The following is a 46,231-nucleotide window of genomic DNA, read 5'->3' on the forward strand; positions in this document are numbered from 1 at the left end:
CAGACAACCCGACCTCAGGTAGTCCGGTGTGGTCGCTCGGGCATCGCAACGTGCAGGGGCTGGCGTGGTCTGCAGACGGCACCATGTTCTCGGTCGAGTACGGGCAGGACGCCTGGGACGAACTCAACATCATCCGGCCCGGCGGCAACTACGGCTGGCCGGAGGTCGAGGGCATCGGCCAAGACCCGGCCTACATCAACCCGGTGCAGCAGTGGCGACCGGACGTGGCCAGCCCCAGCGGCATGACGATCGCCGGGCAGACCATCTACGTCGCCAACCTGAGAGGTGAGCGCCTGCGCGCAATCCCGGTCAACAATCCGTCCACGGCCGAAGAGCTGTACGTCCGCCAGTTCGGTCGACTCCGCGATGTGGCCGTGGCACCGGACGGTTCGCTGTGGTTCCTCACCAACAACACCGACGGCCGCGGTATCCCCCGGCCTGACGACGATCGGATCAAACGAGTTGTGGTCGGTTGAGCTGAGCTACTCCGCTTTGTCGTTGCTCAATTGTTCGAGCCGCGCCTCCTCGAGGTCGAGCAGGTGCTGCGCGTAGGTCAGTGACTGCGAGCTGTACACACCCAGCTTTCGAACGCGAAGCAACGCATCACGTTCCGCGGACAACACCCGCAGACGGAGCCGGAAGTACTGTTCACGCCCATCGGTCTGACCTTCGGTTTCACTCTGGACGCGAGCGCGGCCGATGATGCTGTCGTTGCGAACCATGTCGATGACCGCGTCGGACATCATGCTGTCACCGCTGCCGATCACGTCCGGATCGCCCAATGCTTCGAGGGCCGCCTGCTGCAATTCGGTGACCAGATGCGAGTATTCGTCGCGCAACCGGTCCTGATCATCAGGTGCGACTTTCGCCATCCGGATCACACCGGGCAACGTGAACCCTTGCAGCAGAAGCGTTGTCCCTGCCACCACAAACGCGATCAGAATCAGCTGTGGTCGGTGCGGGGTGTCCGACGGCAACGTCTGTGCGGCCGCGACGGTGATGGCACCGCGCATTCCGGCCCAGCCGAGCACCACACCACCGCGCCATCCGAGTGTCTCGTTGAGTTTGAAGGCGACGTCGGCCGACACCCGCGTCATCCGGGTCTGCATGTGGCGCAGCCGTCGTTCGGTGAGCAGGTTGTCGGGCTCGCGCGCATCGAGCCTTGCCTGCATTTCGTCCAGGCGCGTGATCGACTCCTGCGCGCGTTGGGTGTCGCGGCGCAGCAACGCGACCATCGGCGCCACAAAAGCGATGCGTAGCAGGATCACGATCAGGGACGCCGCCAGTCCGAGGCCGACTGCGTGCCAGGTGCTGAACGAACTCTCCTGCACATCTTCGATCGACTTCTTGAGCTCGAGACCCATGAGCAGAAATACGGCGCCCTCCAGCAGGAATGCCAGCGTGCGCCAGTTGATGGCTTCCGCGATCCGGTCCTGGGCCCCGAGGTGACTGGAGGCCTGATGCCCGGTGACCAGGCCCGCGACAACCACTGCCAGTACCCCGGAGGCACCTGCCTCCTCTGCGGGCAGGTAGGCGATGAACGGCACGATCAGCGAGATGGCGGTTGTCAGGATCGGGTCGTTGAGCAGGCCGCGGAGCCGGACGTTGGCGTAGCCGACAATCAGTCCGATCACAGACGCGACCACCACCGCGAACACGAAGTCACCGGCCACGCCCCAAAGCGATACCGTTCCGGCAAGCGCCGCGACGGCCGACCGCAGCAACACCAGCGCCGATGCGTCGTTGACCAGACCCTCACCTTCGAGGACCGCCACGACACGGGAGGGCAACCCGAGTTTCTTACCCACCGAGGTGGCGGCGACAGCATCGGTCGGACTGATCACCGCCCCGAGCGCGAACGCCGCGGGCCACCCCAGATCCGGGATCAACGCGTGGAAGAACCAGCCCGTTCCCAGAGTTGTGACGACCACCAGGACCACGGCCAGCGCGGTGATCGGTTTGAAGTTCCGTCGAAAATCCTGCGCCGGCATGTTGACCGCCGCCGAATACAACAGGGGTGGCAGCACCCCCGCCAGGATGAACTCCGGAGGGATCTCGAGATCGGGGAACCCGGGCACAAAACTCAGGCCGGCCCCGACGATCACCAGCACCAACGGTGCCGCGACACCCAGTCGTCCGGAAAAGACCGCGACCCCGACGGTCGCGACGACTGCCAGAACCAAGACCAGGGTCAGTTCCACACACACTCCGCTCTTTCGGGGTCACTTCAAGCAAGCAGGCGACTGCCCTCGACCAGTCTCCCCCGTAGCGCCGATCACCGTCGCCGAGCGGGCCCCTCCCCGTCGATCGGGCCCTCGTAGCCGCCGACCGGGCCCTCGTTACCGTCGACCGGGCCCTCGTAGCCGCCGACCGGGCTCTCGTTACCGTCGACCGGGCCCTTCCCGCCGCACGATCGCGGAGTACGGCCCCGTCGATGGTCGCTACGGCCCGGCCGACGGGTCGAGAGGCCCGGTCGACGGAGGTAGAGGCCCGGTCGGCGGGGTGGGTGGTGCTACCTCCAGGGTGCGAGAACTTCGGCGGCCCGCTCGGCCAGAACCATCTGGAAGATGGGGCCGAAGCTGACGCGGGCAACCCCGAGTGCGGCGAAGGCGGCCTTGGTGTTGTTGACCGGGTGGCCGATGGCGTTGACCGGCAACGGCAACTCGTCGGTCAGCCGCTTCTGTACGGCATCCTCGTGGAATCCCACCGGATAGAGCACGTCGGCACCGGCCTCGGCGGTCAGTTTCAACCGGGCGATCGCCCGGTCCACGCGGTCTGCCTCGTCGCCGACCTGTTTGAGGAACAGATCGGTCCGGGCGTTGATCACCACGTGGACGTCGGTGGCATCGGAGGCCGCGCGCAGCGCCGCCACGAAGTCGGCATGTTCTTGGGCCTCCCGCAACCGGCCGCCCTCGCTGTGCACGGTGTCCTCGATGTTGAGGCCGACCGCTCCGGCCGAGATCAGTCCGTCGATCAGCCGTTTGGGGTCTTCGCCGTATCCGGCTTCGATGTCGACGGAGATCGGCACGTCGACGGCGTCGGTGATCTGTTTGATGCGAGTGGTCAGTTCGGTGAAGGTGATGCCCTCGTTGTCGGGTTTGCCGATCGAATCGGACACCGGGTGGCTGCCCACGGTCAGCGCGGTGAACCCCGCGGATACCGCCAGGTTGGCCGACCAGGCGTCCCACACCGTCGGCAGGATCACCGGATTTCCGGGTTGGTGGAGTTCGAGGAGAGTTGAGGCCTTGCTTGAGAGTCCCGTCATGCCCTCTACAACTACGCCGCTCGTCGCCAACATTCCGGACCTTGACAGATCCGTGCGGCCGGGCCTGTCTCATCAGCGTGCCACCATGGTCAGGTGACTCGATCGGCGGCGGCCCACGCGCTCTGGCGCGGTGGGGTCGGCCTGTCGCTGTGGTTCACCGATGCCGATGGCCGGGCGTGCACCGAACATGTGCCCGACGGATTGCCGCCCGCCCTCGATTCGGTGGTCGGAGGCCGGTCGCTGCGGCGCACCATCACGGTGGCCGGCCCCGGTGCCGATGACCGTCGCGACATCGCCTCGGTGACGCTCGGGCCGGCGGCCGCGTGTGAACTGCTCGAGGCCATCAAACCCGACGACGTCGTCGGTGGCGAATTACGCTACTACCGTTACCTGTTGGATTCGACCGAGCGATTTGTCCGGTCCGGCGCGATCACCCCGGCGGTCAGCCGGGTGGCCGGTGAATGGGCAGTCCGCTGGGCGCCTCTGGCCACCACCACCTGGCGCACCTGGTTGTCGACGGCGATCGCGGCGGCTCCTCCGGTGGTCCTCGACAACGGTGACACCGACGCGATCATGGACTTCTGCGGGGAGTTGACCGACCACCTGTGCCGAACCAGTTGCCGCGACATCACACCTGCCGCTGTTCGGTCGTCGTTTGTCCGGACGCTGTTGCCTGACGCCGATGCACCGCCGATGTCCGCAGACAAGGCGACTGCGGCGGCGTCGGCCTGGGCGCAGTGGGCCGACGGACTCCGGCTCGGCGAATCAGCTCTGGTGTTGCGCCTCAACGAACCCGACGAGGGCGATGAGGAGAACGAGGGCGAACCGACCCGGTGGCGGTTGCAGGTGTGCCGCCGCACCGTCGATCGTCCCGACGAACCTGTGGAGCTACGACGGCTCGACGCGCACGAGATCGATCAGGTCACCACCGAGGTCGCCGGTGCGGTCCGGGCCTTCCCTGCATTGAAAATTGCTCGCCACGATGACTATTCGCTCGACTTCCTTCTCTCGACCGAGGTGGTTCTCGAACTTCTCGATACCGGGGTCGGCGCCCTGTCCGAGGCCGGATATGAGGTGTTGCTGCCTCGCTCGATCGCGCACGTCCGCCCGACGCTGACGTTGCGGGGCAAGCAGGAGGGTGGCACACCGCAGCGATCGGTGGTGGTCGGATTCGACGAGATCCGGAACTTCCAATGGCAATTGGCGCTCGGCGAAGACGTCCTCAACGCCGCCGAACTGGATGCCCTGGCACGTCAAAAGGGCGACCTGGTGAAGGTCCGGGGCAAGTGGGTGCGGGCCGACAATGCCGCACTGTCCCGCACGGCCGCATTCATCCAGGCGCAGAAGGCCTTGGCCGAATCCGGTCAACCCGCCGACATGGGCGAGCTGTTCGGCCTGATGACCGACGGCGACGACAGACTTCCCGTTCCGGTCAGCCGGGTCGAGGGTCTGTCGTGGCTCGACGAGATCAAACGTCGCGGACGCATGGCACCGCCGATCCTCTCGGCGCCCGAATCCCTACGGGCCGAGCTGCGTCCCTACCAGCACCGCGGCATGGAGTGGCTGCGCCATCTGAGCTCGTTGCGGATCGGTGCGGTCCTCGCCGACGACATGGGGCTGGGCAAGACGATTCAGGTCCTGGCGCTGATCTGCGGTGAACTGGAGACCAGCCAAGGCGAAGCGGAAAGACGGGGTACAACACTTCTGGTCTGCCCGATGTCGGTGGTCGGCAACTGGGAACGGGAGATCGCCCGGTTCGCCCCGCACCTGTCGGTGTTGATCCATCACGGCCCGGGCCGGCTCTCCGGGGCGCCGTTCGTCACCGCCGCAGCGGCGTCCGACGTTGTCATCACCACGTTCGCCATCGCGTCCCGCGATCGAAAACTGTTGAGCACCATCAGCTGGGACCGACTGGTCGTCGATGAGGCCCAGCACATCAAGAATGTTGCCACCGCACAATCCAAGGCGGTTCGGTCGATGCCGGCCCGCCATCGCATCGCGTTGACCGGCACCCCCGTCGAGAACCGGCTGGAGGATCTGCGATCGGTGATCGATCTGGTCAATCCCGGACTGCTTGGCACGGCATCAACCTTCAAGGCCCGCTATGCCGAGGCCATTGAACGTGAACGTGATCCGCGAGCGGTGCAGCGCCTGAGCGCGATCACCTCACCGTTCATCCTGCGCCGGGTCAAGACAGATCCGACCGTGATCTCCGACCTGCCGGAGAAGGCGGAGCTCACCGTCCGCGCCAACCTCACCATCGAGCAGGCCGGGCTGTATCGCGCGGTCATCGACGACCTGATGGAGGCATTGGGCAGGGGCGAGACCAAAGAGGCCGGAAGTGAGCGCCGCAGAACCGTTTTCGCCGCACTCACACGGCTCAAGCAGATCTGCAACCACCCGGCGCACTATCTCGGCGACGGTTCGCCGATCATGCGCCGCAACGAGCACCGGTCGGGGAAGATCGAACTCCTCGCGGACATCCTCGAGAACATCGTCGCCGACGGTGAACGCGCTCTGGTCTTCACCCAGTTCACCGCATTCGGGACGATGCTGCAGCCATGGCTCTCCGATCGGATCGGCCAGCAGTTCTCGTTCCTGCACGGCGGCCTCGGCCGCCAGGCGCGCGACACGATGGTCGCAGAGTTCTCCGACCCCGATGGCCCGGCGATCATGCTGGCGTCGTTGAAGGCCGGCGGTACCGGACTGAACCTGACCTCGGCCAATCATGTTGTGCATCTGGATCGTTGGTGGAACCCCGCGGTCGAGAACCAGGCCACCGACCGCGTGTACCGGATCGGCCAGCAGCGGCGGGTCGAGGTCCGCAAGTTCGTCTGCGTCGGCACCCTCGAAGAACGGATCGACCAACTCATCGCCGACAAACGGGAGTTGTCCGAACTGACCGTGTCCACTGGTGAGAGTTGGCTCGCGAACACCGCTGATGACGAACTCTACGATCTGATGCGCCTGGGCGACGAGGCGGTGGGCGAATGAGCCGAAAAACCAAGCCACCCCAGCGCGGCTACGGTCTGACGCCGTGGTCCAAGGCCTTCCTGCTGGCCGTGGAATCCACCGCAGAGGCGCGCAAGATCACCAAGGCCCGCAGCTACTTTCGCGACCGGGTCGTGATCGATCTCGTGGTGCGATCAGGGCAGGTCAAGGCCCTGGTCCAGGGCAGCCAGCTCGATCCGTTCGAGGTGACGATCACCACCGGACCCGCCGACCCGGCAACGGTCCTCTCGCTGCTGCGGCAGCAGGGCAAGACCGACGACCTGGTGGCCGTCACACGCGGTCGCCAACCCGAAATCCTTGGATCCCTGGTGATCCCGACTGAGGCGTCTGATATCCGCGTCGACTGCAACTGCCCCGACGACGCCGACCGCTGCATTCACCTGCTCGCCGTCAGTTATGAGATCGCGGCCGCCATCGACAAGGAACCCTCGACGTTGCTCACGGTGATGGGCGCCGATCTGGCGGTGCTGCTCGCACATCTGCGCGACGAGCCCGGCGGCGCGGAGCCCCACAGCGCCGCACCGCCGCAGGCGATGACCGAGGTCGACTTCTACGGCGACGGGCGGCAGATGCCGGCGCTCCCCCACCCGCCGCAGATCGACGTCCTCTCCGAACTCGACACCACCGAACTGTCTGCGGCGCTGCGCCGGTCAGGTGCCGCTGCGATGGACGTGGCTCAGGCGGTCGACGAACTGGCCGAGTTGTACGCGCGGATCGTGCGCTGATGCACTAGCGCCGCCAGAGCAGATGGTGGGTGACTCCGCTCAGGCTGGGCAGAGTGTCGATGAAGAACCGGTCTTCCAGGTCTTGCGGAGAGTTCCACAGTCGCAGGCCCTTCCCGAACGTGATCGGTGACACCGCGACGTGCATCGTGTCGATGAGGTCGGCGTCGAGAAACTCGCGCACGGTGCTCACCCCGCCCCCGATCCGGACATCTTTGCCGTCCGCGGCCGCCCTGGCCTCGGCCAGAGCCTCGGCCGGGGAGGCATCGATGAAGTGAAAGGTGGTGTCGCCGAGCGTCAACGACGGACGTTCGTGATGGGTCAGCACGAACACCGGGGTGTGGAAGGGCGGATCCTCGCCCCACCATCCCTGCCACTCGTGGTCCGGCCACGGCCCCCGCACCGGTCCGAACTTGTTGCGGCCCATGATCTCGGCGCCGATGTTGCGGTCGTAGTCGTGCATCAGGTAGTCGTCGAGGCCCCGGTTGCCCCCGGAGTCGGCGCGACCGGGCCAACTGGCGGTGCCGAAGCGCCACCCGTGCAGATCGGCCGGATCGACGCCGTCTCCGAACGGCTGGTCCGTGCTCTGGTTCTCACCCGCCCCGACACCGTCTTGCGACACGCCGAAACTCTGAACCCTGGCCAGCTGCGCCATCATCGTCCACCCTTCATCTGCCTGTGCGAACAGTACAGAGGACAGACTGTGAGCGTCGGCCGAACTCATCGATCCCGGGGGCGACTACCCGAGGGCGGGTTTGATGGCCTCGGCAACCGGTGTGGAGGGTCGACCGATCAGCTTCTGCAGGTCACCGGAATCGGTGTCGAGTTCGCCACGGGCGATGCCCCTGTCCACGCCGGCCAGAACCGCGGCGAAGGCTTCGGGCACACCGGCCCCGGCCAGCGCTGCCGCATAGTCGGCTTCCGGGAGATCCTGGTATGCCACGGGCTTGCCGGCCACGTCGCTGATCACCTCGGCGAACTCCGCGTAGGTGATGCGGTCATTGCCGCCGAGCTCGTAGATCTTGCCACCTTGGCCCTCGAAGGTCAGGACGGCTGCTGCTGCGGCGGCGTAGTCGGCACGGGTCGCTGCTGCGATCCGGCCTTCGCCCGCTGCGCCGTAGAGCGTGCCGGATTCGACAGCCGGCCCGATCGCATCCAAGTAGTTCTCCCAGTACCAGCCGTTGCGGAGGAGGACCGCCTGGACGGACGACGCTGCCAGCCGCTCTTCGGTGGCGACGTGTTCGGGAGCAAGTGCAACTCCGCTGGTAGCGGCGTTGAGGAGGCTGGTGTACGCGATCAGCTGCACTCCGGCGAGTTCAGCGGCCTCGATCACATTCGCATGCTGCGGAATCCGCTTGCCGACCTCAGAGCCGGAGATCAGGAGCAGCTTGTCCACGCCGTCGAGTGCGGCCCGGAGGGCAGCCGGATCGGAGTAGTCGGCTACGCGGACCTGCACGCCCTTCGCCGCGAGATCGGCGGCCTTGTCGGCGTTGCGCACCACGGCGACGATCTCAGACGGTGCCACACCCCGTTCGAGGAGTTCGGCGACGACGTGGGCGCCCAATTGTCCTGTTGCTCCGGTCACTGCTGTTGTCATGTTCTGCTCCATCTCATCGACTGGTCGTGCTTTCCCACCAGTATGCACTAACTATTGGTTAGTGCAATACGTGAGGTAACCGAGCAGGTCAGTCCTGCGTTATCGTGGGGGTGTGACCGAAATCAGCAATGACTCACTCGAGGCGGACGTGTTCGCGCGCGACTGCAGCTCGCGCGGGGCGTTGCAGACCGTCACCGGACGCTGGGGCAGCCTGGTGCTGATCGCGCTCGGCGAGAGCAACTACCGATTCAATGCACTACGCCGGCGCGTCGACGGTGTCAGCGAGAAGATGCTGTCACAGACACTTCAGAACCTCGAGCGCGACGGCATGATCGTCCGCACGGTGCTCGAGGCGATCCCACCCAAGGTGGAGTACAACCTCACCCCGCTCGGACGGCAGGTCGCCGACCAATTGCGGGGCTTGATCGACCTCGTTCAGACGAACATGCCGGCAGTCCTCGACGCGCAATCGAAGTACGACCATCGCTGATCAGAGCCGATCTGGTAACGACAGATTGTCAGTTGTTGAATACGCGTGCCCGCAAGTCGACTTACGGCTAGTTTTCATCCATCAGCGCTCAGGCGAATGAATGGCAGGTCGGGATGCAACAGGCACGCGTGATCGGGACACTGATCGTCGCCCTGATGTTCGGACTGCTCACGGCGCTGGGCGCAGGTCCGGCGGTAGCCAAGGATCCGCTGCCGGTGACCTACAACTTCCTCTCCGGCATCCCGGGCGAACTCTCGAACCCCGGCGGATCGCTACCCGGCAGCAACGACTGGAACTGCAAACCATCAGCCGAACATCCGCGGCCGGTGGTCCTGGTTCATGGCACCGGTGGTGGCGCGCAGACGAACTGGGGCACATACGTTCCGTTACTTGCCAACAACGGCTACTGCGTCTTCGCGATCGACTACGGGGCCCTGGACGGCGTTCCATGGCCGCTCAGCGCGATCGGCGGACTGGACCGCATCGAGAACAGTGCCGCGGAGCTCGCCACCTTCGCCGACCGTGTCCTGGCGTCCACCGGAGCCGAGAAGATCGACATCGTCAGCCATTCGCAGGGCACATTGATGCCGACGTACTGGATCAAATACCTCGGCGGAGCCGGCAAGGTCGACAAGTACATCTCACTGGCACCGCTGTGGAACGGCACCAACGTTGCCGCCTCCAGCGAAATCGCGGACTACGCAAAAGCATTGGGACTGGGCGGGTTTCAGGAACAACTCGTCGGGTCACTGTGCGGCGCCTGCCTTCAGATGTCCAAGGGTTCGGATATGATCCGCACGCTCCAGTCCGACGGCATCCTCGACCCCGACATCACCTACACCAACATCATGACCCGCTTCGACGAACTCATCGTTCCGTACACCAGCGGTAAGCTGATCGCCGCCAACTCCACCAACATCGTTGTCCAGGACGGGTGTTCACAGGACTACACCGAACACGCCGGTCTGGCCGGATCACGCCGCGCGGCCACATTTGTCCTCAACGCCCTCGACCCGGCGAACCAGCAGCCCGTCGGCTGCTGGTTCGCCGCACCCTTCACCGGCGCCTCCTAGCCCCTCCTAGCCACGCCCGCGCCACAACCCTCACAACCCCCACCGCCGAGCGGGCTCTGTACGCCGTCGACCGGGCCTTTGTCGCCATCGAGCCGGCTCCCCCGCCCCACTGACCGGGCTCGTGTCACCGCCGACCGTGTTCTTGTCACGACCGAGTGGGCCTCTACTCGGTGCCCCCTGACCTGCCGCTACATGACGTCCGATGACTTTCTCCGACCGTGGTGGTCTCTTTTCACACACCACCGAACAAGGAGAACATCATGGCCACCAACACCACACGTCCCGTGTCCACAACGTCCGACGCTCCAACTGCCAACCGCCGCATGGAGATCGCCGGCTGGGTTGTCACCGGGCTCGTATCGATCTTCTTACTGTTCGACGCGGTGTCACATCTGGCGATGCCCCAGGGTGTGAAAGACGCGTCGTACGACCTCGGCCTCACCGATGGCGACATCCTTGCGATGGGCCTGATACTGCTCGGATGCCTTGCGCTGTACTTGTTTCCACGGACCGCGATTCTCGGATCCGTTCTCCTGACCGGATATCTCGGCGGCGCGGCCACGGCCCAGATCGTCAACGAGACCGAGTTCGCCGCCGGCGCATTGCTTCCTGTGGTCTTCGGCGCCCTCGTGTGGCTCGGACTATGGTTGCGCAGCAATACCGTTCGTTCCATCATGCCGTTCACCCAACGATGACGGCACTCTCGAGGTTGCAAGGGCACGGTCGATGGCCGGAAGGGCACGGTCGACGGATCAGGCCACCGGCGGCCCCACGTAGCGGGCGATCGGCCTGATGATCTTGCGATCCTCGGCCTGCTCCAGGATGTTCGCACACCAGCCGACCACTCGGCTCACGGCAAAGGTCGGTGTGAACATCTGCCGAGGTACACCGCAGCGGTCCATGACCACGCCGGCGTAGAACTCCACATTGGCGTAGAGATTCCTGTCTGGGTACGCCTCCGCCAGCACCGAGACGACGTCGTTCTCGACCTCCACCGCGAAGTCGACAAGTGGTCCACCGAGCGACAATGCGATGTCGCGCAGCATTTCTGACCGGGGATCGCGCGTCCGGTACACGGCGTGACCGAATCCCATGATCCGGCTGCGTTGCGCGAGTTGTACTCGGGCCCAATCTTTTGCGTCGCCGTTCTCACGGATCTCGTCCAGCGCGTCGAGTGCACGATCCGGCGCCCCACCGTGAAGCGGCCCGGAGAAGGCACCGATGGCACCGCAGACGGCCGAGATCACATCGGCTCCCGTGGAGGCGATCACCCGACCGGTGAACGTCGACGCATTGAAACCGTGGTCGATGGTCGCGATCATGTACTGCTCCACCGCCCGGGCCTGCTCCGCCGCCGGCTCGACGCCCGTCAGGCTGTACAACCAGTTCTCGGCGACCGAGAGATCATCACGCGGATCCACCGGATCCTCACCGGCTCGAATTCGGAACAGCGCGGACAAGATCGTGGGCGTCACCGCCGAGACCGCCAGAGAGTCCGCGATGCGCTGGTCCGGGCCTGCATCCCACATCGGCGTGATCTGGCGGGTTGCCGCGAACGCCGACAACACGGTGCGCAGACCGGCCAGTAGTTGCCGCTCGGGCCCCGCGAGAGCCACGGTCCGCAGCAGCGATCCCAGCTCGTCCGGAATCGCCCTCAACGATCGGGTGAGGGTCACGAACTCGGCGAGTTCCGACGCATCGGGAAGTTCCCCGTACACAAACAGGTACCAGACCTTCTCGAACGACATCGTCCGAGCGAGTTCGATCGCCGAATACTGACGATATTGGTAGAAGCCTTCGTCACCGCGGACGTCACCGACCCGGGTATCGGTCACAACGACGTTACTCAATCCGGGTGGCGCAACAATGACAGACATCGATGTCTCCGATCTTCTTTTGTGTTCTTCTGGTACAGCTACATTCGGCTCAGCATTGACCGGTGTCAATGTTGATCGAATCAACATGGAGGTCCGACGATGACAGCGCAGATCCGCCGCGGCGACCACAGACGGCGATGGCCCACCCCGTTGCGCCACGACGGCCGCGACTATCTGACCACCGCGCAGGTGGCCCGGGTCCTGGGCGTCAAGACCCAGACGGTCTACGCCTATGCCAGTCGCGGAACCCTGACCAGCGCACGCATCGACGGCGTCAGCGGAAGTCTGTTCGCGGTCGATGAGGTGGATGCGGTCGCGCGGCGGTCATCCAAGCGTCCGCCTGCCGGAGTTGTCGAGAGGATACGAACGCAGATAACACTTCTCGAAAACGATCACCTGTACTACCGGGGCCAGGATGCCACCGTCCTGGCAGGCGGCACCCGATTCGAAACCGTTGCGGAACTGCTGTGGGACCACCGCACCACCTGGGATGTGAAACCGCTGCCCGCCAAGGTCTTCCGGCAGATCTCCGCACTGCAGCCACCGACCGGACGGGGTGTGGACACCATCAAGATGGTCGTCGACGTACTGGGTTCACGCGATGCGTCCCGCCACCAGCGCTCACCGGACGCGATCTGTGCCGGCGCCGCGGGCATACTCGCGAACAGTGTCGTCGCACTTCCACTGCTGTCCGACAAACCCCCGCTGGATTCCTCCTTCGCAGCGCGGCTCTGGCCCCGATTGACCCCCATACCCCCTACCCGGCAACGGATTCGGCTGCTGAACATGGCACTGGTGTTGCTCGCCGACCACGACCTCACCGCGAGCACGGTGGCCGCGCGGGTTGCCGCCAGTTCCCGCGGCAGCATCTACTCCGTGGTCACCTCCGGTCTCGGGGCCCTCGACGGTTCTCTCCACGGCGGTGCCGCCACGCTCGCCCACCGTTTCCTTCACGATGCCACCACCGACCCGGGAGCAGCGATCTCGATGGAGATCAATGCATCAGGTGCGGTTCCGGGCTGCGGACACGTGGTCTACCGGGAACGCGACCCACGCAGCGACACACTGCTCACCGCGCTCGCGAGCGCGTCCGGGGGCAATCGCAAGGTCGTGCCGACCATCAACGGACTGAAGCCGCTCCTTGCCCGGTCGGGTGTCGGATTCATGAACTCCGACATGGCACTCGCCGCGCTGGCGCTGCGCTACGACATGGGTCCGGATGCCGCCGAGACCATCTTCGCTCTGTCCCGCATCGCCGGCTGGGTGGCGCATGCCATCGAGGAGTACAACGAACCGCGGCTGCGCTTCCGTCCCGAGGGGGTGTACGTGGGTATCCGGCCATGACGGCCGCGCATGGCAGGATTGGCTGCGCCACATCCCGGTCGACCTCGCAAGGAGCGCACCATGACCACGCCCGACGCCAACGAAGGCTCCCGGTTCGAACCAGGCATGCAAATCCGCCGGGACGTGATGGGCGATGAGTTCGTCGACCGGGCCCTCTCCCGCACCAGCGGCACCGAATCCGAGGCGATCCAGACGGCCGTCACCGACCTCGTCTGGGGCGGGATCTGGTCACGACCGGGTCTCGAACGCCGCGACCGCAGCCTGCTGAACATCGGGTTGCTGACCGCCCTGCGAGCACACGGCGAGCTGGCCGGACATGTCCGCGGCGCGTTGAAGAACGGGTTGTCCCGCACGGAGATCACCGAGGCCGTGATCCATTGCAGCGGATACTGCGGGGCGCCGGCGGCGTTGTCGGCGATGGCCGTGGTCCAAGAGGTCTTCGACGCCACACCCACCGACTGATCGCCGATGCGGACTCTGGGGATCGACCTTGCGTCACAACCGAATCGGACGGCGATGGCCATCCTCGAGTGGTCCGCCACCGGCGCTGCGGTCACTGACGTGCAGACGCTCGTCACCGACGCGGACATACTCGCCGCTGCGCCCGGCGCCGACAAGGTGGGTATCGATGCCCCGTTCGGCTGGCCCGATTCGTTTGTCGATGTGGTGTCCGCACATCACCGCGGCGATGTCCCCCACGAGCGGTCGGCGTTCACAGATGCCGGCGTGACCCGGTTCGTCGCCCGCCGTACCGATGAATGGGTGCGTGCGACAACAGGTTTGATCCCACTGAGCGTATCGGCCGATCGCATCGCCTACGTGGCGCTGCGCGCAATCCGACTACTGGCGCACCTCGATGGCCCCGGCTTCGATGTGAGCCGGGTCAACGGCACCGCCGTGGAGGCGTATCCCGCGGCGGCCCTGAAGATCTGGGGCTTCCGGCACCGGAGGTACAAAGGGCGTCCGCAACTGGCGACGCTCGCCGAACTCGTCGATGAGCTTCAGACCCAGGCTCCCTGGCTGGACTTCGGGACCTTCCGAACCGTCTGCACCACCAGCGACGACGCGTTCGACGCCGTGATCACCGCGCTGATCGCGCGGGCAGCCGAACTGAACCTGACCGTGACACCCGATGCCGAGCACACCGAGATCGCCCGGCGCGAGGGCTGGATTCACGTCCCGGACGCACCGCTCGATGCGCTGGTGACTCAGTTGTCCTGAGCGTCCAGGCGGGCTGCGATGTCGACGGGGAACCCACCGGTGGCCAGCGGACCCCACCGCGTCGGCGTGATGCGGATGAGGGACTTGTTCTGCAGTTTCATCGCGGCCCGGTACTCGTCCCAGTCGGAATGCTCGCCGGCGACGCTGCGGAAATAGTCGACCAATGCGTCTTCGGCCTCTGGCATGTCCAGCACTTCGGCCGTGCCGTCCACCTGTACCCACGCGGCATTCCACTCATCCGACAACACGCAGACGCTCGCCGACGGATTCCGTTTGAGGTTGGCCGTCTTGGCTCGCCCCGGGTAGGTGGCGATCACGATGCGGCCCTGCTCATCGACACCGCCGCTGACCGGGGACAGTTGCGGCGTTCCGTCGGACCGGTTCGTGCTGAGCAGCATCTTGTGCCGCGGGCGAATGAAGTCGAGGAGTGCGGCGAGATCGACGTCGGTGGTGGTTGCGACTGTGCGTGCCATGGGGCCACCCTACGCCCTAAATCGCGGACCGCAGCTCGCGCTTGAGGAGCTTTCCGCTCTGGTTCCGCGGCAATTCGTCCACGAACACAACACGTTTCGGCACCTTGAACGGCGCGATCTGTTCCTTCACATGTGCGATCAAGGTCTCCGGAGCGACCTCACCGGCGTCGGGCCGCAGCACCACGACGGCGGTGACCGCCTCGATCCACTTCTCGTCGGGGGTACCGATCACCGCAACCTCGGCGACGCCGGGGTGGGTGTAGATCGCGTCCTCGACCTCACGCGATGCCACCAGGATCCCGCCGGTGTTGATGACGTCCTTGATGCGATCGACCACCGTGAGAAAGCCCTGCTGGTCCCGGGTGACCAGGTCACCGGAGTGGAACCAGCCATCGCGGAATGCTCCTTCGGTGGCTTCCGGATTCTCCCAATAGCCTTGGCACAGTTGGGGTGAACGGTAGAGAACCTCGCCGGCCGTGCCGTCGGGGACGTCGTTGCCCTCGGTGTCGACCACGCGGGTCTGGACGAAGAACACCGCCTTGCCGCAGGATGCGGGCCGGTCGGCGTGGTCGTCGGGGCCCAGGACAGCGGCCAGCGGGCCGATCTCGGATTGCCCGAAACAGTTGTAGAACTTGATGTCCGGGTATCGCTCGCGCAGACGGTTCAGCACGGTCACCGGCATGATCGACGCCCCGTATTGCGCCTTGCGCAGCGACGACAGGTCCCTGGTCTCGAGATCGGGATGCCCGGCCAGCGGGACCCAGACGGTCGGCGCGAGGAACAGCGATCCGATCTTCTCGGCTTCGATGCGGCGCAAGATCTCCGGGATGTCCGGCGTCTCGATCAGGCTGATGGTCGCCCCGACCGACAACGACGGAAGCATGAAGACGTGCATTCCGGCCGAGTGGTACAGCGGCATCGCGATGAGCGGGTTGTCGCTCTCGTGGAGATCGAGTGCGATCACCGAGGACACGTATTCGTGCACCATCGCACTGTGGGTCATCATGGCGCCCTTGGGCTTTGATGTGGTCCCTGATGTGTAGAGGAGCTGCACGAGGTCGGTGTCGGCGCCGTCCCAGTCGATCTCCGGGACATCCCCGGATCCGGCGAGGTCGACCAGCGAGCCGTCTTCGTCACGGAGGCTGATGACCTGGTCGATGCCGAGCGCATCGGCGACGGGTGCGAGGTTCGCGCGCAACTTCGGGTCCACCAGCACGGCCCGGCTGCCCGACTGCCCGACGAGGTAGGACAACTCGCCTTCCTTCAGCGCGTAGTTCACCGGGACGTGGATGAGTCCACCGCGGGCGCAGGCCAGAAAGCCGATCACGTAGGCATCCGAGTTGGTGCCGTAGGCCGCAACCCGATCTCCGGCGGAAAGCCCCAGTGACCTCAGGTGGACTGCGGCCCTGGTCACGGCTTCGTCCAGCTCCGCATAGGTCCAGGCACGGTCGGCGAAACGCAGCGCGGTCCGGTCGGGGAACCGCGCTGCGGTCCGGCGCAGAATTCCGTCGACGGTACTGAGACGGGGGCTGGCGATCATGCCCCGACTTTATAGGACGTCCAAGTATCGAACGATCCAGATCGACCAGCCCACCGCACCCGCAACGCGCCTGGTCACCGACACACTGTTGACCCTCGGAGGACCGCCGCATTGCGCCGCGGTCCCGCCTACTGGAAAGTGATGAACCGTGGCCCCGTCGACCTTCATCCACCGCGCACGCCTCGTGCCGGTCCGCACGCCGGTAGCGACCGAGTCACCCGTGGACATCCGGATCGTCGACGGCGTGGTCGCGGAGGTCGCGCCGGGTCTACAGCCGGGTCCCGACGACAAGGTGGTCGACGCCGATGGCCGGTGGGCGATTCCGGGCCTGTGGGATCAGCACGTGCACATGACGATGTGGGCGCAGACCAGAGCGCGCATCGACGTCTCCGCAGCCACCTGCCCGGCCGACGTGACCAGGATCATCGCGGACCATGTCCAGGCGTCACCCGGGCCCTGGCAAGGCGGCGCGCTCCTCGGTTTCGGCTTCCGGACCGCTACGTGGCCCGTCCAGCCCACTGTCTCCGAACTCGACGCGGTGAGCGGCCATCATCCGGTCATCCTCTCCAGTGGAGACGTGCACACCGGCTGGCTCAACAGCAAAGCACTTGCGCTGCTCGGGATTCCGCCGCGAGATTCACCACTCCGCGAAGTCGAGTGGTTCGACGTGCAACCGGCGATCGCCCAGCTGTCGGCCGCCTCCCACGAGACCGAGACCCTGGTCCGCGGCGCGGTCAAGGAAGCCGCCGCGCGGGGCGTCGTGGGCATCGTCGACTTCGAGATGGCCCCCGGACATCGTGAATGGCCGCAGCGGTTCGACGCCGGGATCGATCAGCTGCGGGTTCGTCCGGTCACGTATGTCACCACGCTCGACGAGGTCATCGCCACCGGGCTGCGGACCGGGGACCGGTTGATGGAGAGCACCCGACTGCTGACGATGGGTCCGTTGAAGATCTTCTCCGACGGCTCCCTCAATACCCGCACCGCCGCCTGCTGTCAGGCGTACGCTGACGCTGATGATCTCGAATATCCACGGGGACAACAAATCTACGATCACGCCGAGCTGATCGACCTGGTTTCACGTGGAACAGCGGCCGGCCTGCGCATCGCTTTGCACGCCATCGGCGACGCCGCTGTGGATCAAGCCCTGGGCGCTTTCGAGGCCACCGGCGCCCGCGGCAGCATCGAGCACGCTCAACTGATCCGCCTCGAGGACATCGCCAGGATGGCGGCGTTGGGGCTGCGGGCGAGTGTGCAACCGGCCCACCTCCTCGATGACCGCGACGTGACCATGCAATGTTGGCCGGACCGCGCCGATCGCTGCTTTGCCCTGCGGTCGATGCTCGACGGCGGAGTCCGGCTGGTCCTGGGGTCCGATGCACCGGTGTCGGTCCTGGATCCTCGCCTGGCGATGGCCGCGGCAGTCCACCGTGGCCATCACGGCGACGATCCGTGGAATCCGGGTGAATCAATCACACCCGCGGAGGCTCTGGCGGCGAGTACCGACGAGCAGCCGACCATCGCGGCCGGCAACCGGGGTGATGTGGTGCTGCTGGACGAGGATCCGCTGGGTCCGGCCGACACCAACGCCGAGGCTGCCCGGACCCTCCGGAACCTCGGTGTCGCAGCGACCATCACCGCAGGCCGCATCACGCATCTGACGATGTGATCCACGTCGGGAACTCGGCTCGTCCGACTTGGCAACGCGCTGGTCCGGTCGGTAGTTTCGTACAGTCCGACGGCTTGTGACCTCGGGTGACATTCGTGGAGTCCTGAACCGCACCGCACCGCCCGCGCCGTAGGACCAGGCCACAGGACCAGAAGGTGAACCCTTGCCGAGCGCAGCCAAGACCATCCATTCACAGACACCGCCGATGACGGTCCGCTCACTGCTCCGCTCTCCGGTTCAGCTGCGCAAAGAGATCCTTGCCGGCCTCGTGGTCGCACTCGCGCTGATCCCGGAAGCGATCTCGTTCTCCATCATCGCCGGCGTCGATCCGCGGGTCGGTCTGTTCGCGTCATTCACGATGGCCGTGACCATTGCGGTGGTCGGCGGGCGGCCGGCGATGATCTCGGCGGCTACCGGCGCCGTGGCTCTCGTGGTCGCACCGGTGGTCGACGAATACGGCCTCGACTATCTGTTGGCCACCGTCATCCTCGCGGGACTGCTGCAGATCGTGCTGAGCCTGGCCGGCATCGCCAAGCTGATGCGATTCATCCCACGCAGCGTCATGACCGGCTTCGTCAACGCGCTCGCCATCCTGATCTTCAGCGCCCAGTTGCCGCAGCTGTTCGGTGACGACATCCCCTGGCTGGTCTATCCGCTGGTGGCGGCCGGCCTCGCCATCATCGTCTTCCTGCCACGCCTGTCGTCGGTCGTCCCATCGCCGTTGGTCGCGATCGTGGTGCTGACCGTCGTCGTGGTGTCGTTCAGCTGGAATGTGCCGACTGTCGAAGACGAAGGCGCCCTGCCTGATTCGTTGCCATCACTGCTACTACCCGACGTGCCGTGGACCTGGCACACCCTGTCGGTGATCGCGCCCTACGCGCTGGCCATGGCCCTGGTCGGGTTGATGGAATCGTTGATGACGGCCAAACTCGTCGACGACATCACCGACACCCACTCGGACAAGACCCGCGAGAGCTGGGGGCAGGGTGTGGCCAACATCGTCACCGGATTCTTCGGCGGTATGGGCGGTTGCGCAATGATCGGCCAGACGATGATCAACGTCAAGCAGTCCGGGGCCCGTACCCGCCTGTCCACGTTCCTCGCCGGCGGATTCCTGCTGATTCTCGTGGTGGTCCTGGGCGACATCGTCGGCATCATCCCGATGGCCGCACTGGTGGCCGTGATGATCATGGTGTCGGTGGGCACGTTCGACTGGCACAGCATCACGCCGCGAACGTTGCGGCTGATGCCGTTCCCGGAAACGCTGGTGATGCTGGTGACCGTGGCGGCGACCGTGGCGACCAGCAACCTGGCGATCGGCGTGGTCTTGGGAGTGCTGACCGCGATGGTGCTCTTCGCACGCCGCGTCGCCCACCTGACCGGAGTCGAGGCCACCACCGAGACCACGTCGGATGGCGTAGAAGTCCGGCGCTATCGCGTCACGGGTCAGCTGTTCTTCGCATCGAGCAACGACCTGGTCTACCAGTTCGACTACGCCGGCGATCCCGGCACCGTGGTCATCGATCTCACCGCGGCGGACATCTGGGACGCATCGACGGTCGCCGCCCTGGACGCGATCCTGCGGAAGTACCGCGACCGCGGCAAGGACGCGACCATCGTCGGACTCACCGGCGCGAGTCTGCAGCGGCTCGAACGCCTTTCCGGACAACTCGGCGCCGGACACTGACACCGAGCGCTCCCGCGTCGGCCCCGGTCATTCCTCGATTTTGAAGCCGATCTTCAAAGTCACCTGGAAATGGGCGATCTCACCGTTCTCGACATGGCCACGGGTATCGACCACCTCGAACCAATCGATGTGGCGCAATGATTGGTTGGCGCGCGCGATCGCCTTCTTGATGGCGTCGTCGGAACTCGACAGCGACGTCCCCACTATCTCGGTGACGCGATAGACGTTCTCACTCATTCCGATCCTCGATTCTCTGTTTTCGGGCGGAGATGTTCGTCGTCTTCAATCCTTCACACCGCCAACGGTACTGATCAGGCGCAGCCGCCGAGGCGTTCACGAAACATCCGCGACGATCGGTTTCGCGCGAGCGAGCGCATCGGGCTAGGATTCCGAAATGGACACGCCCGTCCGCCGGTTCCAGACAACGATCATCACCGCGGTGGGCAGACGGGACCCCGGATTCGACGCACTGCGGCGCGCGATCCGCCCGGCGATCGTGGTCCCGGCGGCCGCGGCTGTCGCCCTCCATATCGGTGGTTCCCAGACTCCGCTGTTCACCATCTTCGGTTCGTTTGCACTGCTGGCACTCGCCGATCTCCCGGGCGGTCGAGACCGGCGCGCAGTCAGCTACATCGCCTTGGGAGTGGTGGGCTACGTCTTCATCGTCGTCGCCACCCTGACGTCCGAACCCGGTTGGCTCGCCGCTGCGTCGATGCTCGTGGTGGGTGTCGCGGTGACATACGCCGCGATTCTCAGTGCCAGCTTCTCTGCCGCTCAGCGGGCGGCGCTGCTCCTGTTCGTCCTGCCCGTGTCCTCCCCCGCCGGCCCGCTGTCGGATCGGCTGATCGGCTGGACCATTGCCCTCGCGTTCAGCATTCCGGCGGCTCTGTATCTTCTGCCGCCACGGCACCACAACGAACTACGACACCGCGCTCGCGCCGTCTGCGGTGGACTGGCGGACCACCTGGAATCAGCCGCGCGCGCCGGAAGGACGGCGGCCTCCGCGGGCGATGTCGCCGGACTGATGGACCGGCTGCGCCAGGTCTATCTCGGCTCCGACACCCGCCCCTCCGGTCTCACCGCAGGGAGTCGGGCGATCCTCCGGGTCGTCGACGACCTCGACTGGCTGACGTCCCAGGTGAGTCGGCGGGACGTGCAGCTTCCCGACGACTTACGTGCGCATTCGGTGCGCGTGCTGCGGCTCTCCGACGTTGTTCTCGCGAACGACAGTCCGGGGCAGCAGGCGACGGATCGCCGTGCGCTGCAGGAGGCCGTGTCCGATCTGCGATTGGTGATGCGCCCCCAGTTCGGCACCGGTCTCGACGCCATCCTCGCCGATCCGAGTGACGCCGACGCCGAGTTCGGAGGCATGGGTCTTCTCGAGGTCCGGACGATCTGCAGCACCATCGAACTGGTCGGGCGAACCGTGGCATGGGCCTCGGCCGCCGATGCACGCCCGGCGTTGCAGAAGATCCTCGGACGACAGTTGCTTCCCACCGGTGTGGCAGATCTGGTGCTCCCGGAGTTCGCGGCGACGCGGATGTCGATGTCGTCGACGGTGATCAGGAACTCGGTGACCACCCGCAACGCGCTGCGCACCGGTGTCGGGCTGGCCGCCGCGGTGGCCCTGATCCAGGTTGTGCCTGTGCAGCACGGCTTCTGGGTGGTTCTGGGAGCCATGTCGGTCCTTCGCACCAGTGCCCTGACCACGGGGGCGAATGTGATGCGCGCGGTTCTTGGCACCGCGGTCGGATTCTTTGTGGGTGCACTCATCATCGCGGTCGTCGGCACCGACCACACCGCTCTGTGGATCGTGCTGCCCATAGCGACGTTCGGAGCCGCCTACATCCCGTCGGTCATCTCCTTTGCCGCCGGTCAAGCGGCATTCACCGTGTTGGTGGTGGCCCTGTTCAACGTGCTGAGTCCCTCCGGCTGGAAGATCGGGCTGATCCGGGTGGAAGACGTCGCGATCGGATGCGCTGTCGCGGTGGTGGCGGCAATCGTGATGTGGCCGCGCGGTGTCGCGGCCGCGGCTCACACCGCCATCAATTACGCCATCGCCGTCCACGGCCGCTATGTGAGAGCCGCCGCGGCGAGGCTGACCACGGGCGCGACACAGGACGTCGACGCCGAGCTCGACGAGTTGCGCACCGAAAGCCTGCGCGCCTATCGCGCCTCCGATGATGCTGCACGGCAGTATCTTTCGGAATCCGGGTTGGCTGTCGATCGCCGAATGCCGGTGGTGCGAGCCATCGTCCGCGCCAATCGGCTGCGTCTCGTCGCAGACTCCATCGCCGACCTGACGCCCACCGCGGATCCGGCCGTCACCGCGCCCAATCTGTGCACGATGATCGACATCCACGCAGCCAGGGTCGCCGTCGACACCGTCGACGAGAACACGGCCCACCATCCAGGCAGCATCTCCGCAGCGACAGTTGCCGCACTCCGCACGGACTACACGAAGAACGGCCTGGGAATCGACGAGGCACGGCCACTCGTGGCCGCCGCGGCCTTCCTCGGTGAGCTCGAACTGATGCGCTCGACGCGTCCGCAATAATTCGGTTGCCCTGACCGGCTCATTGCGGCAACACTGTCCTGACCAGCACAATCTCCACTCGAACAGTCGTTGGCAGAAATTTTGCCAAGACTGTCAATTCTGCCACTGTTGGCAGAAAGTTTTTGAACGGATAGTTACTGCCATGGAACTTTTGGTGATCTTAGGACCGGCCCTGGTGGCCGGATTGATTGCGGCGTACCAGAACCACACCTCGCCGTACGCGCCCCTTGATGCCGTTCGCCGGCCGACCTCCAGCCGTACCCAGACCGAACTCGAGATGCTGACCCGTCGCGCAGACCAGCCGATCAACGCTTGATCAAATCCTCTACCGGAGAGCCGATTTCGGCACACGGCATGCACGATCGATGAAGCTGGTCTTGGATGGATTTCATGACGACCCCATCCATCGACCCTGCGGTGCCGCCGAGTGGCCCCGGTTGCCTCGACTGCGACAACACCGGTGGCTGGTGGTTTCACCTGCGTCGCTGCGCCGCGTGTGGCCACGTCGGGTGCTGCGACGACTCCCTCTCACGGCACGCATCGGCACACGCCGCACAGTCCGGGCATCCGATCATCCAGTCCTTCGAACCGGGCGAAGACTGGTTCTGGGACTACTCCACCAACGACTACTACGACGGCCCGGAACTGGCTTCGCCACGCTCCCATCCCGCCGAACAATCAACACCCGGCCCGTCCGATCGGCTTCCCTTCGACTGGATGGAACAACTGCGAGGCCGCACCACCTGACCCGACCGACCCAACCGTCGACCGGGCCATCGTTTCCGCCGAGCGCGCCCTTGTAGCCGCGGACTGGGCCTTTGTCGCACAACGTGCTGAACGTCTCTGAAACCCAAGGCCCGCTCGGCGACCAGAAAGGCACGGTCGGCGGCCTGCAACGGCACGGTCGACGGCCGGCAACGGCACGGTGGACGGCGGGGAGGGTCTGCGGAGGATCTGTGGAGGGGTTCAGTTCGCGGCGAGTGAAAGGGCTTTGTCGTCGCGGTCCGGTCCGTAGTCTTCTCGACAGACCAGACCGGAAGAGGACAACGATGCCCACTGAGTTCGACCTGCTGCCCGAGAACGCCGAAGAACTTGGCCTGGAACTCGATCCGCTTCCGTCGGTGACCCGGATCGACACGGTGGTCGACGGCCGGACTGTCAGCGCCCTGCGGTGGACCGACAAACCGCCACGAGTGGTGTTCCTCCATGGCGGCGGACAGAACGCCCACACCTGGGACAGCGTCCTGCTGGCACTCGGGGTACCTGCGCTGGCCATCGACCTGCCGGGTCATGGCCATTCGCAGTGGCGTGACGACGGCGACTACCGACCACATCTCAACGCCGAAGCGGTGGGCCCGGTGATCCGCGAACTCGCACCCGACGCCGAACTGGTGGTCGGGATGTCACTCGGCGGACTCACCACGATCTCGGCGACCGCGCGCCATCCGGGGTTGATCAGGCGGGCAATTCTCGTCGACGTCAGTCCGGAATCACCCAAGAGAGTAGAGAATCTCAGCAAGAAGGAGCGCGGCACCGTCGCCTTGGTCGGCGGCCCGGACACCTTCGACGACCTCGACGAACTGATCGAGCTCACCGCCGCCGCGGCGCCGAACCGTCCCAAATCGTCGATCCGGCGCGGCGTCATCCACAACACCCGACAGACCGAGAACGGGCGCTGGCGCTGGCGCTACGACCGGTTCCGCAAGTCCATCGATCCCGAACCCCTGTGGAAAGACCTGTCCGACAGCGACACTCCCCTCACCCTGATCCGCGGTGGACTCTCCCCGTTTGTCGCCGACGAGGACGTGGACACCTTGCGCCGGCATCGCCCCGATCTGTTGGTCTTCACCGTCGACGGCGCCGGACATTCGGTGCAAAGCGATGCGCCGCTGGAGCTTGCCCGGATCGTCGGGGACACTCTGGTCTGAGCCTGTCGGACCGGCCGCCCGGCCGATTCGCGATACTCTTTGACGGCTTTGCGTTTTCACATTTTTTGCTGCGTCTCTGCCGCCGAAAGAGAGCCCCCGTGACCTCCGCCATTGCCGACAAAACTCCCCCGCGCGCGAAAACTGTGCTTGCGACACTGATCCTGGTTGCCGGTGTCGCCAACATCAACCTGGCCGTCGCGAATGTGGCACTGCCCGACATCGGCAAGGACTTCGACGCCAGCTCCGTCGCGTTGAACCTTGTGGCCGTGGGTTATTCACTCGGCCTGGCGGCGTCGGTGCTGTACTTCGGGGCGCTCGGCGACCGGCACGGCCGCAAACGGATGCTCATCATCGGCATGGGACTGTCGATTCCGGCCTCGCTGATCGCCGGATTCGCACCCTCCGTCGAAGTCCTGTTCGCCGGACGACTCCTCGGGGGAATCGCGGCAGGCCTCGCCTATCCGACAACGCTCGCCATCATCACCGCGCTGTGGCAAGGGCCGAGCCGGACCAAGGCGATCGCATCATGGTCGGCACTCGGTGGGGCGATCTCGGCGCTGGGCCCGGTCTTGTCCGGTGGACTCCTGGAAGTGTTCAGTTGGCATTCGGTCTTCCTGGTGACCCTTCCGCTGGCCGTCATCGCCCTGGTCGGCGCACTCAAGCTGGTTCCCAAAGACGGTGGTGATGCCCGGGAATCCGTCGACAACCTCGGCGGTGTGTTGTCGATCTTCTTTGTCGGCGCCATGGTGTTGTCGCTGAACTTCCTGCCGATGGCCGGTGCCGGACTGATCGCCGGAATACTGGCCGCGATCGCCATCGCAGCAGGTATCGGGTTCTTCCTCCGGCAACACCGCGCACCGACTCCCCTGTTCGACCTCACGATCGCCGCCCGCCCGACATTTTGGGTGGCCGCGTTCGGTGGGGTGGTGGTCTTCGGCACGCTGATGGGCGCCATGTACATCGGCCAGCAGTACCTGCAGAACGTTCTCGAATATTCGACCCTGGCTGCCGGTGCCTCCGTCCTTCCGGCCGCGGCCAGCATGGTGCTGGTGGCTCCGCTGTCAGCCCGGATGGTGGAGAACCACGGATCGCGGTTGACATTGCTGGCCGGCTTCGCGTTCATCGCCCTCGGCATGGTCGTCGCGATGACCATGTGGAACGAGCACGCCCACTACTGGCAGGTGGCGCTCGTCTACATCTGCATCGGCCTCGGGGTGGGCATCGCCGGGACCCCGGCGTCGCGCTCCTTGACCGGATCGGTCCCGCTGTCGCGAGCCGGGATGGCCTCGAGCATGTCCGACCTGCAACGTGACCTCGGCGGCGCGATCATGCAGTCGATTCTCGGTGCGATCCTCACCGCCGGTTATGCGCACAACCTCTCCAAACAGATTGCCGGGTCACCGGATGCGGACACCGTCACCAATCAGACGCAGGCCGCACTGACCAAATCGTTCGCCAGCGCAGACGACCTCGCGGCGCGCTATCCCGACCACGCCACCGAGATCCTCTCTGCCGCACGGCAAGCCTTTGTCGATGGTGACTTCTTCGCCTACGCCGCGGCCATCATCGTTGTGGTTGCCGGCGCGTTGGTGGTGTCCATCTTCTACCCGAACGTCAAGAAGGAACGTCAGCTCATGAAAGAGTATGCGTCCGTGGACAACTGATTCAACTACCCCTGCCTCTTGTTGCGCCAGATCCGTTCGAACGGCAACCGCCAGGCGTGTGGTGCGATGAGTTGGTGGATTGCGTTGGGCCCCCATGAGCCCTGGCTGTAACTGCGCACCGGTGGCGGATCGTCCAGCAACGGCGCCGAGACGTCCCACAGCCTTTCGATGCCCTCGGCCGTGGTGAACAACGTGTGATCGTTCTTCATCGCATCGAGGATCAGTCGTTCGTAGGCCTCCAGCACCAACCCGGCCTGCTCGGTCTCCTGCATCGCGAACTGCAGACTCAGTTTATCGAGCTTCATCCCCGGTCCCGGACGTTTGCCGTAAAACGAGAGCGACACCTTGAACTCGTCGGCGAGGTCGAATGTCAGGTGATCCGGCCCCTGTTGTCCCACACCGGAACCGTCGGGGAACATGCTCTTCGGCGGTTCGTGGAAGGCGATCGAGATGATGCGCTGTCCGTCGGCCAGCGCCTTGCCGGTCCGCAGATAGAACGGGACCCCGGCCCAGCGCCAGTTGTCGATCTCGGCCTTGAGCGCCACGAATGTCTCGGTCTGCGATTCGGGTGTGACACCGGGTTCTTCGCGATATCCCGAGTACTGACCGCGCACCACGTTGCGGGGATCGAGCGGCCGCATCGACCGGAAGACCTTGTTCTTCTCTTCACCGATGGGGTCGGGCGCCAACGCGGTCGGCGGTTCCATCGCAACGAAGGCGAGGATCTGAAAGAGGTGTGTCACCACCATGTCCCGGAAGGCGCCGGTGGATTCGTAGAAATGCGACCGGCCTTCGAGCGCCAGCTTCTCCGGCACGTCGATCTGGATGTAGTTGATGAAGTTCCGGTTCCAGATCGGCTCGAACAGTCCGTTGGCGAATCGGAAGGCCAGGATGTTCTGAGCTGCTTCCTTACCGAGGAAGTGGTCGATGCGGAAGATCTGCTCTTCTTTGAACCACCTGTGAATGGAGGCATTCAGGGCGACCGCGCTGTCGTGGTCGGTGCCGAACGGCTTTTCCATGATCACCCGGGACTTCTTCACCAGGTCGGCTTCGTGGAGCATCTCCAGCACGGCCATCGCCGCCATCGGCGGGACACTGAGGTAGTGCAGCATATGGGCGTCGGAGCCGAGGACGGCAAGTTCTTTCCGAACCTGCGCTGCCAACGCTTCGGCGCCCGCGCCCTGCGGTACGTAGCTCACGGTTTCGGCGAAGTCCGCCGCCGCCTCCGGTGTGTAGACCCGGCTCGAGAACTCGCTGCACGCCTTGACCGCAACGGCCCGGAACTCCTCGGTGTCGATGTCGTCCAGTGACGTCCCGACGATCCGCATCGGCGGCGCCAGTTTCGACATGAAGAGATGGAACAAGCCGGGCAACAGTTTTCGCCGCGCCAGGTCGCCGGTGGCACCGAACAACACCACAACGTGGGGCGGCAGCTTCTTGACATCTCTGACCCCACGGGCCTCTTCGAGTCCGGTCACATCGTCGATCGTCCCACCTGAGCGCCGATCAGGCAGCGCAACCGGGCAACCCCGGAATCGCTACGAGGACAGGACCGGCGCTTGGCGAACCCCACCGGCGACCGCCGACAGCGAGGCGAACACCGCGGCGTAGTCCGCAGCAGCATCGGCGATGAAGGTGTCGAGTTCGGGCAGATTGTCGATGACGAAGTACAGCCCGCGACCCGGGATCGCGGCACCCAACTCCAGGAGCAGCGGCGCCAGAGTTGTCTGCGGCGCCAACGAGTGCCTCAGATCTCCGCCGGTGAACACCGGAATCGCCACCACCCCTTTGAGGCCGTCGGTGCCGTACTGATCGAGGAACGCTTTGAGCAGGCCGGTGTACGACGCCTTGTAGGTGGGTGTCGCAAAGAGGACCAGGTCACTGGCCGCGACCGAAGTCTTTGCCGCCGTGACCTTTTCTGAGCCCCACTCGAAGAGCTCGCCGGCGAGGTCGGCGAGTTCGATGACCTCGACCTCATAGGATCGGTCTTCGAGCAACGCCGGCACCAGCGCTTCGGCAACCGTCCGGGTTCGTGAATGCGGCTTGGGATTTCCGACGACAACCGAGACCTTCAACGTTCGGGCTACAGACACGGGAGTTGCTCCATACTTCATCGTGGTGGGTGTTCAGGGCCGTTGACCAGGGGTGCGACCGTGGGTGAGGTTACGTCACCACAAGCAGGCCCGCCACGGGTTTGAATCCATGAGAGTTTTGGGGTTTCCCCTGGAGACGAGGACCAACCGTCGGCAGGCGGATCGTGCTCCCACCCGCCCGACTACGCTCGAGGCAGCAATTGGTCGCCGCGCTGCGGTGTCCGACCCGCCACTTGTGACCCCCCACGAAGGGATTGTGCAGTGACCAGCAACTCCGACGGACTGCTCGGCTACGCCGCGGGCGAAATCGTGCGTGGTGAGGGACGCGGTGCGCCGATGGGCTACCCGACCGCCAACATCAACGCCCTGGACGAGAGCCGGATCCCGGACGACGGCGTCTACTTCGGCTGGTTCGGCTTGGCCGAGGGCGATCCGCCGCGTGGTCGGCTGAGCGCAGGCACCTGGCTGCCCGCGTTGATCTCGGTGGGCAACAATCCGACGTTCGACGGCCGCACCCGCACCGTCGAAGCGTATGTACTCGACTTCGACGAAGATCTGTACGGCGCACATGCCATCGCGGAACTGACCACGCTGGTGCGCCGAATGGAGAACTTCAATTCCATCGACGAGTTGGTGGTCGCCATGGACGGCGACAAACGGGCCGCCCGCGACCTCATGGTCAAGTACCCGAGCCGGCCGCAGAGTTGACCGGGACACGATAGAACCGGATCAGAGGTCGAGCGCAACTGCGGTGTCGAGTGCGACCTCGATACTGCGCATCCATCCGCCCTTGAGCGCCGCCTTCTGGTCCGCGTAGACACTGACTCCGTCAACAAGATTGCTGGAACAGGCGCATATCATCCCGGCCTTCAGTCCGCGTAGCCTCGCCACCACGTACAGCGCGGAGCTCTCCATCTCGACGTTGAGGATCCCCATGCCCGACAACTGCGAGATCCATTCCGGCCCTTCGGCATAGAACGCATCGTCGGTCGCATTGATACCCGAGTACACCGTGAAGCCGCCACGCTCGGCTGCCATCTCCTCGGCCACGCGCCGCAGTTCGGCGGCGACCGAAATATCCGGTACCGCAGGGAATCCCGGGTGAACGTAGGCGGCGGTGGTGCCATCGTTGCGCAGCGAACCCTCACTCACCAGCAGGTCGCCGGGCACGATGCCCGGTTGCAGACCGGCCGAACTGCCGACCCGGATCAGTGAGGTCACGCCGACCCGAGCCAGCTCTTCCACCGCGATGGCCGTCGAAGGGCAACCCATCCCGGTCGATGTCGCGGTGATCAGTTTGCCCTTGTAGTAACCGGTCATCGTCCGGTGTTCACGATTGTGGGCGATGTCTTGGACGTCGGTCAGGAACTCTGCGACAAAGGGCACCCGGAAGGGATCGCCCGGTAGCAGCGCCACCGTTCCGACCTCACCCGGCGCCACCCCGATGTGGTATTGGCGCACGCCACGACCGGTGGCGCCCTTGTCGATGACTGATTTTTCCGGCACGTGGGTACTCCCTCTCGTGTGCTTGCTTGTGCAAAGTATCGCGCTGTCGGCCCCATCCGCTTGTCGAGCTCGCGGGCGTAGGTTGGGAAGTAGCCGACACCGACGACTTCGATCAGATCCGAGGTGATCCTGTGACCAACGACGTCGAGAAACGCTGGAACGATCCGCGCGCATTCCACACCGCCGGCCGGTACGTGGGCGGTGTGGTGGTGCTGGCCGGACTCTGGCTGGTCCTATATCTACTGATCGACCCGTCCAGCATCCTGTGGGGCATGGGCGTCACAGCGATCCTGCTCGGCGGCGGTATCGGCGCCTTTGTCCAGGCCTACCGCGTGTACACCCGCGGCGGCACCTGGCCGGTCTGGCAAGGTGCCGGCTGGATCCTGTTCGCGCTGATGCTGGCGACCATGGGGCTGGTGGCGGTCTGAGCGGCGCGACGAGCGGAACCCCCTGGACTAGCTCGCATTCTTTCTGGCGTTGGTGAAGTACGGGTTCCGCGCGATTCGGGAGTCACCGAACGTGACGGCCCGCTCCCGTCGTGAGTTCGTCGACAGCGTCACCATCCAGTTCAGCACCGTCCCAACACGATTGCGAACCCCGGCCAGGAACGCGATATGGATCACGCCCCACGAGATCCAACCCAACCGGCCAGAGAGATGCAGTGGCCCGGCCTGTACCAGGGCGTGGCCCCGTGCAACGTAAGCCGCGCTTCCCAGGTCGCGGTACTTGAAAGGCGTCCGCACCGCAGTGCCACCTGATCCGACCTCGGCGGCGATCAACTTGCCTGCGTATCGCCCACCCTGCATCGCAACCTCTGCCACGCCCGGCAGGTTGTCGCGGGCCATCATGTCGCCCACCACCCAGATGTTCGGATGTCCGGGGACCGTCAGATCCGGTTCGACCGCGATCCGTCCCGAGCGGTCCTGCGTGGCGCCCAACTCGGTGGCGAGCGCCTTCGCAAACGGCACCGCTTCCACACCACACGTCCAGACGACGGTATGCGCTTCGTATCGGGCCACAGTCTTCGGTTCGGCCTTGGTGGTCGTCTCGACGTAGTCGGGGCCGACCTCGGTGACATGAACGCCCAGATGCGTCTCGACGCCGACGGTGTCGAGCGTGCGCTGGGCATTTTTCGACAGCTTCTTGCCGAACGACGGCAGCACCCTGTCGCCGCCGTGCAGCAACAGCACCCTGGCCTCGCGCGGATCGATCGACCGGAACTCGTCGGTCAGCGCGTGGAGCGCCACCTCGCGGATCTGACCGGCGATCTCTACACCGGTGGGTCCGCCGCCGGCAACGGCGAACGTGAGCCACGGCCGTCTCTCCTCGACCGTCGGCAATGATTCCGCCATTTCGAATGCGGTGACCAATTTGCGGCGAATGGTCAGGGCGTCGTCGAGGGTCTTCATGCCGGGCGCCCAGTCGATGTACTCGTCATGTCCGTGATAGGCCTGCTGCATACCCGTGGCGACCACGAGATGGTCGTACCTCAGATCGAACGTCGAACCATCGGGTCGGCACGCGGTGAGCGTTCGGGTCCCGGCGTCGATCGCCGTCGCCTCGCCCAGCGCCACGTGCGTATTCTTCTGCCGGCGCAACAGGTGTCGCAGCGGACTCGCGATCGAACCCTCGGACAGCAGGCCCGTCGCGCACTGATAGAGCAGCGGTTGGAAGACGTGACTGGTTCCGCGCGACAGCAGGGTGACGTCGACGTCGGCGTTCCGTAGCTTTCGCGCCGCATTGAGGCCGCCGAATCCGCCGCCGACGATGAGTACATGTGGTTGGTCAGATGCAGTCATATTCTCTTTCGATCTCCCGTTTGCCACCACAAAGGCTTGAGTGTCACAGCTTTCCATCACTCCCGCGACTACTGCGTGAGTCTAGCCGCCACGGCTGACGCCGGGAGGTGTTGGCGCAGGACGGTGCTCGCCGAGCCGTACGCGGTTACGCTCCATGCGACGACTCGAATGGAGCGTATCCGCCTGAACGGAATCGCGGAGGTGACCCGGTGGAACAGGTCGATTGTGTGGTGATCGGTGCCGGCGTCATCGGCCTGGCCACGGCCCGGGAGCTGGCGCGTGGCGGTCGTGACGTTCTCATCGTCGAGCGCGCCGAGTTGATCGGGTCGGAAACCAGCTCACGCAATTCCGAGGTCATCCATGCCGGTATCTACTATCCCGCCAGTAGCGCAAAGGCGCGGCTCTGCACGTCCGGCCGTGACAAGCTCTACGCCTACTGCGTCGAACGCGGCGTCGACCACCAACGGATCGGCAAGCTGATCGTCGCGACCCGAGTCGACCAGATCGATCGGCTGTCGGACATCGCTGCTGCTGCCGAGATCAACGGCGTCACCGATCTCCGGCTGATCGATGGACCTGAACTCGCCTCGCTCGAACCGGACCTAGAGGCCACGCGGGCACTGCTGTCGCCGTCGACCGGGATCGTCGACAGTCACGGCCTGATGGCCGCACTCCGTCGCGACGCCGAGGACGCCGGCGCAACCACAGTGCTGCGGAGCACGGTGACGGGTGGATCGGTGACCGGCGGGACCGGAGGTGATTCGTCGATCGTCCTGGCGATCGATGACACCGAGATCGCTTGCGCGGCAGTGATCAACTGTGCCGGCCTGTACGCCTGGGACGTCGCAGCGCAGATCGAGGGGTTTCCGGCCGCCTGCCTTCCACCCCGGCACTATGCCAAGGGCAACTACTACGTTCCGACCGGCGTGAAAGTGCCGTTCTCCCGGCTCATCTACCCGATCCCGGTCGACGGAGGACTCGGTGTACATCTCACCCTCGACCTCGGTGGCCAGGGGAGGTTCGGCCCAGACGTCGAGTGGGTGAACAGTATTGATTATCAGGTGGATCCGAATCGTGCCGACAGTTTCTACACCGAGATCCGACGCTATTGGCCCGCCCTGCCGGACAACTCGCTGACCCCTACCTACTGCGGCATTCGCCCCAAACTGTCCGGTCCGGGCGAACCGGCCGCCGACTTCCTCATCCAGGGCCCCGCGCAACACGGTATCGCCGGACTCGTCAATCTGTTCGGTATCGAATCACCCGGCCTCACTTCCTGTTTCGCCATCGCCGAAGCCGTCGCCGACGGCCTCCCCTGACCCCGCGCTTCCCTCCGTCGACCGTGCTCTTATTCCCGTCGACCGGGCCCTTACTCCCGTCGACCGTGCCGAAAACGATTTGTGCACATAGGCTTCGGCCCGCTCGACGGTGATTACGGCCCGGTCGACGGAATGGTCAGCGGCGGGAAGTCCTACGGAGCCGGGTGTTCACGAACTCGCCCATGCCCCACCGGCCGAGTTCCCGGCCGAAACCGGATCGCTTGACACCACCGAAAGGCAAGCCCGGCAATGTGGTTCCGTGCTCGTTGATGTAGGCCATACCCACTTCCAGCTGATCGGCGACGTCTCGGGCCTCGTCCAGATCCGTACCCCACACCGATCCACTCAATCCGAAATCGACGTCATTCGCCAGTGCGACCGCCTCGTCGACCGAACTGACCCGGTACACCATCGCAACGGGACCGAAGATCTCCTCCGAGTACGCGTCCATGTCCTTGGTCACCCCGGTCAGGACGGCCGGGCTCATGAATGCACCGTCACCTTCGACCGCTTCACCGCCGGTGTGCAGCGTGGCGCCCTGTGACACGGCCTTTTTCACCTGCTCGACAACCTTGTCCCGCGCGTCAACCGACGACAGTGGTCCGACGGTGGTGTCAGGATGCAAGGGATCACCGATAGTCGCGCCCTCGAACTCCTTGGTGATCCCCTGGACAAAATCGTCAAAGTACTCGTCCGGCACGATGAACCGCTTGGGGCTATTGCAGGCCTGACCGGCATTCGACAGCCGCGCCTGCGCCGCCGTGCGCGCCATCTTCTCGACGTTCTCGGTGTCGAGGATGATGAACGGGTCGGATCCACCGAGTTCGAGGACGGCCTTCTTGAGATTTCTGCCCGCGGTCTCGGCAACCGACGCGCCTGCCGCTTCGCTCCCCGTCAACGACACTCCTCGGACGCGGGGATCAGCGATCATGTCGGCGATCTGATCACTCGAGGCAAAGACGTTGATGTACACGTCGTCCGGCACCCCGGCCTCGTGCAGCTGGGTCGCCATGAGCAGCGCCGAACCCGCACAGATCGATGCGTGCTTGAGGATGATCGTGTTGCCCGCCATCAGGTTCGGGGCCACGAACCGGGCGACCTGGTAATACGGGTAGTTCCAGGGCATCACACCGACCAACGGACCCACCGGGTCGGTCTGGACGATCGATTCGTCCGCACCGTCGACGTCAAGGGTTTCACTCTGCAACAGATCCGGACCGTGCTCTGCGTAGTAGCGGTAGATGGCTGCCGCCAGCTGAACCTCGCCCAGGGCCTGTCTGGTCGGTTTGCCCATCTCCGTGGTGATTGCCTGCGCCAACTCGTCGGCACGCTGTTCATACAGATCAGCGGTCCGGGCCAGGGCCGCGGCACGATCGGCCGGACTGGTGGATCTCCATGAATCGAACGCCGCGATCGAACGACTCAACACGTCCTCGACGCCATCGGCGGTCAGGCTGCCGAACTCCCGCTCGGTCTTGCCAGTTGTCGGATTGGTGGTCGTGTAGGCACTCATGACGCACTGGGTACCCAACTGGCTACTTCCTAATCCCGATGATGCGCGGTTCTGGCGAACAAATGCCCAGGTCGGGACAGCCAAAACCGCACATCATCGGGGGTTGCGATCAGTGAGACACTGCCTTTTCGACGCCGACTCCGGTCAAGGAGCGGACCTCCATCTCGGCCTGCTTCGCGGCGTTCTCCACCTTGCGACGACCGATGTAGGTGCCGATCACGGCCAGCAGGAAGCCGGCCGGGATCGAGACGATACCCGGGTTCGACATCGGGAAGAAGTCGAAGTCCGCGTCAGGGAACATCGAGGTCGGCTTGCCGGAGACGGCAGGCGAGATCACGATCAGGCCGATGCAGACGAGCAGGCCGCCGTAGATGCTGTACAGCGCACCGGTGGTGTTGAACTTCTTCCAGAACAGCGAAAACAGCAGCGTCGGAAGGTTTGCCGAAGCGGCGACCGCGAAGGCCAGCGCCACCAGGAAGGCGATGTTCTGGCCCATGGCCAGGATGCCCAGCACAATCGACACAACACCGATGACCACCACGGTGATCCGAGAGACCCGGACCTGTTGTTCCTCGGTGGCGTTGCCACGCTTGATGACACTGGCGTAGATGTCGTGGGCAAACGAGGCCGATGCGGTGATCGCCAGTCCTGCCACCACTGCGAGGATGGTCGCAAAGGCCACCGCCGAGATGATCGCCAGGAAGATGGTGCCACCGAGCTCGAACGCCAGCAGCGGTGCCGCAGCATTCTCCTTGCCGGGCGCGGCCAGGATCTTGTCCGGCCCAACCATTTTTGCCGCACCGTAGCCGAGAACGAGGGTGAACAGGTAGAAGGCGCCGATCAGGCCGATGGCCCAGGTCACCGAGCGGCGAGCCTCTTTGGCGGTGGGCACCGTGTAGAAGCGCATCAGCACGTGCGGCAGACCGGCGGTGCCGAGCACCAGTGCGATGCCGAGCGAGATGAAGTCGAGCTTCGACATGTTGCTGATGCCGTACTTGGCACCCGGAGCCGCCATGTCGCGCGCTGCGACTGCGTCGTCGGTCGAATTACTCACCGTCTCCTGCGCCTGGGCGAGCAGGGTCGAGAAGTTGCCCTTCACCGCGAACAGCACCAGGAAGAACATGATTCCGGCACCGGCGATCAGCAGAACGGCCTTGACCATCTGGACGTAGGTGGTGCCCTTCATGCCGCCGACGAGCACGTAGACGATCATCAGGACTCCGACAACCGCCACCACGATTGCCTGGCCGGTTTTGCCTTCGATGTCGAGCAGCAGGGCCACAAGTCCACCGGCACCGGCCATTTGGGCCAGCAGGTAGAACAGCGAGACGGTCAGCGTCGACAGGGCAGCCGCCATCCGTACGGGGCGTTCCTTCAGCCGGAAGCTGAGGACGTCGGCCATCGTGAACCGGCCGGTGTTACGGAGGAGCTCGGCCACCAGCAGCAGTGCGACGAGCCAGGCCACAAGGAATCCGACGGAGTACAGGAAGCCGTCGTACCCGTAGACCGCGATCGCGCCCGCGATTCCGAGGAACGACGCGGCCGAGAGGTAGTCGCCGGCGATCGCGAAGCCGTTCTGCGGTCCGGAGAACTGGCCGCCGCCGGTATAGAAGTCGGAGGCCTTCTTGGTGGTCTTGCTGGCCCGGATGACGATCGTCATCGTGATGACAACAAAGGCGACGAAAATCGCGATGTTGAGCGCGGGGTTACCTACGGAAGCGGCTTCGGCAGCGAGATTGGTCATTGGACCGGTCCTTCCAGCTCTTCGCGGATGGCCGCGGCGCGAGGATCGAGGTCACGATTGGCGAATCGTACGTACACGGCTGTGATCACAAACGTGGAGACGAACTGGCCGAGGCCAAGGATGATGCCGATGTTGATGTTGCCGAGCACCTTGGTGGCCATGAAGTCTGTCGCGTATGTGGCGAGCAGGACGTACAGGGCGTACCAGGCCAGGAAGAACGCCGTCAGCGGGAACACAAACGTTCGCAGTCGACGACGCAGGTCCTGGAACTCCGGACTTGCCTGCATGTCGATGAACGCCTGTGCGTCCGGAGCCGGCCGCGGCTGCGACGTCCCCGGGCTCAGGTCTGATGTGGTCACTGGAGACTCCTGCCATAAACGAGTGAGAGAACCTGACTGGAAACGTTAGTGAGGTCCAGGTCACATCAGAATGGTGTGGTCGCAGTCCCACGGTGAGCTGTCGAACTGTGCGACGAACGGTCGGTTTCGAGCGACAAACGGTCAGCTGCCGGACTCGGGATCGGGTCCGTCGCGGTCCTGCCCTCGACCCTCGGCCGTCCCCAGGTTCGTCTCACGATCACGCCCGACTCCCAGCCCTTCCGGCGCATGCAGGCGGGTGAGGAGACGTCCTACATCGGCCGGGACCTGGTCTGCGGTGAACTTGCTGACCAGCACCATCGTCGCAAACGCCAGCGGCACACTCACCGCCGCCGGATACCCGACCAGCACCGCGGGCCAGCCGTCGAGAACGTCATCGTCGAAGCCCACGACCGAGGTGGCAAACGCGGCTCCGCCGGCGACAACACCACCGACGATCAATCCGGCCGCCGCGCCCACGGCGGTCAATCCCCGCCACCAGATTCCCAGCACCAGCAGTGGGCACAGCGTGGACGCCGCGACGGCGAACACGAGGCCCACCGTCCGCGACAGGTCGATGGACGTCACCCCCACGGCCAGCAGCAGCGGCACAATTCCGGCCAGAACCGACGCCAGCCGAAAATCCCGGACCCGGCCCCGCAGCACATCGGTACTGATGACACCGGCGACACTGACCAGCAGACCCGACGAGGTCGCGAGGAAGGCCGCGAAGGCACCGGCGGCGACCAGTGCGGCCAATAATTGGCCGCCGATGCCCGACAACACCGAGCCCGGCAGCAGGAGCACAGCGGCGTCGGACGCTCCGGTGATGAGCAGCTGCGGGACCCACAGGCGGGCGAAAGCGCCGAGCAGGGTCGGGAACAGATAGAAGACACTGAGCAGTCCGACCACCGCCAGCGAAGTCGCGCGAGCGGCCCGGCCATCGGGGTTCGTATAGAAGCGGACGAGCACGTGAGGCAGCCCCATCGTGCCGAGGAAGATCCCGATGATCAACGAGAACACCTGGAACATCGGGTGCTCTCCGCCAAAACCCCATCCCGGGGTGGCCCACTCGCCGTGGGTCGCCGGCGCACCGGATACCACGGGTACGGCAGAGCCCGCTTGGAGTTCCAGCTCGGCCCCCTCGCCCAACGTGTGCTCACCACGCCCCAGCACAAGAGGCCCGGACACCTCGGCGTCATCGACTTCCCCGACCACGACCACGCGCAGGGGCTCCGCCACGGTGACAACGACATCGGTGGCGACGTCCACGGTTGTCGCTGTCCGGACGGTGGGCGGCGCATCGGAGCCCAATTCATCTCCCGCACCATAGAAGTGGATGGCCAGCACGATCGCCGGCACCGCGATCGCGGTCAGTTTGAGCCAGTACTGGAAAGCCTGGACGAAGGTGATCGACCGCATCCCGCCACCGACGACGTTGGCGATGACGATCAGGGCGACCACCACCGCACCCACCCAGGGCGGGACACCCATCAGGATGTTGAGGGTGAGTCCGGCTCCCTGGAACTGAGGCACCAGATAGAGGATGCAGATCAGGACCACGACGCCCGTCGCCAGTTTGCGTAAACGCTTGGACTGCAGCCGGAATTCGGCGAAGTCCGGGACGGTATAGGCACCAGAGCGACGTAGCGGCGCGGCAACGAACAGCAACAGGCCGACGTAGCCGGCGGTGAAACCGATCGGATACCAGAGGGCATCTGCGCCGTACTTGGCGATCAGACCAGCCACCCCGAGAAAGGATGCGGCCGAGAGATATTCACCGGAGATGGCCGCCGCGTTCCATTTGGGTCCCACACTGCGTGAGGCCACCAGGAAGTCGGACGTGGTGCGGGCCAGGCGGACTCCGTAGGCGCCGATGGCCACCGTCGCCACTGCCGCGGCCACCAGCGCGATGAGTGTCGGCACCGGTACCGACTGTCCGTAGATCGTCTGCATCTGTTTGGCTTCAGTCGTCGACCAGGTCGCCGAACTCTTGTTCGTTTCGATCGGCGCGACGGTTGTAGAACCAGCACACGGCGAGCAGCAAGGGATACACCGCAAACCCAAGGATCCACCAAGGCAACGGGATTCCGAAGATCGCCACCTCGGTGAGCCCCGGGAAGATCTTCATCACCACCGGAATCGAGCACAACACCAACAACGCCAATGCCGCCAGACGCATTGCCAGCCCGAGTTGGGCGCGCATCAGTCCGCGAACGAGTGCGTCACCGACCTCTGTGTGCTCCTGGACCTCCACCCTGGTGCGCACCGCCCGCGCTCCCCGGCGCGTGGCCAGCACCACCCGCTCCCGCGGTCGGGGTGTCTGTTCTCCGGGTGCTGTCACCGGACGGGCCGTTCCTGCTTGGGACTGCGCACCAGCCGGTCTTTGAGTTCCCGGGTATGTCGCCGGCTGACCGGCAACTCCACCACCGCCGCGTTGGGCTCGGGACGCAGGAGGACAACCATGCCCGACCCGACGGTGCGGATGCCGGTGACCAGAGGCAACGACACCAGGTACGAACGGTGCACGCGCAGGAATCCCAATTGTGCCCAACGATTTTCGAGGGTCGAGATCGGGATCCGCACGAGATGCGAACCTGTCGGGGTGTGCAGCCTGGTGTAGTCACCCTCGGCTTCCACCCAGGAGACGTCCGAGCGATTGACGAGCGTGGTCGACCCGCCCATCTCGACCGGGATCACCTCATCCGGGTCGGTGACACCGGGTTGCGAATCCCCGTCCGGGCCGGACGACTCCCGCTGCTCGACCACCCGCCGGACCGCCTCGGCAAGACGTTGCGCGCGTAGTGGTTTGAGCAGGTAGTCGACGGCCCCGAGATCGAATGCCGCGACTGCCCGGTCGTCGTGAGCGGTCACGAAGACGACGGCGGGAGGATTCGCAAAAGCCGCGAGCACTCCGGCGAGTTCGAGTCCGTCGAGGCCAGGCATGTTGATGTCGAGGAACACCGCATCGATCGAGTCGGGACGATCCTTGATCAGCCGCAGCGCGGTGGTCGCGTCAGCGGCGGTGAGAACCTCCGCGACCGCACTCTCGGCGCGCAACAGATAGGCGAGTTCGTCGAGTGCGGGCCATTCATCGTCGACGGCCAGCACTGTCAGTGCCGGCCGTCTAGTGGGCGCGGGGTCCTTGGTGGTCTGTGTCACAACAGGGTCCATCTTCCCACGAACCACCCGCACCACAGGCTACCTGGCGGCACAACCCGCATCAACCGACCTGGTTGCCGAGATCACCCGCTGCGCTCTGCCTTCCTCTCTCTCGCGGCGCGATCTGCGTCCGCCCCCGCTTTCATCGTCGCGCTGAACCAGACGTCTTCCTCCTGGAAATCGTTGGTGCGCCACCCCTCTGGCGTCCGTACGAGCTGGTGGCGGTACCAGCCGCCACAGTCACTCTTCTCGGTCTGACCGGGCAGGATCATGGGGTTGTAGAACATCGCGCGGACCTCGGCGGTATCGCCGGTGATCGTGTAGTCGATGTTGGTGATGAAATGCTGCTTCATCGGCAGTAGTTTCATCGACGCTTCCAGCCAGGCCGAGATCTCCACCCGATTACCCGTCGGACCACCCACTGCGGAATAGTCGATACGCGCGTCTTCGGTGTAGAGCGAGCGCCACAGATCCCAGTCCTCGGAGTCGACCGCCTTGGCGTACTTCGTCAGGTGCTCCTCGATCTCCAGCCTGTCGATGACCTCTTGAATATCCACCTGGCAACTCCTCACGCACGACGCACATCGGATGACGGAAGGGAGCATGCGGTCAGCTCAGCCCGCAGACAGCGACCATCAGTTCAATCACTTGATTGATTCATGGGTATGATCTAGGACATAATTCTGCCCTGTCAAGGTGTGCGTCACTTTTATACCCAACAACTGGTCGGGAGCGGCATTCGATGAGAAGTATCCCCAGCGAGCTGGCACAACGGTACAAGGACGACGGATGGTGGACCGATGAAACCGTCGGCGAACTGATCGGTCGCGGGCTGACCGACCGCGGAAGCCTCGAGTTCGAGGTCCATTCCGCGACCCACCCGTACGTGGGGACGTTCGCCGACGTCGAGAAGATCGCGCGCCGGCTTGCCGCCGGGCTCGCCGACCGCGGTGTCGGAGAGGGTGACGTGATCGTGTCCCAGTTGCCGAACTGGATGGAAGCGGCAGCGACGTTCTGGGCGACCTCGTTCCTCGGAGCGGTGATCGTGCCCGTCGTCCATTTCTACGGGCCCAAGGAGATGGCCCACATCATCGCCACCACCAAGCCCAAGGTGGTGATCACCGCCGACGGATTCGGCAAGTTGACCTACGACCCCGAGCTCTACCGCGATGTACCGATCGTCGGTGTTGTCGGACGGAACTTCGATGAGTTACTCGCCGCCGAACCGATGACCGGGATCATCAAAGCCGATCCTGCCGCGCCCGCGCTGATCGCCTTCACCTCTGGGACCACCAGCAAGGCAAAAGGTGTCATCCACAGCCACCAGACGCTGGTCTGCGAGACCCGGCAACTGGCGATGCGCTGGCCGCACGACGGGCAACCGCAGATCACCGGCGCACCCACCGGTCACTTCATCGGCATGGTGAGCGCGTTCCTGATCCCGATTCTCGAGGGCTACCCGGTGCACTTGATCGACGTCTGGGATCCGGCCGTGGTGCTCCGCCTGATGATCGAACGGAAGCTGAAAGTCGGTGGTGGCGCACCGTATTTCGTGACCAGTGTGCTCGACCACCCCGACTTCACCCCCGCACATCTGGAGTTCATGCCCTATGCGGGACTGGGCGGGGCCTCGGTTCCGCTGAGCTTCACCCGACGACTGACCGAACTCGGAGTCACCGCCTACCGCTCGTACGGCAGCACCGAACATCCCTCCATCACCGGATCGAAGCCCGCGGATTCGGTCATCAAACGCACACAGACCGACGGCAGTGCCCTCGAAGGTGTGGAACTGAGGATCGCTCCCGACGGAGAGATCCTGTCCCGCGGCCCCGACCTGTGCATCGGCTACACCGATGACACGTTGACGGCCAACGCTTTTGACTCCGAGGGGTGGTACCACACCGGCGATATCGGCGTCCTCGACGAAACCGGCAGCCTGACCATCACCGACCGCAAGAACGACGTCATCATCCGGGGTGGCGAGAACATCAGCGCACAAGAAGTCGAAGAGGAGCTCCTCGGATTGCCCGGTGTTGCCGAAGCAGTCGCCGTCTCCGCGCCCGACGCCCGTCTCGGTGAACACACGGCCGCGGTGCTGCGACTCAAACCGGGTGCAGTGATGCCCACGATCGACGAGCTTCGGGCGCATTTCTCCACGTCCGGACTGGCAAAACAGAAGTGGCCCGAAGAACTTCATCAACTCGACGAGTTCCCCCGCACGCCCAGCGGCAAGGTCCAGAAGGCAGTGATCAGAAAACTTGTGGCCGAACGCAGTGATCAGACCCGATCAACCGCTGCCACACCATGAACATGCCCCGATCAAGGTCATTCTCCGGCAGCATCATTTAGCCGACAGCATCACGTCACCGGCAGTAGACCGCGATCGGCAAAGACTCGCTTGGCGACAAACGTCGCGTTGAGGGCGCGAGGGAAGCCGCAGTAGACGGACGAATGGAGGAGTGCTTCAACGATCTGCTGCGGCGAAAGACCGACATTGAGTGCAGCATTCACGTGGACGTCCAGCTGTGGTTCGCACCCGCCGAGCGCAGTCAGCATGCCGAGTGTGACGAGCTGGCGATCGCGCGGTGCGAGCGCGGGACGTGAGTAGATCTCACCGAATCCCCACGCCACGACCTGGTGTGCGAGCTCGGGTGAGATGTCTGCCAACGCTTCGATGACGTTGACGCCGGCGGCACCGTCGATCGCGTCGAGAACTGATCGTCCGTGATCGTATCGCTGCTCGCGCGTTGTGGTTTCACTCATGGTTTGCTCCATCGTCGGGGTTCCGGTCGCCGGACTGTTCGGCGAGGTCGTGGCGGTAGATCGCGATCTTTGTTTCGAGCGCCCTCTCATGTCTGCGGAGTGTGGCGATCTGCTCTCGAAGCACTTTTTGATGCTCTTGGAGCAGCGCGAGCCGGTCGGCAACGGTCCCGGTGCCCTGAGCGCGCAGCTCGGCGTACTGCCGCATCCGCGAGATCGACATCCCTGTTTCGCGGAGGCGCAGCAGGAACTTCACCCACTCCACATCCGCCTCCGAGTAGCGGCGTTGGTTGCCGGCGTTGCGGCCCACGGATTCGATCAGCCCGGCATGTTCGTAGTAGCGGAGGGTATGCGCCGATACGCCGCTCGCCGCCGCCATCTCCGCGACCGTCTGCCCTCGGGGATCAACCCTCTTCGCCACACCGTCGTTCTTCATGCAACGCAGCGTAAGAGTTGGAGCGCACTCTAAGTCAACCCGCGGAGATCGGCGGGATTCAGACCGAGACGCCGGGCCTGAACTTGGGTACCCGCATGCTCACCTTGGTTCCGGCACCGGGAGCGGTTTCGACCACCAGCCCGTAGTCGTTGCCGAACGCGGCCCGCAGCCGATCGTCGACGTTGGCCAGACCGACATGAGCACTCTCTGTGGCACTCGCTCCGGCGGGCCCGGCGACGATGGCGTCGAGGTCTCCTGAACGCAGGAGTTCCGGGTCCATCCCGATGCCGTCGTCCTCGACGCTGATCACACAGTCGGTGCCCTCGTCGGCCGCGATGATGGTCACCGTGCCGCCCTCCGGCTTGCTCGAAATACCGTGACGCACCGCGTTTTCCACCAGTGGCTGTAACGCCAGGAACGGCAGGACCACGTTGAGGACCTCTGGAGCCACCTGCAGCTTGACCGCCAGAGAACCGCCGAAACGGGCGCGTTCCAAAGTGAGGTATCGATCGATGTTGCGCAGTTCGTCGGCCAGCAGGGTGTACTCGCCCGCTGCCCGAAACGAATAGCGCGTGAAGTCGGCAAACTCGAGGATGAGCTCGCGGGCCTGGTCGGGGTCTGTGCGCACAAACGACGCCACGGTCCCCAATGCGTTGTAGATGAAGTGGGGGCTGATCTGGGCCCGCAGGGCGCGAACCTCGGCGCGATCGAGTCGGGCCCGGGACGCGTCGAGTTCAGCAAGTTCGATCTGGCTGCCCGCGTAGTTGGCCACCTCGGCGATCGCCGACAACAGGCCCGGTCCCGGCTGGGTTCTGGTGACCACCCCGATCACACCCACGGCCCCTGCTCCATCGACCAGCATCGGCTGGACGATGAGGGCCCGGACGCCCGGTTCATCGAGATCAGAGGCTTTGATCAGGATGCGGCGTCCCTCTTCCGCCGCCCGGACCGCCGCATCCCCGAACTGCGCCGAAAGCCGTTCGTGAGATCCGGTCCAGGCCAGCACTTCGCCGTCGGCATCTGCCATTCCCAACGCATCGGCCGAGGTCAGGCTCCGCAGATGCGGAGCTGCTTGCGCCGCCGAGTCGGCGTCGAGACCACGGCGCAGTGGGCGGGCCGCGAGGGACGCGGTGTGCAGCGTCGCGTGAACCGCACGTTCGGCCGGGGTCGTGAGAGTCGACCGCGTCCGAACTCGCAGTGCCACAACCGCGATCACCACCACCAGTACCGCGATGACAACGACGGTGATCGTGATGCCCGACATCAGCGGCTCATCACGATGATGTGCTGCTCAGCGATCGGCGACGGCGTATGCGGCGCCCGCGGCCGCGGCCGTGACCGCGAACACCGATGGCCAGGCACCGATCTTCTTGGCAAGCGGATGCGAGGCGCCGAATGCGACAAGGTACCCGCCGAGCAGCGATCCGGCCACCGCCGGCCCCTTGCTCTTGAACCACTGGGTGGTGCACCAGGCACCTGCTGCGGCGAGCACGACGCCGCCGAGTTCACGCCGCCCGCTGTATCGAGCTGCGGCAAATCCGCCGACGAGTCCGGCGGCAACAACGGGTGCAGTCAAAGGTTTACTCACCCCATCGACTGTACCGTCGCCACATTCGCCGGCTGGATCGTCGGCTTCCCCGGGTTGTCGATGTCCCGGTTGTCGGCGTTCTCAGTGTGGGCGTTGCCACGACGGGTTCCGGCCGGAAAGACCCAGCAGCTGATCGAGGTCGGAAGCGTTCTCGGCGACCGGAACCCGTGGGGCGAAGGGCTTGCCCGGGCCTTGGTAGTCGGGGGTCAGCATGTTGGGGGCGAAGGCCGCGGAGGCGGCGGCCGCCTCGGGTGCGGGCTCCCACACCTGCCCAGTGGCCACGGCGAGATCCCAGCCGTGGACCACGTACTCCCACAGGATCATCGACATCGCCATGTCACCCGGCATCGCGTTCTCCCCGAGGTACAGCGGGCGCTGGTCGGCGCCGGCACGCACAGCCGTGTCGAGTTGGTCTGCCGCCGAACGGATCACGTCGGCGACCGGCCCTGCCACCTGCGGGACCTCGGCGCCGCCGGCGTTCGCCCGCCCTTCGGGATCAGCGAACCCCGTCGCGAACGTGCTCAGCCAGCCCGCAACGTGGTTACGCAACTGTGCGACATCGAGTTCGGTGCACGGAGTGGGTGCGGCGTCCTGGCCGTCGGTGTTCGCGACAACGTCTGCGAGATCAGCCAGGACCGGTCGGAGTAGGTCAACAGTTGTGGTCGTCATGTCACCAAGTGTCCTCCGGCATCACCGTCCGGGTCTTGAAAAAACGCGACAGCTGCCGACGTGGCGGTGTCGTTGGTGGCACCTGCGCCCACTGCCTTGACCCATCGCGAGAGAATAGTTCTCGATTGACTTTCAATCTCTTTCTATCGGGGTACCCGACGACACCGCGTGAACACACCGTCTCCTACTGCAGTGCAATAGCTTTCCGGTGCCAATGGAAGTCACAACGGTAGACACGGAGGAGCTGTCACCGGTGATGATTGAGCCGCTTCTGCACCGGCAACAAGTGCGCGACCGATTCGACGATGGCCCGCCGCCCGTAGATCAGCCCGAGAGCGATCATGCCCACCCCCGTTGCGAAATGCATCCAGTCGTCGGCAGAGTTGAGGGGGAGGAAGTTGGCGCCGGACTCCTTGTCGACCATCAGGCCGTGCACCCACATCACCAGGTAGATCAAGCCGCCGCCCAGCAGATACCGACGCGATCCTGCGGCAGATCTGGACGCTGCGATGCCGACGACCCCGAAACCCAGGTGGACGAGGTTGTGCAGACTCGACACCTTGAAGATGCCCAGGAGCTCAGCCCTTGAGTAGTGCCCCGTGAAATTGAGCGTGTCGTAGTTGGTCGTGATACCGGGAATGAATCCGAGACAGCCGGCGACGACGAAGGCGATGGCAACAACCAGCGCTGCGGTCTGAACGTCCGTGCGATCCGGTCTTCGAATGATGGTCATGGTCAGGTTTCCAGGGATACCGGGAACACCAAGGCAACTAGGGGCTCCGGAATGGCTTTGCGTCGGACTACAGGAAGTCGCTGTGCTGGAACACGTTGCCTCCGTTGATTGATCGAGCCATAGAAGCGAACGCCAAAGAAGCGGACTGATGGCCCCGACCGCCGCCCCGGTGTTGGCATAAGAGTGCCCAGTTCGCGGGCACTCCAAACTGTTGCCGAGCCAGATACTCCTGCAACGCTCGGTTGTCACTCCTCGTGTTCGAGGTCCTGCGGCTCAGGATCTTCTGGCTCGGGGTTCTCTGCCTCGGCGTTCTCAGACTCCGGATCAAGTGTCGCCTCGGTTTTGCCCCGAGTCAGCTCCGACAGGATCTGAGCCAACTTGCTCTGGCGGTCGGCCATCACCTTCGCCCACGCCGCCTCCACCGTCTCGTTGGC

At 64.9% G+C, this 46,231-nt stretch carries 46 protein-coding genes (1 of these 46 cut by a window edge); 20 read left to right on the forward strand and 26 right to left on the reverse strand.

The genetic code is table 11. The features are described 5' to 3' along the window. On the forward strand, positions 1–476 hold the end of the coding sequence (locus VIQ49_RS02290; RefSeq protein WP_331880349.1) for a PQQ-dependent sugar dehydrogenase. The gene continues 616 nt to the left of window position 1, outside the view; the window shows 476 of its 1,092 coding nt (coding positions 617–1,092); its start codon lies beyond the left edge, outside the window; the stop codon is at positions 474–476. Positions 477–482: 6 nt separating this feature from the next. Here VIQ49_RS02290 and VIQ49_RS02295 read toward each other — a convergent pair whose 3' ends face one another. Further along, on the reverse strand, positions 483–2,201 hold the full coding sequence (locus tag VIQ49_RS02295) for a sodium:proton antiporter (RefSeq protein ID WP_331880351.1): 1,719 nt from the start codon (positions 2,199–2,201) through the stop codon (positions 483–485). Positions 2,202–2,512: 311 nt separating this feature from the next. Further along, positions 2,513–3,265: an isocitrate lyase/phosphoenolpyruvate mutase family protein gene (locus VIQ49_RS02300; protein WP_331880353.1), complete on the reverse strand. Its 753-nt coding sequence runs from the start codon at positions 3,263–3,265 to the stop codon at positions 2,513–2,515. A gap of 93 nt (positions 3,266–3,358) precedes the next feature. On the opposite strand from VIQ49_RS02300, the gene VIQ49_RS02305 reads away from it, so the two are divergent. Both VIQ49_RS02305 and VIQ49_RS02310 read left to right on the forward strand, forming a co-directional pair. Next, on the forward strand, positions 3,359–6,259 hold the full coding sequence (locus VIQ49_RS02305) for a DEAD/DEAH box helicase (protein ID WP_331880354.1): 2,901 nt from the start codon (positions 3,359–3,361) through the stop codon (positions 6,257–6,259). Continuing rightward, complete coding sequence (locus tag VIQ49_RS02310; RefSeq protein WP_331880355.1) at positions 6,256–7,002, forward strand: hypothetical protein; 747 nt, start codon at positions 6,256–6,258, stop codon at positions 7,000–7,002. The genes VIQ49_RS02305 and VIQ49_RS02310 overlap by 4 nt, the downstream gene beginning before the upstream one ends. Positions 7,003–7,006: 4 nt before the next feature. Here VIQ49_RS02310 and VIQ49_RS02315 read toward each other — a convergent pair whose 3' ends face one another. Both VIQ49_RS02315 and VIQ49_RS02320 read right to left on the reverse strand, forming a co-directional pair. Then, complete coding sequence (locus tag VIQ49_RS02315; RefSeq protein ID WP_331880417.1) at positions 7,007–7,654, reverse strand: dihydrofolate reductase family protein; 648 nt, start codon at positions 7,652–7,654, stop codon at positions 7,007–7,009. An 84-nt stretch (positions 7,655–7,738) separates the two neighbouring features. After that, on the reverse strand, positions 7,739–8,596 hold the full coding sequence (locus VIQ49_RS02320; protein WP_331880356.1) for an SDR family oxidoreductase: 858 nt from the start codon (positions 8,594–8,596) through the stop codon (positions 7,739–7,741). 112 nt (positions 8,597–8,708) lie between these two features. Between VIQ49_RS02320 and VIQ49_RS02325 the strand changes: the two genes are divergently transcribed. The 3 genes from VIQ49_RS02325 (at position 8,709) to VIQ49_RS02335 (ending at position 10,854) form a co-directional block, all read left to right on the forward strand. Beyond that, positions 8,709–9,086, forward strand: a complete 378-nt coding sequence (locus tag VIQ49_RS02325; protein WP_331880358.1) for a helix-turn-helix domain-containing protein — start codon at positions 8,709–8,711, stop codon at positions 9,084–9,086. 113 nt (positions 9,087–9,199) lie between these two features. Beyond that, entirely contained in the window at positions 9,200–10,159 is a 960-nt protein-coding gene (locus tag VIQ49_RS02330; RefSeq protein WP_331880359.1) for an esterase/lipase family protein, read from the forward strand. 260 nt (positions 10,160–10,419) lie between these two features. Further along, a complete protein-coding gene (locus VIQ49_RS02335; RefSeq protein ID WP_331880361.1) occupies positions 10,420–10,854 on the forward strand; it encodes a DoxX family protein in 435 nt (144 codons plus the stop codon). Between the two features lie 57 nt (positions 10,855–10,911). Here the strand turns inward: VIQ49_RS02335 and VIQ49_RS02340 are convergent, their stop codons facing one another. Then, entirely contained in the window at positions 10,912–12,036 is a 1,125-nt protein-coding gene (locus tag VIQ49_RS02340; RefSeq protein WP_331880363.1) for a citrate/2-methylcitrate synthase, read from the reverse strand. Positions 12,037–12,135: 99 nt separating this feature from the next. On the opposite strand from VIQ49_RS02340, the gene VIQ49_RS02345 reads away from it, so the two are divergent. The 3 genes from VIQ49_RS02345 to VIQ49_RS02355 are packed head-to-tail and all read left to right on the forward strand — an operon-like array spanning position 12,136 to position 14,601. Further along, positions 12,136–13,380: a citrate synthase gene (locus VIQ49_RS02345; RefSeq protein WP_331880364.1), complete on the forward strand. Its 1,245-nt coding sequence runs from the start codon at positions 12,136–12,138 to the stop codon at positions 13,378–13,380. Positions 13,381–13,440: 60 nt separating this feature from the next. Then, on the forward strand, positions 13,441–13,842 hold the full coding sequence (locus tag VIQ49_RS02350) for a carboxymuconolactone decarboxylase family protein (protein WP_331880365.1): 402 nt from the start codon (positions 13,441–13,443) through the stop codon (positions 13,840–13,842). Positions 13,843–13,848: 6 nt separating this feature from the next. Beyond that, on the forward strand, positions 13,849–14,601 hold the full coding sequence (locus tag VIQ49_RS02355) for a DUF429 domain-containing protein (protein ID WP_331880366.1): 753 nt from the start codon (positions 13,849–13,851) through the stop codon (positions 14,599–14,601). Here VIQ49_RS02355 and VIQ49_RS02360 read toward each other — a convergent pair. Together VIQ49_RS02360 and VIQ49_RS02365 are read right to left on the reverse strand one after the other, a co-directional pair. Beyond that, positions 14,589–15,074 carry a PPOX class F420-dependent oxidoreductase gene (locus tag VIQ49_RS02360; protein ID WP_331880367.1) on the reverse strand — a complete coding sequence of 162 codons (486 nt, stop codon included), beginning with the start codon at positions 15,072–15,074 and terminating at the stop codon, positions 14,589–14,591. The genes VIQ49_RS02355 and VIQ49_RS02360 overlap by 13 nt on opposite strands. Positions 15,075–15,090: 16 nt before the next feature. Beyond that, positions 15,091–16,614 (reverse strand): acyl-CoA synthetase, encoded by a 1,524-nt coding sequence (locus tag VIQ49_RS02365; RefSeq protein WP_331880368.1) that lies wholly within the window; start codon positions 16,612–16,614, stop codon positions 15,091–15,093. Positions 16,615–16,762: 148 nt separating this feature from the next. On the opposite strand from VIQ49_RS02365, the gene VIQ49_RS02370 reads away from it, so the two are divergent. Next, positions 16,763–18,283, forward strand: coding sequence for an amidohydrolase (locus tag VIQ49_RS02370; RefSeq protein WP_331880369.1), 1,521 nt, complete (start codon positions 16,763–16,765; stop codon positions 18,281–18,283). A gap of 205 nt (positions 18,284–18,488) precedes the next feature. Beyond that, complete coding sequence (locus tag VIQ49_RS02375) at positions 18,489–19,970, forward strand: SulP family inorganic anion transporter (RefSeq protein WP_331880419.1); 1,482 nt, start codon at positions 18,489–18,491, stop codon at positions 19,968–19,970. Positions 19,971–19,997: 27 nt separating this feature from the next. Here the strand turns inward: VIQ49_RS02375 and VIQ49_RS02380 are convergent, their stop codons facing one another. Then, positions 19,998–20,207, reverse strand: coding sequence for a dodecin (locus tag VIQ49_RS02380; protein WP_331880370.1), 210 nt, complete (start codon positions 20,205–20,207; stop codon positions 19,998–20,000). A 157-nt stretch (positions 20,208–20,364) separates the two neighbouring features. Here VIQ49_RS02380 and VIQ49_RS02385 point away from each other — a divergent pair, with 157 nt between their 5' ends. The 5 genes from VIQ49_RS02385 (at position 20,365) to VIQ49_RS02405 (ending at position 26,119) form a co-directional block, all read left to right on the forward strand. Continuing rightward, on the forward strand, positions 20,365–22,527 hold the full coding sequence (locus tag VIQ49_RS02385) for an FUSC family protein (RefSeq protein ID WP_331880371.1): 2,163 nt from the start codon (positions 20,365–20,367) through the stop codon (positions 22,525–22,527). A gap of 154 nt (positions 22,528–22,681) precedes the next feature. After that, positions 22,682–22,843, forward strand: coding sequence for a hypothetical protein (locus VIQ49_RS02390; protein WP_331880373.1), 162 nt, complete (start codon positions 22,682–22,684; stop codon positions 22,841–22,843). A 74-nt stretch (positions 22,844–22,917) separates the two neighbouring features. After that, positions 22,918–23,274 (forward strand): UBP-type zinc finger domain-containing protein, encoded by a 357-nt coding sequence (locus tag VIQ49_RS02395; RefSeq protein ID WP_331880375.1) that lies wholly within the window; start codon positions 22,918–22,920, stop codon positions 23,272–23,274. 302 nt (positions 23,275–23,576) lie between these two features. Continuing rightward, the gene (locus tag VIQ49_RS02400) at positions 23,577–24,455 is read left to right on the forward strand and encodes an alpha/beta hydrolase (protein ID WP_331880377.1); all 879 of its coding nucleotides are present in this window, start codon (positions 23,577–23,579) and stop codon (positions 24,453–24,455) included. Between the two features lie 98 nt (positions 24,456–24,553). Next, entirely contained in the window at positions 24,554–26,119 is a 1,566-nt protein-coding gene (locus VIQ49_RS02405; RefSeq protein WP_331880379.1) for an MFS transporter, read from the forward strand. A gap of 5 nt (positions 26,120–26,124) precedes the next feature. Here the strand turns inward: VIQ49_RS02405 and zwf are convergent, their stop codons facing one another. Continuing rightward, positions 26,125–27,597 (reverse strand): glucose-6-phosphate dehydrogenase, encoded by a 1,473-nt coding sequence (zwf, locus tag VIQ49_RS02410; protein WP_331880380.1) that lies wholly within the window; start codon positions 27,595–27,597, stop codon positions 26,125–26,127. A 60-nt stretch (positions 27,598–27,657) separates the two neighbouring features. Beyond that, a complete protein-coding gene (locus tag VIQ49_RS02415; protein WP_331880382.1) occupies positions 27,658–28,212 on the reverse strand; it encodes an NAD(P)H-dependent oxidoreductase in 555 nt (184 codons plus the stop codon). A 261-nt stretch (positions 28,213–28,473) separates the two neighbouring features. Here VIQ49_RS02415 and VIQ49_RS02420 point away from each other — a divergent pair, with 261 nt between their 5' ends. Then, a complete protein-coding gene (locus tag VIQ49_RS02420) occupies positions 28,474–28,920 on the forward strand; it encodes a riboflavin kinase (protein ID WP_331880383.1) in 447 nt (148 codons plus the stop codon). 21 nt (positions 28,921–28,941) lie between these two features. Here VIQ49_RS02420 and VIQ49_RS02425 read toward each other — a convergent pair whose 3' ends face one another. After that, positions 28,942–29,718 carry a nucleoside phosphorylase gene (locus tag VIQ49_RS02425; RefSeq protein WP_331880384.1) on the reverse strand — a complete coding sequence of 259 codons (777 nt, stop codon included), beginning with the start codon at positions 29,716–29,718 and terminating at the stop codon, positions 28,942–28,944. Between the two features lie 131 nt (positions 29,719–29,849). Here VIQ49_RS02425 and VIQ49_RS02430 point away from each other — a divergent pair, with 131 nt between their 5' ends. Beyond that, positions 29,850–30,146 carry a hypothetical protein gene (locus VIQ49_RS02430; RefSeq protein WP_331880385.1) on the forward strand — a complete coding sequence of 99 codons (297 nt, stop codon included), beginning with the start codon at positions 29,850–29,852 and terminating at the stop codon, positions 30,144–30,146. Between the two features lie 27 nt (positions 30,147–30,173). Here the strand turns inward: VIQ49_RS02430 and VIQ49_RS02435 are convergent, their stop codons facing one another. Further along, a complete protein-coding gene (locus VIQ49_RS02435) occupies positions 30,174–31,517 on the reverse strand; it encodes an NAD(P)/FAD-dependent oxidoreductase (RefSeq protein WP_331880386.1) in 1,344 nt (447 codons plus the stop codon). A 209-nt stretch (positions 31,518–31,726) separates the two neighbouring features. On the opposite strand from VIQ49_RS02435, the gene VIQ49_RS02440 reads away from it, so the two are divergent. Next, complete coding sequence (locus VIQ49_RS02440; protein WP_331880388.1) at positions 31,727–32,836, forward strand: NAD(P)/FAD-dependent oxidoreductase; 1,110 nt, start codon at positions 31,727–31,729, stop codon at positions 32,834–32,836. A 136-nt stretch (positions 32,837–32,972) separates the two neighbouring features. On the opposite strand, the gene VIQ49_RS02445 is transcribed toward VIQ49_RS02440, so the two are convergent. The 7 genes from VIQ49_RS02445 to VIQ49_RS02475 form a co-directional block, all read right to left on the reverse strand. After that, the gene (locus tag VIQ49_RS02445; protein ID WP_331880389.1) at positions 32,973–34,349 is read right to left on the reverse strand and encodes an NAD-dependent succinate-semialdehyde dehydrogenase; all 1,377 of its coding nucleotides are present in this window, start codon (positions 34,347–34,349) and stop codon (positions 32,973–32,975) included. 109 nt (positions 34,350–34,458) lie between these two features. Next, positions 34,459–36,093 (reverse strand): cation acetate symporter, encoded by a 1,635-nt coding sequence (locus tag VIQ49_RS02450; RefSeq protein ID WP_331880391.1) that lies wholly within the window; start codon positions 36,091–36,093, stop codon positions 34,459–34,461. Then, positions 36,090–36,452, reverse strand: coding sequence for a DUF485 domain-containing protein (locus VIQ49_RS02455; protein WP_331880392.1), 363 nt, complete (start codon positions 36,450–36,452; stop codon positions 36,090–36,092). Before VIQ49_RS02455 ends, VIQ49_RS02450 begins: the two co-directional genes overlap by 4 nt. A gap of 141 nt (positions 36,453–36,593) precedes the next feature. Then, a complete protein-coding gene (locus VIQ49_RS02460) occupies positions 36,594–38,405 on the reverse strand; it encodes a cation acetate symporter (RefSeq protein ID WP_331880394.1) in 1,812 nt (603 codons plus the stop codon). Between the two features lie 10 nt (positions 38,406–38,415). Beyond that, on the reverse strand, positions 38,416–38,793 hold the full coding sequence (locus tag VIQ49_RS02465; RefSeq protein ID WP_331880395.1) for a hypothetical protein: 378 nt from the start codon (positions 38,791–38,793) through the stop codon (positions 38,416–38,418). Next, on the reverse strand, positions 38,790–39,623 hold the full coding sequence (locus tag VIQ49_RS02470) for a LytR/AlgR family response regulator transcription factor (RefSeq protein WP_414731558.1): 834 nt from the start codon (positions 39,621–39,623) through the stop codon (positions 38,790–38,792). The genes VIQ49_RS02465 and VIQ49_RS02470 overlap by 4 nt, the downstream gene beginning before the upstream one ends. A 71-nt stretch (positions 39,624–39,694) precedes the next feature. Further along, positions 39,695–40,168: a nuclear transport factor 2 family protein gene (locus VIQ49_RS02475; RefSeq protein ID WP_331880399.1), complete on the reverse strand. Its 474-nt coding sequence runs from the start codon at positions 40,166–40,168 to the stop codon at positions 39,695–39,697. Between the two features lie 185 nt (positions 40,169–40,353). Here VIQ49_RS02475 and VIQ49_RS02480 point away from each other — a divergent pair, with 185 nt between their 5' ends. Then, positions 40,354–41,919, forward strand: a complete 1,566-nt coding sequence (locus VIQ49_RS02480) for an AMP-binding protein (protein WP_331880401.1) — start codon at positions 40,354–40,356, stop codon at positions 41,917–41,919. 50 nt (positions 41,920–41,969) lie between these two features. On the opposite strand, the gene VIQ49_RS02485 is transcribed toward VIQ49_RS02480, so the two are convergent. The 7 genes from VIQ49_RS02485 to VIQ49_RS02515 all read right to left on the reverse strand — a co-directional run. Further along, positions 41,970–42,374: a carboxymuconolactone decarboxylase family protein gene (locus VIQ49_RS02485; protein WP_331880402.1), complete on the reverse strand. Its 405-nt coding sequence runs from the start codon at positions 42,372–42,374 to the stop codon at positions 41,970–41,972. Then, entirely contained in the window at positions 42,367–42,807 is a 441-nt protein-coding gene (locus VIQ49_RS02490; RefSeq protein WP_331880403.1) for a MerR family transcriptional regulator, read from the reverse strand. Before VIQ49_RS02490 ends, VIQ49_RS02485 begins: the two co-directional genes overlap by 8 nt. Before the next feature lie 58 nt (positions 42,808–42,865). Next, on the reverse strand, positions 42,866–44,071 hold the full coding sequence (locus VIQ49_RS02495; RefSeq protein ID WP_331880405.1) for a sensor histidine kinase: 1,206 nt from the start codon (positions 44,069–44,071) through the stop codon (positions 42,866–42,868). 27 nt (positions 44,072–44,098) lie between these two features. Next, entirely contained in the window at positions 44,099–44,395 is a 297-nt protein-coding gene (locus tag VIQ49_RS02500) for a hypothetical protein (RefSeq protein ID WP_331880407.1), read from the reverse strand. Positions 44,396–44,476: 81 nt separating this feature from the next. Beyond that, entirely contained in the window at positions 44,477–45,064 is a 588-nt protein-coding gene (locus tag VIQ49_RS02505; RefSeq protein WP_331880408.1) for a TIGR03086 family metal-binding protein, read from the reverse strand. A 247-nt stretch (positions 45,065–45,311) separates the two neighbouring features. Next, positions 45,312–45,797, reverse strand: a complete 486-nt coding sequence (locus VIQ49_RS02510; protein WP_331880409.1) for a DUF4383 domain-containing protein — start codon at positions 45,795–45,797, stop codon at positions 45,312–45,314. A gap of 245 nt (positions 45,798–46,042) precedes the next feature. Further along, a partial coding sequence (locus VIQ49_RS02515; protein WP_331880410.1) for a hypothetical protein occupies positions 46,043–46,231 on the reverse strand: 189 nt, incomplete at its 5' end.

The sequence above is a fragment of the Williamsia sp. genome, from assembly GCF_036566845.1.
In the GTDB taxonomy this organism is placed as follows: domain Bacteria; phylum Actinomycetota; class Actinomycetes; order Mycobacteriales; family Mycobacteriaceae; genus Williamsia.

Coding starts and splice junctions, on each gene's coding strand:
- VIQ49_RS02300 (WP_331880353.1), bottom strand. CDS start 3,265: ATGACGGGACTCTCAAGCAAGGCCTCAACTCTCCTCGAACTCCACCAA.
- VIQ49_RS02310 (WP_331880355.1), top strand. CDS start 6,256: ATGAGCCGAAAAACCAAGCCACCCCAGCGCGGCTACGGTCTGACGCCG.
- VIQ49_RS02315 (WP_331880417.1), bottom strand. CDS start 7,654: ATGGCGCAGCTGGCCAGGGTTCAGAGTTTCGGCGTGTCGCAAGACGGT.
- VIQ49_RS02320 (WP_331880356.1), bottom strand. CDS start 8,596: ATGACAACAGCAGTGACCGGAGCAACAGGACAATTGGGCGCCCACGTC.
- VIQ49_RS02330 (WP_331880359.1), top strand. CDS start 9,200: ATGCAACAGGCACGCGTGATCGGGACACTGATCGTCGCCCTGATGTTC.
- VIQ49_RS02335 (WP_331880361.1), top strand. CDS start 10,420: ATGGCCACCAACACCACACGTCCCGTGTCCACAACGTCCGACGCTCCA.
- VIQ49_RS02340 (WP_331880363.1), bottom strand. CDS start 12,036: ATGTCTGTCATTGTTGCGCCACCCGGATTGAGTAACGTCGTTGTGACC.
- VIQ49_RS02345 (WP_331880364.1), top strand. CDS start 12,136: ATGACAGCGCAGATCCGCCGCGGCGACCACAGACGGCGATGGCCCACC.
- VIQ49_RS02350 (WP_331880365.1), top strand. CDS start 13,441: ATGACCACGCCCGACGCCAACGAAGGCTCCCGGTTCGAACCAGGCATG.
- VIQ49_RS02355 (WP_331880366.1), top strand. CDS start 13,849: ATGCGGACTCTGGGGATCGACCTTGCGTCACAACCGAATCGGACGGCG.
- VIQ49_RS02360 (WP_331880367.1), bottom strand. CDS start 15,074: ATGGCACGCACAGTCGCAACCACCACCGACGTCGATCTCGCCGCACTC.
- VIQ49_RS02365 (WP_331880368.1), bottom strand. CDS start 16,614: ATGATCGCCAGCCCCCGTCTCAGTACCGTCGACGGAATTCTGCGCCGG.
- VIQ49_RS02375 (WP_331880419.1), top strand. CDS start 18,489: ATGACGGTCCGCTCACTGCTCCGCTCTCCGGTTCAGCTGCGCAAAGAG.
- VIQ49_RS02380 (WP_331880370.1), bottom strand. CDS start 20,207: ATGAGTGAGAACGTCTATCGCGTCACCGAGATAGTGGGGACGTCGCTG.
- VIQ49_RS02385 (WP_331880371.1), top strand. CDS start 20,365: ATGGACACGCCCGTCCGCCGGTTCCAGACAACGATCATCACCGCGGTG.
- VIQ49_RS02395 (WP_331880375.1), top strand. CDS start 22,918: ATGACGACCCCATCCATCGACCCTGCGGTGCCGCCGAGTGGCCCCGGT.
- VIQ49_RS02400 (WP_331880377.1), top strand. CDS start 23,577: ATGCCCACTGAGTTCGACCTGCTGCCCGAGAACGCCGAAGAACTTGGC.
- VIQ49_RS02435 (WP_331880386.1), bottom strand. CDS start 31,517: ATGACTGCATCTGACCAACCACATGTACTCATCGTCGGCGGCGGATTC.
- VIQ49_RS02445 (WP_331880389.1), bottom strand. CDS start 34,349: ATGAGTGCCTACACGACCACCAATCCGACAACTGGCAAGACCGAGCGG.
- VIQ49_RS02450 (WP_331880391.1), bottom strand. CDS start 36,093: ATGACCAATCTCGCTGCCGAAGCCGCTTCCGTAGGTAACCCCGCGCTC.
- VIQ49_RS02460 (WP_331880394.1), bottom strand. CDS start 38,405: ATGCAGACGATCTACGGACAGTCGGTACCGGTGCCGACACTCATCGCG.
- VIQ49_RS02470 (WP_414731558.1), bottom strand. CDS start 39,623: ATGGACCCTGTTGTGACACAGACCACCAAGGACCCCGCGCCCACTAGA.
- VIQ49_RS02480 (WP_331880401.1), top strand. CDS start 40,354: ATGAGAAGTATCCCCAGCGAGCTGGCACAACGGTACAAGGACGACGGA.
- VIQ49_RS02485 (WP_331880402.1), bottom strand. CDS start 42,374: ATGAGTGAAACCACAACGCGCGAGCAGCGATACGATCACGGACGATCA.
- VIQ49_RS02490 (WP_331880403.1), bottom strand. CDS start 42,807: ATGAAGAACGACGGTGTGGCGAAGAGGGTTGATCCCCGAGGGCAGACG.
- VIQ49_RS02495 (WP_331880405.1), bottom strand. CDS start 44,071: ATGTCGGGCATCACGATCACCGTCGTTGTCATCGCGGTACTGGTGGTG.
- VIQ49_RS02505 (WP_331880408.1), bottom strand. CDS start 45,064: ATGACGACCACAACTGTTGACCTACTCCGACCGGTCCTGGCTGATCTC.
- VIQ49_RS02510 (WP_331880409.1), bottom strand. CDS start 45,797: ATGACCATCATTCGAAGACCGGATCGCACGGACGTTCAGACCGCAGCG.